This window comes from Mesorhizobium sp. WSM4849 (genome assembly GCF_055811385.1).
On the sequence record NZ_JBVVPW010000029.1, the window covers coordinates 1 to 54,145 of the forward strand.

The 54,145-nt window shown below is 61.7% G+C and carries 63 protein-coding genes and 4 tRNA genes (1 of these 67 cut by a window edge); 12 read left to right on the forward strand and 55 right to left on the reverse strand.

Annotated features, from left to right (window positions below):
• The first annotated feature begins 79 nt into the window (after positions 1 to 79).
• Positions 80 to 673 (forward strand): hypothetical protein, encoded by a 594-nt coding sequence (locus tag AC0L3L_RS26950; RefSeq protein ID WP_473640012.1) that lies wholly within the window; start codon positions 80 to 82, stop codon positions 671 to 673.
• A 66-nt stretch (positions 674 to 739) separates the two neighbouring features.
• Here AC0L3L_RS26950 and rplQ read toward each other — a convergent pair whose 3' ends face one another.
• From rplQ to rpsL, 31 genes are all read right to left on the reverse strand, one after another.
• Complete coding sequence (gene rplQ / locus AC0L3L_RS26955; protein ID WP_023799277.1) at positions 740 to 1,171, reverse strand: 50S ribosomal protein L17; 432 nt, start codon at positions 1,169 to 1,171, stop codon at positions 740 to 742.
• A gap of 44 nt (positions 1,172 to 1,215) precedes the next feature.
• Positions 1,216 to 2,226, reverse strand: a complete 1,011-nt coding sequence (locus tag AC0L3L_RS26960; RefSeq protein WP_023799278.1) for a DNA-directed RNA polymerase subunit alpha — start codon at positions 2,224 to 2,226, stop codon at positions 1,216 to 1,218.
• 102 nt (positions 2,227 to 2,328) lie between these two features.
• Positions 2,329 to 2,718 carry a 30S ribosomal protein S11 gene (gene rpsK / locus AC0L3L_RS26965; protein WP_023799279.1) on the reverse strand — a complete coding sequence of 130 codons (390 nt, stop codon included), beginning with the start codon at positions 2,716 to 2,718 and terminating at the stop codon, positions 2,329 to 2,331.
• 124 nt (positions 2,719 to 2,842) lie between these two features.
• The gene (gene rpsM, locus AC0L3L_RS26970) at positions 2,843 to 3,211 is read right to left on the reverse strand and encodes a 30S ribosomal protein S13 (protein WP_029352234.1); all 369 of its coding nucleotides are present in this window, start codon (positions 3,209 to 3,211) and stop codon (positions 2,843 to 2,845) included.
• A 191-nt stretch (positions 3,212 to 3,402) separates the two neighbouring features.
• Positions 3,403 to 4,023, reverse strand: a complete 621-nt coding sequence (locus AC0L3L_RS26975) for an adenylate kinase (protein WP_473640014.1) — start codon at positions 4,021 to 4,023, stop codon at positions 3,403 to 3,405.
• A complete protein-coding gene (gene secY, locus AC0L3L_RS26980) occupies positions 4,020 to 5,360 on the reverse strand; it encodes a preprotein translocase subunit SecY (RefSeq protein ID WP_473640016.1) in 1,341 nt (446 codons plus the stop codon). The genes AC0L3L_RS26975 and secY overlap by 4 nt, the downstream gene beginning before the upstream one ends.
• Before the next feature lie 192 nt (positions 5,361 to 5,552).
• The gene (rplO, locus tag AC0L3L_RS26985; RefSeq protein ID WP_473640018.1) at positions 5,553 to 6,026 is read right to left on the reverse strand and encodes a 50S ribosomal protein L15; all 474 of its coding nucleotides are present in this window, start codon (positions 6,024 to 6,026) and stop codon (positions 5,553 to 5,555) included.
• Between the two features lie 22 nt (positions 6,027 to 6,048).
• Positions 6,049 to 6,246 carry a 50S ribosomal protein L30 gene (gene rpmD, locus AC0L3L_RS26990; protein ID WP_006205449.1) on the reverse strand — a complete coding sequence of 66 codons (198 nt, stop codon included), beginning with the start codon at positions 6,244 to 6,246 and terminating at the stop codon, positions 6,049 to 6,051.
• A 25-nt stretch (positions 6,247 to 6,271) separates the two neighbouring features.
• Positions 6,272 to 6,835: a 30S ribosomal protein S5 gene (gene rpsE / locus AC0L3L_RS26995; protein WP_006333394.1), complete on the reverse strand. Its 564-nt coding sequence runs from the start codon at positions 6,833 to 6,835 to the stop codon at positions 6,272 to 6,274.
• A gap of 80 nt (positions 6,836 to 6,915) precedes the next feature.
• A complete protein-coding gene (gene rplR / locus AC0L3L_RS27000; RefSeq protein ID WP_029352225.1) occupies positions 6,916 to 7,275 on the reverse strand; it encodes a 50S ribosomal protein L18 in 360 nt (119 codons plus the stop codon).
• A 194-nt stretch (positions 7,276 to 7,469) separates the two neighbouring features.
• Positions 7,470 to 8,003, reverse strand: a complete 534-nt coding sequence (gene rplF, locus AC0L3L_RS27005) for a 50S ribosomal protein L6 (RefSeq protein ID WP_023799285.1) — start codon at positions 8,001 to 8,003, stop codon at positions 7,470 to 7,472.
• Positions 8,004 to 8,115: 112 nt separating this feature from the next.
• A complete protein-coding gene (gene rpsH / locus AC0L3L_RS27010) occupies positions 8,116 to 8,514 on the reverse strand; it encodes a 30S ribosomal protein S8 (RefSeq protein ID WP_006205453.1) in 399 nt (132 codons plus the stop codon).
• A 12-nt stretch (positions 8,515 to 8,526) separates the two neighbouring features.
• Positions 8,527 to 8,832: a 30S ribosomal protein S14 gene (gene rpsN, locus AC0L3L_RS27015; RefSeq protein WP_023799286.1), complete on the reverse strand. Its 306-nt coding sequence runs from the start codon at positions 8,830 to 8,832 to the stop codon at positions 8,527 to 8,529.
• Positions 8,833 to 8,859: 27 nt separating this feature from the next.
• A complete protein-coding gene (gene rplE, locus AC0L3L_RS27020; RefSeq protein ID WP_023799287.1) occupies positions 8,860 to 9,438 on the reverse strand; it encodes a 50S ribosomal protein L5 in 579 nt (192 codons plus the stop codon).
• Positions 9,431 to 9,745, reverse strand: a complete 315-nt coding sequence (rplX, locus tag AC0L3L_RS27025) for a 50S ribosomal protein L24 (protein WP_013531428.1) — start codon at positions 9,743 to 9,745, stop codon at positions 9,431 to 9,433. The genes rplE and rplX overlap by 8 nt, the downstream gene beginning before the upstream one ends.
• Before the next feature lie 12 nt (positions 9,746 to 9,757).
• Positions 9,758 to 10,126 carry a 50S ribosomal protein L14 gene (gene rplN / locus AC0L3L_RS27030; RefSeq protein WP_006205457.1) on the reverse strand — a complete coding sequence of 123 codons (369 nt, stop codon included), beginning with the start codon at positions 10,124 to 10,126 and terminating at the stop codon, positions 9,758 to 9,760.
• An 82-nt stretch (positions 10,127 to 10,208) separates the two neighbouring features.
• The gene (gene rpsQ, locus AC0L3L_RS27035; protein ID WP_023799288.1) at positions 10,209 to 10,448 is read right to left on the reverse strand and encodes a 30S ribosomal protein S17; all 240 of its coding nucleotides are present in this window, start codon (positions 10,446 to 10,448) and stop codon (positions 10,209 to 10,211) included.
• A gap of 11 nt (positions 10,449 to 10,459) precedes the next feature.
• On the reverse strand, positions 10,460 to 10,660 hold the full coding sequence (gene rpmC, locus AC0L3L_RS27040; protein WP_006205459.1) for a 50S ribosomal protein L29: 201 nt from the start codon (positions 10,658 to 10,660) through the stop codon (positions 10,460 to 10,462).
• A 13-nt stretch (positions 10,661 to 10,673) separates the two neighbouring features.
• Complete coding sequence (rplP, locus tag AC0L3L_RS27045; protein ID WP_023799290.1) at positions 10,674 to 11,087, reverse strand: 50S ribosomal protein L16; 414 nt, start codon at positions 11,085 to 11,087, stop codon at positions 10,674 to 10,676.
• A 27-nt stretch (positions 11,088 to 11,114) separates the two neighbouring features.
• Positions 11,115 to 11,840 (reverse strand): 30S ribosomal protein S3, encoded by a 726-nt coding sequence (rpsC, locus tag AC0L3L_RS27050; protein ID WP_077377560.1) that lies wholly within the window; start codon positions 11,838 to 11,840, stop codon positions 11,115 to 11,117.
• A complete protein-coding gene (gene rplV, locus AC0L3L_RS27055; RefSeq protein ID WP_023799292.1) occupies positions 11,840 to 12,229 on the reverse strand; it encodes a 50S ribosomal protein L22 in 390 nt (129 codons plus the stop codon). The genes rpsC and rplV overlap by 1 nt, the downstream gene beginning before the upstream one ends.
• 2 nt (positions 12,230 to 12,231) lie before the next feature.
• Positions 12,232 to 12,510, reverse strand: coding sequence for a 30S ribosomal protein S19 (gene rpsS / locus AC0L3L_RS27060; RefSeq protein WP_006205463.1), 279 nt, complete (start codon positions 12,508 to 12,510; stop codon positions 12,232 to 12,234).
• Between the two features lie 16 nt (positions 12,511 to 12,526).
• Positions 12,527 to 13,360, reverse strand: coding sequence for a 50S ribosomal protein L2 (gene rplB / locus AC0L3L_RS27065; protein WP_029352208.1), 834 nt, complete (start codon positions 13,358 to 13,360; stop codon positions 12,527 to 12,529).
• A gap of 23 nt (positions 13,361 to 13,383) precedes the next feature.
• Positions 13,384 to 13,677 carry a 50S ribosomal protein L23 gene (locus tag AC0L3L_RS27070; protein ID WP_010909275.1) on the reverse strand — a complete coding sequence of 98 codons (294 nt, stop codon included), beginning with the start codon at positions 13,675 to 13,677 and terminating at the stop codon, positions 13,384 to 13,386.
• Positions 13,674 to 14,294, reverse strand: a complete 621-nt coding sequence (gene rplD / locus AC0L3L_RS27075) for a 50S ribosomal protein L4 (RefSeq protein WP_027154042.1) — start codon at positions 14,292 to 14,294, stop codon at positions 13,674 to 13,676. The genes AC0L3L_RS27070 and rplD overlap by 4 nt, the downstream gene beginning before the upstream one ends.
• Positions 14,294 to 15,040, reverse strand: a complete 747-nt coding sequence (gene rplC, locus AC0L3L_RS27080; protein ID WP_473527902.1) for a 50S ribosomal protein L3 — start codon at positions 15,038 to 15,040, stop codon at positions 14,294 to 14,296. Before rplC ends, rplD begins: the two co-directional genes overlap by 1 nt.
• A 94-nt stretch (positions 15,041 to 15,134) precedes the next feature.
• Positions 15,135 to 15,443, reverse strand: coding sequence for a 30S ribosomal protein S10 (gene rpsJ, locus AC0L3L_RS27085; protein WP_006205468.1), 309 nt, complete (start codon positions 15,441 to 15,443; stop codon positions 15,135 to 15,137).
• A gap of 63 nt (positions 15,444 to 15,506) precedes the next feature.
• The gene (gene tuf / locus AC0L3L_RS27090) at positions 15,507 to 16,682 is read right to left on the reverse strand and encodes an elongation factor Tu (protein WP_258117360.1); all 1,176 of its coding nucleotides are present in this window, start codon (positions 16,680 to 16,682) and stop codon (positions 15,507 to 15,509) included.
• A 66-nt stretch (positions 16,683 to 16,748) separates the two neighbouring features.
• Positions 16,749 to 18,839: an elongation factor G gene (gene fusA / locus AC0L3L_RS27095; protein ID WP_473640020.1), complete on the reverse strand. Its 2,091-nt coding sequence runs from the start codon at positions 18,837 to 18,839 to the stop codon at positions 16,749 to 16,751.
• A gap of 30 nt (positions 18,840 to 18,869) precedes the next feature.
• Positions 18,870 to 19,340, reverse strand: a complete 471-nt coding sequence (rpsG, locus tag AC0L3L_RS27100) for a 30S ribosomal protein S7 (protein ID WP_008875664.1) — start codon at positions 19,338 to 19,340, stop codon at positions 18,870 to 18,872.
• Positions 19,341 to 19,425: 85 nt separating this feature from the next.
• On the reverse strand, positions 19,426 to 19,797 hold the full coding sequence (gene rpsL / locus AC0L3L_RS27105; RefSeq protein WP_006333356.1) for a 30S ribosomal protein S12: 372 nt from the start codon (positions 19,795 to 19,797) through the stop codon (positions 19,426 to 19,428).
• Positions 19,798 to 20,259: 462 nt separating this feature from the next.
• On the opposite strand from rpsL, the gene AC0L3L_RS27110 reads away from it, so the two are divergent.
• Positions 20,260 to 20,541 (forward strand): transcriptional regulator, encoded by a 282-nt coding sequence (locus AC0L3L_RS27110; protein ID WP_095494988.1) that lies wholly within the window; start codon positions 20,260 to 20,262, stop codon positions 20,539 to 20,541.
• A gap of 165 nt (positions 20,542 to 20,706) precedes the next feature.
• Complete coding sequence (locus AC0L3L_RS27115; protein WP_473640022.1) at positions 20,707 to 21,642, forward strand: Gfo/Idh/MocA family protein; 936 nt, start codon at positions 20,707 to 20,709, stop codon at positions 21,640 to 21,642.
• Positions 21,643 to 22,013: 371 nt separating this feature from the next.
• Here AC0L3L_RS27115 and rpoC read toward each other — a convergent pair whose 3' ends face one another.
• The 14 genes from rpoC to tuf (AC0L3L_RS27185) all read right to left on the reverse strand — a co-directional run bounded on the left by rpoC (position 22,014) and on the right by tuf (AC0L3L_RS27185) (position 40,832).
• Entirely contained in the window at positions 22,014 to 26,210 is a 4,197-nt protein-coding gene (gene rpoC, locus AC0L3L_RS27120) for a DNA-directed RNA polymerase subunit beta' (protein WP_473640024.1), read from the reverse strand.
• A 130-nt stretch (positions 26,211 to 26,340) separates the two neighbouring features.
• A complete protein-coding gene (gene rpoB, locus AC0L3L_RS27125; protein ID WP_473487414.1) occupies positions 26,341 to 30,477 on the reverse strand; it encodes a DNA-directed RNA polymerase subunit beta in 4,137 nt (1,378 codons plus the stop codon).
• Positions 30,478 to 30,729: 252 nt separating this feature from the next.
• The gene (gene rplL / locus AC0L3L_RS27130; protein ID WP_023680442.1) at positions 30,730 to 31,107 is read right to left on the reverse strand and encodes a 50S ribosomal protein L7/L12; all 378 of its coding nucleotides are present in this window, start codon (positions 31,105 to 31,107) and stop codon (positions 30,730 to 30,732) included.
• 54 nt (positions 31,108 to 31,161) lie between these two features.
• Positions 31,162 to 31,680 carry a 50S ribosomal protein L10 gene (gene rplJ, locus AC0L3L_RS27135; RefSeq protein WP_023798119.1) on the reverse strand — a complete coding sequence of 173 codons (519 nt, stop codon included), beginning with the start codon at positions 31,678 to 31,680 and terminating at the stop codon, positions 31,162 to 31,164.
• A 414-nt stretch (positions 31,681 to 32,094) separates the two neighbouring features.
• Positions 32,095 to 32,793, reverse strand: coding sequence for a 50S ribosomal protein L1 (rplA, locus tag AC0L3L_RS27140; RefSeq protein ID WP_095494992.1), 699 nt, complete (start codon positions 32,791 to 32,793; stop codon positions 32,095 to 32,097).
• 4 nt (positions 32,794 to 32,797) lie between these two features.
• Entirely contained in the window at positions 32,798 to 33,226 is a 429-nt protein-coding gene (rplK, locus tag AC0L3L_RS27145; protein ID WP_029352163.1) for a 50S ribosomal protein L11, read from the reverse strand.
• A gap of 172 nt (positions 33,227 to 33,398) precedes the next feature.
• Positions 33,399 to 33,926: a transcription termination/antitermination protein NusG gene (gene nusG / locus AC0L3L_RS27150; RefSeq protein WP_006333333.1), complete on the reverse strand. Its 528-nt coding sequence runs from the start codon at positions 33,924 to 33,926 to the stop codon at positions 33,399 to 33,401.
• A 27-nt stretch (positions 33,927 to 33,953) separates the two neighbouring features.
• Entirely contained in the window at positions 33,954 to 34,157 is a 204-nt protein-coding gene (secE, locus tag AC0L3L_RS27155) for a preprotein translocase subunit SecE (RefSeq protein WP_013531408.1), read from the reverse strand.
• 371 nt (positions 34,158 to 34,528) lie between these two features.
• A tRNA-Trp gene (locus AC0L3L_RS27160) sits at positions 34,529 to 34,604 on the reverse strand.
• A gap of 35 nt (positions 34,605 to 34,639) precedes the next feature.
• Complete coding sequence (locus AC0L3L_RS27165; protein WP_473487413.1) at positions 34,640 to 35,149, reverse strand: metal-dependent hydrolase; 510 nt, start codon at positions 35,147 to 35,149, stop codon at positions 34,640 to 34,642.
• 102 nt (positions 35,150 to 35,251) lie between these two features.
• Positions 35,252 to 35,734 carry a group II truncated hemoglobin gene (locus AC0L3L_RS27170; protein ID WP_473487412.1) on the reverse strand — a complete coding sequence of 161 codons (483 nt, stop codon included), beginning with the start codon at positions 35,732 to 35,734 and terminating at the stop codon, positions 35,252 to 35,254.
• Between the two features lie 100 nt (positions 35,735 to 35,834).
• Positions 35,835 to 37,502 carry a COG3904 family protein gene (locus AC0L3L_RS27175; protein WP_473640026.1) on the reverse strand — a complete coding sequence of 556 codons (1,668 nt, stop codon included), beginning with the start codon at positions 37,500 to 37,502 and terminating at the stop codon, positions 35,835 to 35,837.
• Positions 37,503 to 37,725: 223 nt separating this feature from the next.
• Positions 37,726 to 39,270, reverse strand: a complete 1,545-nt coding sequence (locus AC0L3L_RS27180; RefSeq protein ID WP_473640091.1) for a COG3904 family protein — start codon at positions 39,268 to 39,270, stop codon at positions 37,726 to 37,728.
• 386 nt (positions 39,271 to 39,656) lie between these two features.
• Entirely contained in the window at positions 39,657 to 40,832 is a 1,176-nt protein-coding gene (gene tuf / locus AC0L3L_RS27185; protein ID WP_258117360.1) for an elongation factor Tu, read from the reverse strand.
• A 305-nt stretch (positions 40,833 to 41,137) separates the two neighbouring features.
• Here tuf (AC0L3L_RS27185) and AC0L3L_RS27190 point away from each other — a divergent pair, with 305 nt between their 5' ends.
• Positions 41,138 to 42,025: a DMT family transporter gene (locus tag AC0L3L_RS27190; protein ID WP_473640028.1), complete on the forward strand. Its 888-nt coding sequence runs from the start codon at positions 41,138 to 41,140 to the stop codon at positions 42,023 to 42,025.
• Positions 42,026 to 42,134: 109 nt separating this feature from the next.
• A complete protein-coding gene (locus AC0L3L_RS27195; protein ID WP_473640092.1) occupies positions 42,135 to 42,539 on the forward strand; it encodes a GFA family protein in 405 nt (134 codons plus the stop codon).
• A gap of 125 nt (positions 42,540 to 42,664) precedes the next feature.
• Here the strand turns inward: AC0L3L_RS27195 and AC0L3L_RS27200 are convergent.
• Positions 42,665 to 42,738 (reverse strand) — tRNA-Gly (locus AC0L3L_RS27200).
• A 71-nt stretch (positions 42,739 to 42,809) separates the two neighbouring features.
• A tRNA-Tyr gene (locus AC0L3L_RS27205) sits at positions 42,810 to 42,894 on the reverse strand.
• A gap of 199 nt (positions 42,895 to 43,093) precedes the next feature.
• On the opposite strand from AC0L3L_RS27205, the gene AC0L3L_RS27210 reads away from it, so the two are divergent.
• Positions 43,094 to 43,951, forward strand: a complete 858-nt coding sequence (locus AC0L3L_RS27210; RefSeq protein ID WP_473640030.1) for a TrmH family RNA methyltransferase — start codon at positions 43,094 to 43,096, stop codon at positions 43,949 to 43,951.
• A 71-nt stretch (positions 43,952 to 44,022) separates the two neighbouring features.
• Here the strand turns inward: AC0L3L_RS27210 and AC0L3L_RS27215 are convergent, their stop codons facing one another.
• The 3 genes from AC0L3L_RS27215 to gcl all read right to left on the reverse strand — a co-directional run bounded on the left by AC0L3L_RS27215 (position 44,023) and on the right by gcl (position 47,809).
• A complete protein-coding gene (locus AC0L3L_RS27215; RefSeq protein ID WP_473640032.1) occupies positions 44,023 to 44,916 on the reverse strand; it encodes a 2-hydroxy-3-oxopropionate reductase in 894 nt (297 codons plus the stop codon).
• 212 nt (positions 44,917 to 45,128) lie between these two features.
• Positions 45,129 to 45,938 carry a hydroxypyruvate isomerase gene (gene hyi, locus AC0L3L_RS27220; protein ID WP_473640034.1) on the reverse strand — a complete coding sequence of 270 codons (810 nt, stop codon included), beginning with the start codon at positions 45,936 to 45,938 and terminating at the stop codon, positions 45,129 to 45,131.
• An 89-nt stretch (positions 45,939 to 46,027) separates the two neighbouring features.
• Positions 46,028 to 47,809: a glyoxylate carboligase gene (gcl, locus tag AC0L3L_RS27225; RefSeq protein WP_473640036.1), complete on the reverse strand. Its 1,782-nt coding sequence runs from the start codon at positions 47,807 to 47,809 to the stop codon at positions 46,028 to 46,030.
• 203 nt (positions 47,810 to 48,012) lie between these two features.
• Here gcl and bhcR point away from each other — a divergent pair, with 203 nt between their 5' ends.
• A complete protein-coding gene (gene bhcR / locus AC0L3L_RS27230) occupies positions 48,013 to 48,897 on the forward strand; it encodes an HTH-type transcriptional regulator BhcR (RefSeq protein WP_473640038.1) in 885 nt (294 codons plus the stop codon).
• A 61-nt stretch (positions 48,898 to 48,958) separates the two neighbouring features.
• A complete protein-coding gene (locus AC0L3L_RS27235; protein ID WP_091591224.1) occupies positions 48,959 to 49,453 on the forward strand; it encodes a YbaK/EbsC family protein in 495 nt (164 codons plus the stop codon).
• On the opposite strand, the gene AC0L3L_RS27240 is transcribed toward AC0L3L_RS27235, so the two are convergent.
• From AC0L3L_RS27240 to AC0L3L_RS27250, 3 genes are all read right to left on the reverse strand, one after another.
• Positions 49,421 to 49,777, reverse strand: a complete 357-nt coding sequence (locus tag AC0L3L_RS27240) for a hypothetical protein (protein WP_473640040.1) — start codon at positions 49,775 to 49,777, stop codon at positions 49,421 to 49,423. The genes AC0L3L_RS27235 and AC0L3L_RS27240 overlap by 33 nt on opposite strands.
• Positions 49,778 to 49,946: 169 nt before the next feature.
• Positions 49,947 to 50,255 carry a BA14K family protein gene (locus AC0L3L_RS27245; RefSeq protein ID WP_473640042.1) on the reverse strand — a complete coding sequence of 103 codons (309 nt, stop codon included), beginning with the start codon at positions 50,253 to 50,255 and terminating at the stop codon, positions 49,947 to 49,949.
• A gap of 195 nt (positions 50,256 to 50,450) precedes the next feature.
• Positions 50,451 to 50,618: a hypothetical protein gene (locus tag AC0L3L_RS27250; RefSeq protein WP_473640043.1), complete on the reverse strand. Its 168-nt coding sequence runs from the start codon at positions 50,616 to 50,618 to the stop codon at positions 50,451 to 50,453.
• Positions 50,619 to 50,765: 147 nt separating this feature from the next.
• Between AC0L3L_RS27250 and AC0L3L_RS27255 the strand changes: the two genes are divergently transcribed.
• Together AC0L3L_RS27255 and AC0L3L_RS27260 are read left to right on the forward strand one after the other, a co-directional pair.
• Positions 50,766 to 50,841 (forward strand) — tRNA-Thr (locus AC0L3L_RS27255).
• A 147-nt stretch (positions 50,842 to 50,988) separates the two neighbouring features.
• Positions 50,989 to 51,234 (forward strand): hypothetical protein, encoded by a 246-nt coding sequence (locus tag AC0L3L_RS27260; RefSeq protein ID WP_473488696.1) that lies wholly within the window; start codon positions 50,989 to 50,991, stop codon positions 51,232 to 51,234.
• Positions 51,235 to 51,423: 189 nt separating this feature from the next.
• Here the strand turns inward: AC0L3L_RS27260 and AC0L3L_RS27265 are convergent, their stop codons facing one another.
• Together AC0L3L_RS27265 and AC0L3L_RS27270 are read right to left on the reverse strand one after the other, a co-directional pair.
• Complete coding sequence (locus AC0L3L_RS27265; protein ID WP_473640045.1) at positions 51,424 to 51,792, reverse strand: hypothetical protein; 369 nt, start codon at positions 51,790 to 51,792, stop codon at positions 51,424 to 51,426.
• Positions 51,793 to 51,842: 50 nt separating this feature from the next.
• Entirely contained in the window at positions 51,843 to 52,457 is a 615-nt protein-coding gene (locus AC0L3L_RS27270; RefSeq protein WP_473640047.1) for a TetR/AcrR family transcriptional regulator, read from the reverse strand.
• A 90-nt stretch (positions 52,458 to 52,547) separates the two neighbouring features.
• On the opposite strand from AC0L3L_RS27270, the gene AC0L3L_RS27275 reads away from it, so the two are divergent.
• On the forward strand, positions 52,548 to 53,654 hold the full coding sequence (locus AC0L3L_RS27275; RefSeq protein WP_473640048.1) for a polyamine ABC transporter substrate-binding protein: 1,107 nt from the start codon (positions 52,548 to 52,550) through the stop codon (positions 53,652 to 53,654).
• 6 nt (positions 53,655 to 53,660) lie between these two features.
• Positions 53,661 to 54,145 carry the 5' portion of an ABC transporter permease gene (locus AC0L3L_RS27280; RefSeq protein WP_473640050.1) on the forward strand. It continues 361 nt past the right edge of the window, so 485 of the gene's 846 nt are visible here — the first part of the coding sequence; the start codon lies at positions 53,661 to 53,663; its stop codon lies beyond the right edge, outside the window.

The window sequence follows — 54,145 nt, forward strand, 5'->3', positions numbered from 1 at the left end:
ATTCGGCAATCTGAAACCTCAAATCAGGGGAAATTGTTAAACAGAATCAAAGCATTCCGAGTTCTTCACGGACGACTTTTTGAAGACCGGCACTTTGGGGCCGGTTATCCCCGGTATGAAAATGATCGAAATTGCCAAAGTGCTTGGAGCGCCGGACGGCTGGCTGACCGAGTATGCGGAGACAGTGCCCGATTATTGGTTTTATGGGACGCTTGAGGCCTCGTTTGACAAAGACCCGCCATACGAACTGGATTGGTTTCAGATCGAACATGTGCATGCCATTCGCGGCAAGACCGAACGCATAACGGACCAATTTGCTCTTTCAATGGATGGGTTCAACAGCAGAACAAAGCCATCGGAATTCCTGGCTGCGGGCCTGTGGACACCAGAAGAAGCTATGGTCTTCTACACCGCATCGAGGGACGACATCGAGCTGAACATCTGCGTGGGTCCCATCCAGATTTATTTCCGCGTTGATACTGACTTCATCGAAGATCGGGACGCCGAGAAATATCTGAACGGCGTGACTGTGTCCCAATTGATAAGCGATATCGATCACCGAACGGAGATCGATAGTATTTATTCCTATTCGCACCCCGCAATCGAGCAGATTACAAACGCGATTGATTGGAGGCCGATAGGCGGAAAAGACTACCTCAACTTTGCTCGGTAAGAGGTAGCCACCCCAACGAAAAAGGGGCCCTCGGGCCCCTTAAACTTGATCAGGAGAAATCGAAGCTTATGCGGCTGCGGCTTCCTCGTCGGTGCCTTCTGCCTCGATGCGGGCACGGTCGCCGGCGCCCTTGGCCGAGGTATCGCGATCGACGAACTCGATGACCGCCATGGCGGCATTGTCGCCGTGGCGGAAGCCCGCCTTCATGATGCGCAGATAGCCGCCGTTGCGGGTGGCGTAGCGCGGCGCGATCGTGTCGAACAGGCGCTTGACGACGCCTTCATTGCCGATCTGGGCAATCACCTGGCGGCGGGCATGCAGATCGCCGCGCTTGCCGAGCGTCACCAGCTTTTCGACGATCGGACGCAGATCCTTCGCCTTCGGCAATGTGGTGAGGATCTGCTCATGCTCGATGAGCGATACGGCAAGGTTGGCAAACATCGACTTGCGATGGCTTATGCTGCGGGCGAACCGGCGGCCTTTAAATCCGTGGCGCATGGCTCTTCTCCTTCATTCCGGGTTCAAGAAGCTCTTCCCGAGCCTCAGTATTGATCTTCGTAACGCTTGGCGAGGTCTTCGATGTTTTCCGGCGGCCAATCCGGCACTTCCATGCCGAGGTGCAGGCCCATCGCCGCCAGGACTTCCTTGATCTCGTTCAGCGATTTGCGGCCGAAGTTCGGGGTGCGCAGCATTTCGGCTTCGGTCTTCTGGATCAGGTCGCCGATATAGACGATGTTGTCGTTCTTCAGGCAGTTGGCCGAACGCACCGAAAGCTCCAGCTCGTCGACCTTCTTGAGCAGCGCCGGGTTGAAGGCAAGCTCGGTCACCTGTTCGGCGGCGACTTCCTTCTGCGGCTCGTCGAAATTGACGAACAGGCCAAGCTGGTCCTGCAGGATGCGGGCGGCGAAAGCCACCGCGTCCTCGCCCGAGATCGAACCGTCGGTGTCGATCGTCATGGTCAGCTTGTCATAGTCGAGGACCTGGCCCTCACGGGTGTTCTCGACCTTGTAGGAGACCTTCTTGACCGGTGAGTAGAGGCTGTCGACCGGGATGAGGCCGATCGGCGCGTCTTCGGCGCGATTGCGGTCGGCCGGCACGTAGCCCTTGCCGGTATCGACGGTGAACTCCATGCGGATTTCAGCGCCCTCGTCCAGCGTGCAGATGACGTGGTCGGGATTGAGGATCTCGACGTCGCCGACCGTCTGGATGTCGCCGGCGAGAACGGCGCCCGGTCCCTGCTTGCGCACGACCATGCGCTTGGGACCGTCACCTTCCATGCGGATGGCGATTTCCTTGATGTTCAAGACGATGTCGGTCACGTCCTCGCGCACGCCGGCGATGGACGAGAATTCATGCAGAACGCCGTCGATCTGCACGGCGGTCACAGCCGCGCCACGCAGCGAAGACAGAAGCACGCGACGCAGCGCATTGCCGAGGGTGAGACCAAAGCCGCGCTCGAGCGGCTCGGCGACCAGCGTGGTCAGCGTCTTCTTCTTCGACGAAAACTCGATCTTGTTCGGCTTGATCAGTTCCTGCCAATTTTTCTGGATCATGATGCTTTCCTTCCGTTGACCCGCCACCATCCAATCGTGGCGGGCGACCTGGAATGCCGTGGAGGAACGCTACTGGGCGTTCGCGCGGCGTTCGGTAATTCTTTAGACGCGGCGCTTCTTGCGCGGGCGGCAACCATTGTGCGGGATCGGCGTCACATCACGGATCGAGGTGATAGTGAAGCCGGCTGCCTGCAATGCGCGCAGCGCCGATTCACGACCGGAGCCGGGTCCGCAGACCTCGACCTCGAGCATGCGCATGCCGTGTTCCTGGGCCTTCTTGGCAACGTCCTCGGCAGCCATCTGGGCAGCAAACGGGGTCGACTTGCGAGACCCCTTGAAACCCTGGGCTCCCGCCGACGACCAGGCAATCGAATTGCCCTGCGCGTCGGTGATGGTGATCATCGTGTTGTTGAAGGTCGAGTTGACGTGGGCAACGCCCGACGAAATATTCTTGCGTTCGCGACGGCGAACACGTGTGGCTTCCTTGGCCATGATGGTCCTTTCAGTTGATCTCTACACCGCCGTAATGCCAGCGGCTCCACCTGGAAAAGCGAATAGTGAGTAGCGAATAGTGAGTAGAAACCTATTCGCTAAGAACTACTCGCTATTCGCTCACTTATTTTTTCTTGCCGGCGATCGACTTGGCCGGGCCCTTGCGGGTGCGCGCATTGGTATGCGTGCGCTGGCCGCGAACCGGCAGCGAGCGGCGATGACGCAGGCCGCGATAGCAGCCGAGGTCCATGAGCCGTTTGATGTTCATCGACACTTCGCGGCGCAGATCGCCCTCGACCTGATAGTCGCGGTCGATCGTCTCGCGGATCTGCAGCACTTCCGCGTCGGTCAGCTGGTTGACGCGGCGCTCGGCCGGGATGCCGACCTTGTCGACGATCTCCTGGGCGAAATTCTTGCCAATGCCGTGAATGTACTGAAGCGCAATGACGACGCGCTTGTTGGTCGGAATGTTGACGCCGGCTATACGAGCCATGTTCTTCTCTTCTCCATGTGGGCCGGGCAAGCCGGCGCTATCAAAGTTGCCCCGCGTCCGGTGGAGGCCGGCCCATGCGGGAGTTTCCAGTTCAAAGCGGCTGCCTTGCCCTTGCGGGCAAGCAAGCCTCATGCCTGATAGGAAGACGGGCCGCCATACCCCAGCGAACCGCTCCAGTCAAGCGTAATCGTTTATTCTCCGTACGCAGACCCTTGGGCCGCCGCTGGGGTCGCAGCCGTGAGCACCGCTTCGATCTGCCGCGTCACCGCATCGATGTCGGCCATGCCGTCGACACCTCTGAGCTTGCCCTTGGCATAGTAGTAGCCGATCAGCGGCGACGTTTTCTTGTAGTACTCCTTCAGGCGCTCTTCGAACACCGCCGGATTGTCGTCCTTGCGCACTGGCAGACCCGCGGCCTTGGCCTCTTCGACGCGTTTGCCGATTCGACCAACCAGCGCCTTGTCGTCAACGACAAGTTCAATGACAGCGTCGAGAGTGAGGCCGCGGTCCGAGAGCATCGATTCAACCGCGTCCGCCTGCACCAAGGTTCGCGGGTATCCATCAAGGATGAATCCCCCGGCGCAATCGGCCTGATCGATGCGCTCGGCCACGATGGCGTTGACGATGGCGTCGGAAACCAGTTCGCCAGCGTCCATCACCGCCTTGGCGCGCTTGCCGACTTCGGTGCCGGCCTGGACAGCGGCGCGCAGCATATCGCCCGTGGAGAGTTGGGGTATGCCGTATTTTTCTACCAGTCTTTGTGCTTGCGTCCCCTTGCCCGCCCCTGGCGGTCCAAGCAATATCAACCTCATCTGGCCTTTTTCCCCCCGCGCAGCTTCGACTTCTTGATCAGGCCCTCATACTGGTGCGCGATCAGGTGACCCTGAATCTGCGCCACCGTATCGAGCGTTACACTGACCACGATCAGAAGCGATGTGCCACCGAGGTAGAATGGTACGCCAGTCGCTGAAATCAGGAACTCGGGCAGCAGACACACCAGCACCAGATAGATGGCGCCGACGACGGTGATGCGGGTGAGAACATAGTCGATGTAATCGGCCGTGCGCTCGCCCGGACGGTAGCCCGGAATGAAACCCGAATGCTTCTTGAGCTGGTCGGCGGTGTCCTTCGGGTTGAAGACGATCGCCGTATAGAAGAAGGCGAAAAACACGATCATCGCCGCATAGAACGCCATGTAGAGCGGCTGGCCATGGCCGAGTGCCGCCAGGACGGTGCTGGCCCAGGCTGGCATGTTGGTCGTCTGCGAGAAGCCGGCGACCGTCGCCGGCAGCAACAGCAGCGACGAGGCGAAGATCGGCGGAATGACGCCGGCTGTGTTGAGCTTAAGCGGCAGGTGCGAAGTGTCGCCCTGGAACATGCGGTTGCCGACCTGACGCTTTGGATACTGGATCAGCAAGCGCCGCTGGGCGCGCTCGAAGAACACGATCAGCGCGACGACGACGATGGCGAGAACAATGATCGCCAGGATCAGGCCGGTCGACAGCGCGCCGGTGCGGCCAAGTTCCAGTGTACCGGAGATGGCTCGTGGCAGGCCGGCGACGATGCCGGAAAAGATAATCAGCGAAATGCCGTTGCCGATGCCGCGGGCGGTGATCTGCTCGCCGAGCCACATCAGGAACATGGTGCCGCCGACCAGCGTCACGACGGTCGAAATCCGGAAGAACATGCCGGGATCGTTGACGATGCCGTTGCCGCCTTCCAGCCCGACCGCAATGCCGTAGGCCTGGACCAGTGCCAAAAGCACAGTGCCGTAGCGCGTGTACTGGTTGATGACCTTGCGGCCCTGTTCGCCTTCCTTCTTCAGCGCCTCCAGAGACGGGATGACGGAGGTCATTAGCTGCATGATGATGGAGGCGGAGATGTAGGGCATGATGCCGAGGGCAAAGATCGCCATGCGCTGCACGGCGCCACCGGCAAACATGTTGAACATGCCAAGCACGCCCTTGCTCTGCGACGAGAAGGCCTGGGCGAAAGCGTCGGGATTGATGCCGGGAAGCGGGATATAGGTGCCGAGGCGGTAGACGAGTAGCGCGCCCAAGGTGAACCAGATGCGCTTCTTCAGATCCTCCGCCTTGGCGAAGGCCGAGAAATTCAGATTCGAGGCTAGTTGTTCAGCAGCCGAAGCCATGCCTGATTCTCCGCTTGGTCACGCTCGATGGCCCGCAACTCAGGCGGCGCGTGTCACCGAAGCTCACGAGATAAGCTCCGGACTGCAAACATGCAAGCGGCCGCGTTGATGCGGCCGCCATATTGATCGGATCAAAGCGCAAATCGAAAGCGAAACGTGTCCCACTCTTGCCGATCGCGCTTCAAATCGCCGTTACTCGGCGGCTGCCTTTTCCGGCAGCTTCACCGAACCGCCGGCCTTTTCGATCTTCTCGATGGCAGCCTTGGAGGCGCCGGCCACGTCGAAGGCGAGCTTGGCCTTGATGTCGCCGTCGGAGAGGATGCGCACGCCGTCCTTGACGCGGCGGATGACGCCGGCCGAGACCAGCGCTTCGGCCGTCACGATCGTCTTGGCGTCGAGCTTCTTGGCGTCGAGCGCGGCCTGGATGCGGGCCAGCGACACTACTGCAAAGCTCTTGGCGAAGATGTTGTTGAAGCCACGCTTCGGCAGGCGCCGGTAGAGCGGCATCTGGCCACCCTCGAAGCCATTGACGGCGACACCGGAGCGCGCCTTCTGGCCCTTGACGCCGCGACCGGCGGTCTTGCCCGAGCCGGAACCGATGCCGCGGCCGAGGCGCTTCCTGGAATGCGTCGCGCCGTCCTTGTCACGCAGATCGTTGAGTTTCATCTGAGTTCTCCTGCGCTCTGGTTCAGCCCTCGTCCACAACGCGGACGAGATGCTGGACGGCAGCGATCATGCCGCGCACGGAGGGGGTGTCCTCCAGCGTGCGCTGCTTGTGCATCTTGTTGAGGCCGAGGCCGACCAGCGTCGCACGCTGCTCCTTCGGCCGGCGGATCGGCGAACCAATCTGCTCGACGGTGATGGTCTTGGTTGCTTTCTTGGCCATGGTCAAAATCCCTGGTCAGCGTCGACTATTCTTCGGCCGCAACGGCGGTGCCGCGGCGGGCCTGAAGGGTCGAATACTTGATGCCGCGCGCGGCAGCCACATCCTTGGGATGCATCTGGCTCTTCAGCGCGTCGAAGGTGGCGCGAACCATGTTGTACGGGTTCGACGAACCCATCGACTTGGCGACCACGTCATGCATGCCGAGCGTCTCGAAGACGGCGCGCATCGGGCCGCCGGCGATGATGCCGGTACCCTGCTTGGCAGCGCGCAGCAGAACGCGTCCGGCACCCCAGCGTCCCTCGACGTCGTGGTGCAGCGTACGGCCCGAGCGCAGCGGCACGAAGATCATGTCGCGCTTGGCCGATTCGGTCGCCTTGCGGATCGCCTCAGGCACTTCGCGCGCCTTGCCATGACCGAAGCCGACGCGGCCCTTCTGGTCGCCGACGACGACGAGTGCTGCAAAGCCGAAGCGCCGGCCGCCCTTGACGACCTTGGCGACGCGGTTGATGTGGACGAGCTTGTCCACCATGCCGTCGTCGCGCTCTTCGCGATCACGGCCGCGGCCGCCATCCCTACGTTCCTGTGCCATATCCTGTTCCTTGTTTTTTTCCGGAAGCACGGTTGATGATGATATCCGGTTCCCTCTGTGGGTTGCCGGGGCGAAACTTTTTAGAAGCTCAAGCCACCTTCGCGGGCGGCCTCGGCCAGCGCCTTGACGCGGCCGTGATAGATGTACGGTCCACGGTCGAAGACGACTTCCTTGACGCCTGCCTTCGAAGCGCGCTCGGCAATCAGCTTGCCGATTGCCACAGCGGCGGCAGTGTCGGCACCGGTCTTGAGCGAACCCTTAAGGTCCTTCTCCAGCGTCGAGGCGGCAGCGATGGTGTGGCCCTTGGCGTCGTCGATGACCTGGACGTAGATATTCTTCGACGTGCGGTGGACCGACAGACGCGGACGCTCGCCCGCGACCTTCTTGATCTGGCGGCGGACGCGCTGAGCGCGGCGTTGTGTGGATTCTTTCGAGCCCATGATATCAGTTCCTTGCCTTCAAAAAACGGGGGTAACCCTATGCGGTAGGGACAAGCCTCCCGCGACCGCTCCCCGCGGCGTTGATTTGCAGTGAATGGTGAATGGAAAAATGGTGAAATGGTAGAAACGAAGTGCCACCCGGCCCTGTTCTATCCTACTGCCATTTTACCATTCACCATTCACCATTCACTAAACTACTTCTTCTTGCCTTCCTTGCGGACGATCTTCTCGCCAGCGTAGCGGACGCCCTTGCCCTTGTACGGCTCGGGACCGCGATATTCGCGGATCTCGGCAGCGACCTGACCGACCTTCTGCTTGTCGATGCCGGTCACGGTGATTTCCGTCGGCTTCGGCACGGTGATCGTGATGTCCTGCGGCGTTTCGTAGACGACGTCATGGCTGAAGCCGAGCGCTAGCTGCAGGTTCTTGCCCTGCATGGCGGCGCGATAGCCGACGCCGGTGATCTCAAGCTTCTTTTCGAAACCGTCCTTGACGCCCTGCAGGATGTTGACGATCTGCGTGCGCGACATGCCCCATTTGGAGCGGGCGGTCTTGGTCTGGTCGCGCGGCTGGACAGCGATCTCGCTGCCTTCCATCTTGACCAGCACTTCGTCGTTCACCACGAACTTCAGCTCACCCTTGGGGCCCTTCGCCGTGACGGTCTGGCCGTCGACGGTCGCGGTCACGCCCTGCGGCAGCGAAACGGGTTTCTTTCCAATACGAGACATTTTGTTGTCCTCGTCACTTCTCTTGTTTCAGGTCTCTGTTTCGAGCGTGATCTTGTCCGAAGGCCGGGTTCCACTTTTCACTGCGTGGTTCGGTTCGGGATCGCGCTCCAGATCAGAAGATCTGGCAGAGGATTTCCCCGCCGACATTCTGTTCACGCGCTTCGTGGTCGGCCATCACGCCCTTCGGTGTCGAAAGGATGGCGATGCCGAGGCCGTTGGCGACGTGCGGGATCGACTTCGCCGAAACGTAAACGCGACGGCCCGGCTTCGAGACGCGGGCGATTTCGCGCACGACCGGCGCACCGTCGAAATACTTCAGTTCGATCTCGATTTCGGACTTGCCGTTGTCGAAGTCGGTCTGGCTGTAGTCGCGGATATAGCCTTCCGCCTTCAACACGTCGAGGACGCGGGTACGCAGGCGCGAGGCCGGCGTCGAAACGCTCGACTTCTTGCGGCCATAGGCGTTGCGGATGCGGGTCAGCATATCGCCGAGAGGATCGCTCAATGACATGTTATGTCCTCCTTACCAGCTCGACTTGACCAGGCCCGGGATCTGGCCGTTGTTGCCGAGATCCCGAAGCGCGATGCGCGATACTTTGAGCTTGCGATAGTAGGCACGCGGACGTCCGGTGACTTCGCAGCGGTTGCGGATGCGGATCTTGGCCGAGTTGCGCGGCAGTGCCGCAAGCTTCAGCTGAGCGCGGAAGCGCTCTTCCATCGGCTTGGACTGATCCATGATGATCGCCTTGAGGACCTTACGCTTGGCAGCGTACTGGTCCACAAGCTTGCGGCGCCTGTTGTTCTTCTCGACTGAGCTGGTCTTTGCCATTTCAGATTTTTCCTTTTCTCGCTGCCGTTACTGGCGGAAGGGGAAGTTGAAGGCCTTGAGCAATGCCCTGGCTTCGTCGTCCGTCTTCGCAGTCGTACAAACGATGACGTCCATGCCCCAGATCTGATCAACCTTGTCGTAGTTGATCTCCGGGAACACGATGTGTTCCTTGATGCCCATGGCATAGTTGCCACGGCCATCGAAGCTCTTCGGATTGAGCCCGCGGAAGTCGCGGACGCGCGGCAGCGCGATGTTCACGAGGCGGTCGAGGAACTCGTACATGCGTTCCTTGCGCAGCGTGACCTTGGCGCCGATCGGCATCTTTTCGCGGACCTTGAAGCCGGCGATCGAATTGCGGGCGTGCGTGACGACGGCCTTCTGGCCGGCGATCAGCGCAAGATCTTCCGCCGCAATCGAAGGCTTCTTCGAATCGCCGGTCGCTTCGCCGACGCCCATGTTCAGCACGATCTTGTCGATGCGCGGAACCTGCATCTCGTTCTCGTAGCCGAACTGCTCCTGCAGCGCCTTGCGGATGGTCTCGTTGTAGACCTGCTTGAGGCGCGGCGTGTTCTGGGCAGTCGCCTGCTTGGTTTGAGCCTTAGCCATTGATGACTTCTCCCGAGCGCTTGGCGACGCGCACCTTCTTGCCGTCCTTCTGGAAGATGAAACCGACGCGGGTCGGCTTGCCATCCTTGGGGTCGGCCAGCGCGATGTTCGACAGCTGGATCGGCGCTTCCTTGGTGATGATCCCGCCCTCTTGGGACTGGGACTGCTTCTGGTGACGACGGATCATGTTGACGCCGCGCACCAGCGCGGTGTCTTCCTTCGGCTGTACCGAGAGGACTTCGCCCGAACGGCCCTTGTCCTTGCCGGCCAGCACGACGACCTTGTCGCCTTTTCTAATCTTCTGCATTGGTCCGGCTCCTTACAGCACTTCAGGCGCGAGCGAGATGATCTTCATGTGGTTCTTGGCGCGGAGTTCGCGCGGAACCGGTCCGAAGATACGCGTGCCGATCGGCTCTTTCTTGTTGTCGACGAGAACGGCCGCATTCTTGTCGAAACGGATCACACTGCCGTCCGGGCGACGAATGTCCTTGGCCGTGCGAACCACGACCGCCTTCATCACATCGCCCTTCTTGACGCGGCCGCGCGGGATGGCTTCCTTGATCGACACCACGATGATGTCGCCCACGGAAGCGTATTTCCGCTTCGAGCCGCCCAGCACCTTGATGCACATGACACGACGGGCGCCGGAATTATCCGCGACGTCGAGGTTTGTTTGCATCTGAATCATGACTGGCCGCCTTCTTCTCTTCTAACGGGACGGGTTCTTCACCCTTCCCCGGTCTGTCCAAAATTCGTTTCGTTCGCCCTGATCAGGCTTGGTCCGAAGACACTACGGTCCAGCGCTTGTCCTTGGAAATCGGCTTCGATTCCTGGATGAACACCTGATCGCCAACCTTGTGGGCGTTGTTCTCGTCGTGCGCCTTGTACTTCTTGGTCATGCGCACGGTCTTCTTCATCACGGGATGCGTGAAGCGCCGTTCGACCTTGACGACAACCGTCTTCTCGTTTTTGTCGCTGACGACGGTGCCCTGCAGAATGCGCTTTGGCATGGTTTTCGTCCTTAAGCCTTCTTAGCCGCGGACTTTTCCGCAGCGATGGTCTTGATACGCGCAATGTCCTTGCGGACCTGCCTCACGCGCGCGGTCTTCTCGAGCTGGCCGGTGGCCTTCTGGAAGCGCAGGTTGAACTGCTCCTTCTTCAGGCTGGCCAGGTCGTCGGTCAGTTGGTCCTGGGTCTTGGTCCGGATGTCTTCGGCTTTCATGATCAGCCCGTCCTTATTCTGCGATGCGCTGTACGAAGCGCGTCCTGACCGAGAGCTTGGCCGCGCCGAGACGCAGCGCCTCACGGGCGGTTTCCTCATTGACGCCGTCGATCTCGAACATGATGCGGCCGGGCTTGACGCGCGCCGCCCAGTAATCGACCGCGCCCTTGCCCTTGCCCATGCGGACTTCGGTCGGCTTCGACGTCACCGGCACGTCCGGGAAGATACGGATCCAGACGCGGCCGGCGCGCTTCATTTCGCGAGTGATCGCGCGGCGGGCCGCCTCGATCTCGCGCGCGGTGACGCGGTTCGGCTCAAGCGCCTTCAGCCCGAAACCGCCGAAATCCAGATTGGTGCCACCCTTGGCGGCACCATGGATACGACCCTTGAACTGCTTGCGGAACTTTGTGCGCTTTGGCTGCAGCATCGTTCTAACTCCAAATTCTCAACTGTCTCAGGCGTTTTCGCGACGGCGACCGCGTTCGCGCTCACCACCACCGCCATGCGCATGATCGCCCTCGGTGGCGCGGCGTTCCGAAGCCATCGGGTCGTGCTCGAGGATTTCGCCCTTGAACACCCAGACCTTGACGCCGCAGATGCCGTAGGCGGTGTGCGCTTCGGCCGTGCCGTAGTCGACGTCGGCGCGCAGCGTGTGCAGCGGCACGCGACCTTCGCGGTACCATTCCATGCGTGCGATCTCGGCGCCGCCGAGACGGCCGGCGCAGTTGATGCGGATGCCTTCGGCACCGAGGCGCATCGCAGACTGCACGGCGCGCTTCATGGCGCGGCGGAACGCGATGCGGCGCTCGAGCTGCTGGGCGATCGACTGGGCGACCAGCGTGGCGTCGATCTCGGGCTTACGCACTTCGACGATGTTCAAATGCGTCTCGGACTTCGTCATCTCCATCAGCTTCTTGCGAAGCTTCTCGATGTCGGCGCCCTTCTTGCCGATGATCAGGCCCGGACGCGCCGCATGGATGGTGACGCGGCACTTCTTGTGCGGACGCTCGATCACGACCTTCGAAATCGCGGCCTGCTTGAGTTCCTTCTCAAGATACTTGCGGATCTTGATGTCCTCATGCAGCAGCTTGCCGTACTCGCCGGTGTTGGCGAACCAGCGCGAATCCCAGGTGCGATTGATGCCAAGACGCAGACCGATCGGATTGATTTTCTGGCCCATTATGCGGCCTCCACTTTTTCTTCGACTTCACGAACGACGATCGTGAGGTGCGAGAACGGCTTCTCGATACGGCTGGCGCGGCCACGGCCACGGGCATGGAACCGCTTCATGACGATCGACTTGCCGACATAGGCTTCCGCCACGATCAGCGCATCGACGTCGAGGTCGTGGTTGTTTTCCGCGTTGGCGATCGCCGATTCCAGCGTCTTCTTGACCGTGCCGGAAATCCGCTTGGCCGAGAATTCGAGATCGGAAAGCGCTGTCGCGACCTTCTTGCCGCGGATCAGCGCGGCAACCAGGTTCAGCTTCTGCGGGCTGATACGGATCGTGCGCAACACGGCGCGCGCTTCGTTATCAGCAAGCCTGCGCGGAGCTTTGGCCTTGCCCATGATTATTTCCTCTTCGCCTTCTTATCCGCGCCATGACCGTAATAGGTCCGGGTCGGAGCGAATTCACCGAACTTGTGGCCGACCATGTCCTCGTTCACCGAAACGGGAACGTGCTTCTGGCCGTTGTAGACACCGAAGGTGAAGCCGACGAACTGCGGCAGGATGGTGGAGCGACGGCTCCACATCTTGATCACCTCATTGCGACCACCTTCACGAACCTTGTCCACCTTCTTGAGAAGGTAGCCGTCGATGAAGGGGCCTTTCCAAATCGAACGAGTCACTTGGCGTTACCTCTTCTTAGCTCTTGCGCTGATGGCGCGAGCGCAGGATGAACTTGTCGGTCGCCTTGTTGGACCGCGTCTTCTTGCCCTTGGTCGGCTTGCCCCAAGGCGAAACCGGATGGCGGCCACCCGAGGTGCGGCCTTCGCCGCCGCCATGCGGATGGTCGACCGGGTTCATGGTCACGCCGCGATTGTGCGGACGTTTTCCCCGCCACACCGTGCGGCCGGCCTTGCCGTCATTGATGTTGCCGTGGTCCGGGTTGGACACGGCGCCGACAGTGGCCATGCACGAGCCGTGGACGACACGCTGCTCACCCGAATTCAGGCGCAGGATCGCCATGCCCTGGTCACGGCCGACGAGTTGGGCATAACCGCCAGCCGAACGGGCAACCTGGGCGCCCTTGCCCGGCTTCAGCTCGATGTTGTGGACGATCGTGCCGACCGGCATCGAGGCCAGCGGCATCGCATTGCCCGGCTTCACGTCGACCGCTTCGCCGGCCACGATCTTGTCGCCGGCAGCAAGGCGCTGCGGGGCGATGATGTAGGACAGCTCACCATCGTCATACTTGATCAGCGCGATGAAGGCGCTGCGGTTCGGATCGTATTCGATACGCTCGACAGTGCCGACAATGTCGAACTTGCGGCGCTTGAAGTCGATGATGCGGTACGTACGCTTGTGACCGCCGCCGATGAAGCGGGCCGTGATGCGGCCGTAATTGTTACGGCCGCCCGACTTGGTCAGGCCTTCGGTCAAGCCCTTGACGGGCTTGCCCTTGTAGAGGCCCGAGCGATCGACGATGACCAGCTGGCGGGTGCTCGGCGTTATCGGGTTGAATTTTTTCAGTGCCATGTTTGTTGTCCTCGCGGTCTTGCTCAGAGACCCGTCGCGACGTCGATCGACTGGCCGTCAGCCAGCGTCACGATCGCCTTCTTGACGTCGCTCTGGCGGCCGATCGTGCCGCGGAAGCGCTTGATCTTGCCCTTGCGGACAAGCGTGTTCACGGCCATCACCTTGACGCCGAACAGCGCTTCGACGGCAGCCTTGATTTCCGGCTTCGACGCCTTCTTGGCGACGTTGAAGACGACCTGGTTCTGCTCGGAAGCCATGGTCGACTTTTCGGTGATCGCCGGCGAGACGATCACGTCGTAATGACGAAGGTCGGTCATTTGAAGCGCTCCTCGAGAGCCTCGACGGCGGCCTTCGAAAGGACCAGCGTGCCGCGGCGCAGAATGTCGTAGACGTTGATGCCCTGGATGGGCAGCACGTCGATGTTCGGGATGTTCGTGGCCGCCAGCTTGAAGTTCTTGTCAAGCTCGGCGCCGCCGATCAGCAGGGCGTTGGACAGGCCCAGCGTCGCGAAATTCGCGATCAGTGCCTTGGTCTTGGCCTCGGTCAGCATCAGCTCGTCGATGATGATGAGCGACGCGCTCTTGGCCTTGGCCGAGAGAGCATGCTTGAGGCCCAGCGCACGCACCTTCTTCGGCAGGTCGTGCTCGTGGCTGCGGACGACCGGGCCGTGGGCCTTGCCGCCGCCGCGGAACTGCGGAGCGCGTGCCGAATGGTGACGGGCGCGGCCCGTACCCTTCTGCTTGTACATCTTGGCGCCGGTGCGGGCGATCTCGGCGCGACCCTTGGTCTTGTGCGTGCCCTGCTGCTTCTTGGCAAGCTGCCAGCGCACGACGCGCTGCAGGATGTCCTCGCGCGGATCAAGGCCGAAAATCTCCTCGGAGAGTTTCACCTTGCCGGCGTCCTTGCCGCCAAGCGTTGTGATCTTGAGGTCCATTATTCCGCTCCCTCTGTGGCCGGGGCATCTACTGTGGCCGGGGCATCGTTCTTGGCGCCATCACTGGTTGCAACGGCGCGGATTGCGGCGGGCTTCGGCGCATTGGCCGGCAGCGCAACCTTGGCCGCGTCACGGACCAGGATCCAGGCGCCCTTCGAACCGGGAACCGCGCCGCGGATCAGGATCAGACCGCGATCGGCGTCGGTCGAGACGACCTCGACATTCTGCGTGGTGACGCGGGTGTCACCCATGTGGCCGGCCATATGCTTGCCCTTGAACACCTTGCCCGGGTCCTGGCGCTGGCCGGTCGAGCCGTGCGTACGGTGCGAGACCGAGTTGCCGTGGGTCGCGCGGCCACCGCCCATGTGGTGCCGCTTGATAACGCCCTGGAAACCCTTGCCGATCGTGGTTCCCGTCACATCGACCTTCTGGCCGGCGACGAAATGATCGACGGTGATCTCGGCGCCGACATCGATCATGTTGTCGGCGGAGACACGGAATTCGGCAACCTTGGCCTTGGGCTCGACGGAAGCGGTCGCGAAATGGCCGCGCATCGCCTTCGACGTGTTCTTCACCTTGGCAAGGCCAACGCCGAGCTGGACGGCGGTATAGCCGTTCTTCTCCTGCGTGCGCTGCGCCACGACCTGGCAGTTCTCCATCTGGAGAACAGTGACGGGAACATGTTCCCCGGCATCGTTGTAGATGCGGGTCATTCCCACCTTCTTTGCAATCACACCTGAACGCATCGGTTCAATTCCTTTAGAGTTCCCTGTCGGGGCTGTCGCCCCTCCACGCCTCTTGTTCCTTCAGAGTTCCGGGTCGCCCCGCCCCTCTGGTTCCTTAGAGCTTGATCTCGACGTCGACACCGGCGGCAAGATCGAGCTTCATCAAAGCGTCGACCGTCTGCGGGGTCGGATCGACGATATCGAGGAGACGCTTGTGCGTGCGCATCTCGAACTGCTCGCGGCTCTTCTTGTCGACGTGAGGCGACCGGTTGACCGTGAACTTTTCGATCCGCGTCGGCAGCGGAATGGGGCCGCGGACGTTGGCGCCGGTGCGCTTGGCCGTCGACACGATTTCCCGCGTCGAGGCGTCAAGCACCCGGTGATCGAACGCCTTCAGGCGGATGCGGATATTCTGTCCGTTCATGCGTCACTTCCTTGTTCTGGCGCGGCGCGGGCAGCGCCCGCGACAGATCGGTTTAAGTCCAAATTACTCTTTGATAGTGACGACGATGCCGGCACCGACGGTGCGGCCGCCTTCACGGATGGCGAAGCGCAGCTTCTCTTCCATGGCGATCGGCACGATCAGTTCGACATCGACGGTGATGTTGTCACCCGGCATCACCATCTCGGTGCCTTCCGGCAGCGACACGATGCCGGTCACGTCGGTCGTGCGGAAATAGAACTGCGGACGGTAATTGGTGAAGAACGGCGTGTGACGGCCACCTTCGTCCTTGGTCAGGATGTAGGCTTCGGCGACGAACTTCTTGTGCGGCTTGACCGTACCGGGCTTGGCCAGAACCTGGCCACGCTCGACACCTTCGCGGTCGACACCGCGCAGCAGCGCGCCGATGTTGTCGCCGGCCTGGCCCTGGTCGAGCAGCTTGCGGAACATCTCGACGCCCGTGCAGGTCGTCTTGGTGGTCGGACGGATGCCGACGATCTCGAGCTCCTCGCCGACCTTGACCACGCCGCGCTCGACGCGGCCGGTCACCACCGTGCCGCGGCCCGAGATCGAGAACACGTCCTCGATCGGCATCAGGAACGGCTTGTCCAGCGGACGAACCGGCGTCGGGATGTAGTCGTCGACCGCAGCCATCAATTCGCGGATCGAATCCTCGCCGATCTTCTTGTCGGAATCTTCCAAAGCGGCAAGTGCCGAACCCTTGACGATCGGAATGTCGTCGCCGGGGAACTCGTTCTTGGTCAAGAGTTCACGCACCTCGAGCTCGACCAGTTCGAGCAGCTCGGCGTCGTCGACCTGGTCGACCTTGTTCAAAAACACCACGATCGACGGCACGCCGACCTGACGGGCCAGCAGGATGTGCTCGCGGGTCTGCGGCATCGGGCCGTCGGCGGCCGACACAACCAGGATCGCGCCGTCCATCTGCGCGGCACCGGTGATCATGTTCTTCACATAGTCGGCGTGGCCGGGGCAGTCGACATGGGCGTAGTGGCGGGCGGCCGTCTCGTATTCGACATGCGCCGTCGAGATGGTGATGCCGCGCGCCTTCTCCTCGGGCGCCGCATCGATCTGGTCGTAGCGCTTGTATTCGCCAAAATACTTGGTGATCGCCGCCGTCAGCGACGTCTTGCCATGATCGACGTGGCCAATCGTGCCAATGTTCACATGAGGCTTTGTACGCTCGAATTTACCTTTTGCCATGTGATGTCTCCATTCCTGCTCGCCCGTGCGGGCTTTGAATTAAGTTAGCGCTGCAACCCGTTCTGGTTACGCGTATTTCTTCTGGACTTCCTGAGCGACCGCGGTCGGCACCGGCTCGTAGTGATCGAACTGCATCGTGTAGGCCGCGCGGCCCTGGCTCATCGAGCGCAAATTGTCGACGTATTTGAACATGTTGGCGAGCGGCACCATGGCGTTGATAACCACCGCCACGCCACGGGCTTCCTGGCCCTGGATCTGGCCGCGACGGCCGTTCAGATCGCCGATGACGCTGCCGACATAATCTTCCGGCGTCACCACTTCGACCTTCATGATCGGCTCGAGCAACTGCACGCCAAGCCTGGGCGCCGCTTCACGGAAGCAGGCACGGCCAGCGATTTCGAAGGCCAGAACGCTGGAATCCACGTCGTGGTAGGCACCATCGATCAGTGTCGCCTTGACGCCGATCATCGGGAAGCCAGCGAACGGACCCGACGACATGACGCTGTTGATGCCCTTTTCGACACCGGGGATGTATTCCTTCGGCACAGCGCCGCCGACAATCTTGGATTCGAACAGGAATTCGCTGCTCTCCGGATTCGGCTCGAAAAGGATCTTGACGCGGGCGAACTGACCCGTGCCGCCGGTCTGCTTCTTATGGGTGTAGTCCTGCTCTTGGCTGCGGGTGATCGTCTCGCGATAGGCCACCTGCGGCGCGCCGACATTGGCCTCGACCTTGAACTCGCGGCGCATGCGGTCGACGATGATGTCGAGATGAAGCTCGCCCATGCCGGAGATGATCGTCTGGCCTGATTCCTCATCGGTCTTGACGCGGAAGGACGGGTCCTCGGCGGCCAGGCGATGCAGCGCAAGGCCCATCTTTTCCTGATCATTCTTGGTCTTCGGCTCGATGGCGATCTGGATGACCGGATCGGGGAATTCCATGCGCTCGAGGATGACCGGATGCAGCGGATCACAGAGCGTGTCGCCCGTGGTCGTGTCCTTGAGGCCGGCCAAGGCGACGATGTCGCCGGCGAAAGCCTCTTCGACGTCGGCGCGCGAGTTCGCATGCATCTGCAGCATGCGGCCGATGCGCTCCTTCTTGCCCTTGACCGTGTTGTCGACCGAGATGCCCTTGGTGAGCTTGCCCGAATAGATGCGGGCGAAGGTGAGCGAGCCGACGAATGGGTCGTTCATGATCTTGAAGGCAAGCATCGACAGCGGTTCGTTGTCGTCGGCATGACGCTCGATCTCGGCGTCGGTCTTGGCGTCGACGCCCTTGATGGCCGGAACGTCGGCCGGCGACGGCAGGTATTCGACAACGGCGTCGAGCAGCGGCTGCACGCCCTTGTTCTTGAAGGCCGAGCCACAGAACATCGGGTAAAATTTCACCGCAATGGTGCCCTTGCGGATCAGCGCGCGGATCTCGTCATTGTCGGGCATCTTGCCTTCGAGGTAATTCTCAAGCGCCGTCTCGTCCATTTCGACGGCGGCTTCGATCATCTTCTCGCGGTACTCTTCCGCACGAGCTTTGAGATCGTCCGGGATCTCGACGACGTCCCAGGCAGCGCCCAGCGTTTCGTCGCGCCAGACCAGCGCGTTCATCTCGACGAGGTCGACGATGCCCTTGAACTCGGTCTCAGCACCGATCGGCAGCTGCATGACGACGGCATGCGCGCCGAGGCGCGAGCCGATCATCTCGACCGAGCGGTAAAAATCGGCGCCGATCTTGTCCATCTTGTTGCAGAAGATCATGCGCGGCACGCGGTACTTGTCGGCCTGGCGCCAGACGGTTTCCGTCTGCGGCTCGACACCGGCATTGGCGTCGAGCAGCGCAATGGCGCCGTCGAGCACGCGCAGCGAACGCTCGACCTCGATGGTGAAGTCGACGTGGCCGGGGGTGTCGATGATGTTGAAACGGTGCATCTTGCCGTCACGACCCTTCCAGAAGGTCGTGGTCGCGGCGGACGTGATGGTGATGCCGCGTTCCTGCTCCTGCTCCATCCAATCCATGGTGGCAGCGCCGTCATGGACTTCGCCGATCTTGTGCGACTTGCCCGTGTAGTAGAGGACGCGCTCGGTGGTCGTCGTCTTGCCGGCGTCGATATGCGCCATGATACCGAAATTGCGGTAGTCTTCGATTTTATATTCGCGGGCCATGGGAGGTGCCTCTTCAGTCTCGTTCGCGCTTTACCAGCGGTAGTGCGCGAAGGCGCGGTTGGCTTCTGCCATCTTGTGGGTGTCTTCACGCTTCTTGACGGCGGTGCCGCGGTTGTTGGCCGCGTCCATCAGCTCGCCGGAGAGGCGGTCGACCATCGTGGTCTCGTTGCGGTTGCGGGCGGCGGCGATCAGCCAGCGGATGGCCAGCGCCTGACGGCGCTCGGGGCGTACGTCGACCGGAACCTGGTAGGTGGCACCACCGACGCGGCGCGAACGCACTTCCACATGCGGCGCGACATTGTCGAGCGCCTGGTGGAAGACGGTGACCGGCTCCTGCTTGGTCTTGGACTGGACCTGGTCGAGCGCGCCGTAGACGATGGTCTCGGCAACCGACTTCTTGCCGTCATACATGACGGCGTTCATGAACTTGGTGACGATCAGATCGCCGAACTTCGGGTCCGGGTTGATCTCACGCTTTTCTGCACTGTGACGACGGGACATTTTTTCTCTGCCTCAATTCTGCGTGGTGGCCTGGATCCCGGATCGTCGCTTGGCGCCGTCCGGGATGACCTTGGCTACGCTTCGGTCACTTCGGACGCTTGGCGCCGTATTTCGAACGGCGCTGCTTGCGGTTCTTCACACCCTGCGTGTCGAGCACGCCGCGGATGATATGGTAGCGGACGCCCGGAAGATCCTTGACGCGGCCGCCGCGGATCATCACCACCGAGTGTTCCTGAAGGTTGTGGCCTTCGCCGGGGATGTAGCCGATCACTTCAAAACCATTGGTCAGGCGGATCTTGGCCACCTTGCGCAGCGCCGAGTTCGGCTTCTTCGGCGTCGTTGTGTAGACGCGCGTGCAGACGCCCCGCTTCTGCGGGTTCTGCTGCATGGCCGGGACCTTGTTGCGCTTCACCGGCGCAATGCGCGGCTTGCGGATCAGCTGGTTGACGGTAGGCATTAAACCCTCTTGTCTCTCAATTCCGTGTCTCGCCCGGTCAGGGCCGCTCAAAGCGTCATTTCCATACGCAAATTCGGGCCACAAACCGCGCCTCGCGGTCTTGCCCGAACAAATGGCAGAGGAAGCGGAAACCGCTTCATGCACGCCGGAAATGTCTTTTCGCTCGTAAAACGAACCCTGTTTGAGGCAAACTCCAAAGCGTGTCGCTTCGGAAGGGAGAGCCTCACATCGGTTCTGACTGGGCGGCTTCTACTCGCAAGCCTGTTGCCCGTCAACCCCGGAGCGCCAAATATTACGCTGAAACCGAGGCTTGGCAGCCATGCGAAAGGCGCATGTAATTTTCTTTCGCCATTTTGCAAGAGGAGGGAAGAAAGTGACCGGCTTTCGGCTGTTGCGCGGCCATGCTTCATGCGAAAAAGAGGCATGAACAGCACAAATCCCCTCGCCCGGAGGAATCAGCCCGTGAACGACAATGACGAGCGCCCGGTCACCATCATCACCGGCCGGGCGTGGAAGAGGAAAGACGGCAAGCCGGAAGGCGTCCACGTCATGCTGGTCGCGCCGGACGACGATTCGGCGGTGCGCCGGGCGCTCGAATCGCTCTCGGCCGAAGGTTACGCCGAGGCGGAGCTCGACCAAATCGGCGACCTGGACGGGGTGCCCGACGAAGAGCCGCACCTGTCGGCCTATCAGGGTGCGCTCGAAGGCGAAGTGTCGATCGTCACCTTCGACGTGCCAGTCTGAGGCAGGGCCAGTCTAAGCAGGGCCAGTCTGAAGCAAGGCCAGTCTGAAGCGGGTTCTATCCCGGCCTACCGGGCGAGCCTCCCGCGACTTGCCCGGCATCGGTTCTCTGCTAAGAGAACCAATCGCTGCCAGGAGCAGTGCATTTTCCAATCCGTGGAGTCTCCCATGTCCTCGAACAGCAACCCTATCAAGCTCGGCATCGTCGGGGTGGGAAAGATCGTCCGCGACCAGCACCTGCCAGCCCTGGCCAAGGACCGGGACTACCGCCTCGCCGCCGCCGCCAGCCGGCACGGCAAGGTGGACGGGATCGCAAATTTTCCTGACATCGAGGCGATGCTCGACGCCGTGCCGGAGCTTGAAGCCGTATCGCTCTGCATGCCGCCGCAGTTCCGCTACGACGCTGCACGGACGGCACTCGAAGCGAAAAAGCATGTCTTCCTGGAAAAGCCCCCCGGCGCCACGGTCAGCGAAGTCGAGGACCTGAAAGCGCTGGCCGCGGCAAACGGCGTCTCGCTTTTCGCCAGCTGGCATTCACGCTATGCCCCGGCGGTCGGGGCCGCGCGCGATTTTCTCGGCTCGACCACGATCAGATCGGCTGCCATCGACTGGAAGGAGGACGTGCGCCGCTGGCACCCGAACCAGGACTGGATCTGGGCGCCAGGCGGCTTCGGCGTGTTTGATCCCGGCATCAACGCGCTGTCGATTGCGACCCACATATTGCCGGCGATGTTCATCACCTCGGCAATTCTCGATTTTCCCGAAAACCGCGCCGCCCCGATCGCTGCGCATATCGCCTTCCGCACCTCGAACGGCTTGCCGGTGACGATGGAGCTCGACTGGCGCCAGACCGGCCCGCAAAGCTGGGACATCCTGGCCGAGACGGACAACGGCGCGATGGTGCTTTCCGGCGGCGGCTCAAAACTAGCGGTCGACGGCCGCGTCGTTCACGACGAGCCGGAAGCCGAATACCCGATGCTCTACAGGCGTTTCGCAGAGATCGTGCGCGCCGGCGTTTCCGATGTCGATCTTGCCCCGCTGCAACATGTCGCCGACGCCTTCATGCTGGGTAGGCGCAATGTGGTGGAAGCGTTTTTCGATTAAGCCGCGGAGCTGTAAGGAGTGGCCTTCGCTCCGGTCCTGACCATCTTGCAAGCGTCGCGCCGCCCCTCATCTGGCTGCCGCCATCTACTCCCCGTGAACAGGGAGAAGGACGCCGTCATCAAAGATTTCGCCAATCTCCAGCGTCGCAGAAGAACGCCAAGGCTGCGGCCAGCTTCTTTCTCCCCGTTTACGGGGAGAAATGCCCGGCAGGGCAATGAGGGGCGGCGCCGGACGATCGAAATAAGTCGCGAACGCTCGACGACGCCTCCTCCCACTCCGTCGCCAGCGGCATAAGTTTTCCAGCTTCAACACACAAAAAAGCCGCCGGGTTGCCCCGACGGCTTTGTTGCCTGAGATCTGTTCCGCCGCGCTTACTGCGCGGCGGAAGCCATGTCGGTCAGCATCTGATCGGCGACCTCGACGCCAGACGCCTTGCGGCGCTCGTCGATGATCAACTCGTCGCGCGAGGTGGCGATGCGCCGGATCTGGCTCATCGTGCCGCCGGTGCCGGCCGGGATCAGACGGCCGACGATGACGTTTTCCTTCAGCCCCTGCAGCATGTCGGTCTTGCCGGCAACCGCCGCTTCTGTCAGCACCCTCGTCGTCTCCTGGAAGGAGGCCGCCGAGATGAAGGACGGCGTCTGCAGCGAGGCCTTGGTGATGCCCAGGAGCACCGGCTGGCCTTCGGCCGGCTTCTTGCCGTCCTCGACCAGGCGCTCGTTGACCTCTTCCAGCTCGATCACGTCGACGTGGTCGCCCGGAATGTAGGTCGAGTCGCCCTGCGCAGTGATCTCGACCTTCTGCAGCATCTGGCGAACGATCACCTCGATGTGCTTGTCGTTGATCGACACGCCCTGCAGACGGTAGACCTCCTGGATCTCGTTGACGAGGTAGGACGCAAGCGCCTCCACGCCCTTGATCGCCAGGATGTCGTGCGGCGCCGGATTGCCGTCGAGGATATAGTCGCCCTTCTCGATGACGTCGCCGTCCTGGAGATGGAACGGCTTGCCCTTCGGGATCAGGTATTCGACCGGCTCAAGCGTCGAGTCATGCGGTTCGATGATGATGCGGCGCTTGTTCTTGTAGTCGCGGCCGAAGCGGATCGTGCCGTCGATCTCGGCGATGATGGCGTGATCCTTCGGACGGCGTGCCTCGAACAGTTCGGCAACACGCGGCAAACCGCCGGTGATGTCCTTGGTCTTGGCGCTTTCCATCGGGATACGCGCCAGGACGTCGCCGGGGCGAACCTGTGCGCCCGGCTCGACCGAAAGAATGGCCTCGACCGAGAGCAGGAAGCGGGCGTCGCCGCCCTTCGACAGTTTGCCGACCTTTCCCTTGGCGTCCTGGACGACGATCGCCGGCTTGAGGTCGTTGCCGCGTGGCGTCGAACGCCAGTCGATGACCTCGCGCTTGGTGATGCCGGTCGACTCGTCGGCCGTTTCCTGGACGGAAATGCCGTCGACCAGATCCTCGAACGCCACCTTGCCCTCGATTTCGGTGAGGACCGGGCGGGTATAGGGATCCCACTCGGCGATGCGCTGGCCGCGCTTCACCTTGTCGCCATCGTCCACGAAGATGCGCGAACCATAGGTGACACGGTGCGTGGCCCGCTCCTTGCCGGCTTCGTCGAGGATCAGCACCGCCATGTTGCGGCCCATGACCATCTGCTGGCCGTCGGAGTTGCGCACCACGTTGCGGTTGCGGATCTCGACCTTGCCCTCATACGAGGCTTCAAGGAACGACGAGTCCACCACCTGCGCCGTACCGCCCATGTGGAAGGTACGCATGGTGAGCTGGGTGCCCGGCTCGCCGATAGACTGAGCCGCGATGACGCCGACCGCCTCGCCCTGGTTGACCGGGGTACCGCGGGCCAGATCGCGTCCGTAGCAGACCGCGCATACACCGACCCTGACATCGCAGGTCAGTGCCGAGCGGATGCGGACCGACTGGACGCCGGCCTGTTCGATCTGCTCGACGTCGCGTTCGTCCATCAGCGTTCCGGCCTTGACCAGAACCTCACCGGTGACCGGATGCGTGATGTCGTCGAGCGCCGTGCGGCCGAGAACGCGCTGGCCGACGGAAGCGACGACCTGGCCGGCATCGACGATCGGCTGCATGGTGAGGCCCTTGTCGGTGCCGCAGTCGACGGAGTTGACGATGCAGTCCTGCGCCACGTCGACCAGACGACGGGTAAGGTAACCCGAGTTCGCCGTCTTCAAGGCTGTGTCGGCCAGACCCTTGCGGGCGCCGTGGGTCGAGTTGAAGTACTCGAGCACGGTCAGGCCTTCCTTGAAGTTCGAGATGATCGGCGTCTCGATGATCTCACCGCTAGGCTTGGCCATCAGGCCGCGCATACCGGCAAGCTGGCGCATCTGGGTGGGCGAGCCGCGCGCACCGGAGTGCGACATCATGTAGATCGAGTTCATCGGCTTTTGACGGCCATTGTCCTCGAACTCGACCGCCTTGATGCGGGCCATCATCTCGTCGGCGACCTTTTCCGAGCACTTGGCCCAGGCGTCGACGACCTTGTTGTACTTCTCGCCCTGCGTGATCAGGCCGTCATTGTACTGCTGCTCGTATTCCTTGGCCAAAGCCTCGGTGTCGGAAACCAGCTTGATCTTGGCATCCGGGATCAGCATGTCGTCCTTGCCGAACGAAATGCCGGCGCGGCAGGCGTGGCTGAAGCCGAGGGCCATGATACGGTCGCAGAAAATGACCGTCTCCTTCTGACCGCAATGGCGGTAGACGGTGTCGATCATCTTGGAGATGTTCTTCTTGGTCATCTCCTGGTTGGCGGTCTCGTACGGCACGTTGACGTTCTTCGGCAGAAGCTCGCCGATGATCATGCGGCCAGGCGTGGTGTCGAAGATCTTCGACACGACCTTGCCGTCCGCATCGACCGTGCGGAAGCGCCCCTTGATCTTGGAGTGCAGCGTCACCGCCTTGGTCTCGAGCGCGTGCTGGAGTTCGCCCATGTCGGCAAACACCATGCCCTCGCCCGGCTCGTTCTGGTTGACGATCGAGAGATAGTAGAGACCCAGAACCATGTCCTGCGACGGCACGATGATCGGCGCGCCGGAAGCCGGGTGCAGGATGTTGTTGGTCGACATCATCAGCACGCGGGCTTCAAGCTGTGCTTCCAGCGACAGCGGCACGTGAACCGCCATCTGGTCGCCGTCGAAGTCCGCATTGAAGGCCGTGCAGACCAGCGGGTGAAGCTGGATAGCCTTGCCTTCGATCAGGATCGGCTCGAACGCCTGGATGCCGAGGCGGTGCAGCGTCGGCGCACGGTTCAGAAGCACCGGGTGCTCGCGGATGACCTCGTCGAGGATATCCCAGACCTCCGGACGCTCCTTCTCGACCAGCTTCTTCGCCTGCTTGACGGTCGAGGAATAACCCTTGGCGTCGAGACGGGCATAAATGAAGGGCTTGAACAGTTCGAGCGCCATCTTCTTCGGCAGGCCGCACTGGTGCAGCTTGAGCTCCGGACCGGTCACGATGACCGAGCGGCCGGAATAGTCGACGCGCTTGCCGAGCAGGTTCTGGCGGAACCGACCCTGCTTGCCCTTGAGCATGTCGGACAGCGACTTCAACGGACGCTTGTTGGCACCGGTGATGACGCGGCCGCGACGACCGTTGTCGAACAGCGCGTCAACGGCTTCCTGCAGCATGCGCTTTTCATTGCGCACGATGATGCCGGGCGCACGCAGCTCGATCAGCCGCTTCAGGCGGTTGTTGCGGTTGATGACGCGGCGATAGAGATCGTTGAGATCCGATGTCGCGAAGCGGCCGCCGTCCAGCGGGACGAGCGGGCGCAGGTCCGGCGGGATCACCGGAACCACCTTCATGATCATCCATTCCGGACGGTTGCCGGACTCCATGAAGTTCTCGACGACCTTAAGCCGCTTCAGATACTTCTTCTGCTTCAGCTCGGACGTGGTCGAAGCCAGCTCCGAACGCAGATCGCCGGCGATCTTCTCCAGGTCCATGCCGGCCAGAAGATCGTGGATGGCCTCGGCGCCGATCATGGCGGTGAAGCTATCTTCGCCATATTCGTCGACAGCCATCATGTACTCTTCCTCGCTGAGGAGCTGGTGCTCCTTCAGAGCGGTGAGGCCAGGCTCGGTGACGATGTAGTTCTCGAAGTAGAGAACGCGCTCGATGTCCTTCAGCGTCATGTCGAGCAGCGTGCCGATACGCGACGGCAGCGACTTCAGGAACCAGATATGGGCGACGGGCGCGGCCAGCTCGATATGGCCCATGCGCTCGCGACGGACGCGCGACAGCGTGACTTCGACGCCGCACTTTTCGCAGATGACGCCCTTGTATTTCATGCGCTTGTACTTGCCGCACAGGCACTCGTAGTCCTTGATAGGACCGAAAATGCGCGCGCAGAACAGGCCGTCACGCTCCGGCTTGAAGGTGCGGTAGTTGATGGTCTCCGGCTTCTTGATCTCGCCGAACGACCAGGACAGAATCTTCTCAGGGCTGGCGAGCGAGATCCGGATGGAATCGAACACCTGCGCAGGCGCCTGGGGATTGAAGAGATTCATGACCTCTTGGTTCATGCCGTTCTCCTTTTCGGGGTCCTCGAAAACCCCTTGCATCTAGCGCGGGCCAAACGCCCGCCGACTTGATCGGCCATCGGCCGAAGAATTTGGTGCGTCCGGTCGCGGAAGCCGCGACCGGACGTCTTGCTCACTCGGCCGCGTCGGGCAGCCGAACCGGGTTGTCGTCCAGCTTGGTGTTCTCCAGCTCGACATTGAGGCCCAGAGACCGCATTTCCTTGACGAGAACGTTGAAGCTCTCGGGAATGCCGGCCTCGAACGTGTCGTCGCCTCTGACGATCGCTTCGTAGACCTTGGTGCGGCCGGCGACGTCGTCCGACTTCACCGTCAGCATCTCCTGCAGCGTGTAGGCGGCGCCGTACGCTTCGAGCGCCCAGACCTCCATCTCGCCGAAGCGCTGGCCACCGAACTGCGCCTTGCCGCCCAGCGGCTGCTGGGTAACGAGCGAGTACGGCCCGATCGAACGCGCGTGGATCTTGTCGTCCACAAGGTGGTGAAGCTTGAGCATATATATGTAGCCCATTGTCACTTTGCGATCGAACGGTTCGCCGGTGCGTCCGTCATAGAGCTGCGACTGGCCGCTGGTGTGCAGGCCCGCCTGCTCCAGCATGATGTTGATGTCGGCCTCGTGCGCGCCGTCGAACACCGGTGTCGCGATGGAGACGCCGCGGCGCATCTGCTCGCTGAGGCGAACGACGCTCTCGTCGTCATAGTCGCGGATCGGCTCGTTGCGGTCGTTGGCCGGCATGAAGCTCTCGAGCGTCTTGCGCAGCGGCTTGATGTCGCCGGCGGTCTTGTAGGCGTCGATCAGATCGCCGATCTTCCTGCCCATTCCGGCGCAAGCCCAGCCCAGATGCGTCTCCAGGATCTGGCCGACATTCATGCGGCTCGGCACACCCAGCGGGTTGAGCACGATATCGGCATGCGTGCCGTCCTCGAGGAACGGCATGTCCTCGACCGGAACGATCCGCGACACGACACCCTTGTTGCCGTGCCGGCCGGCCATCTTGTCGCCAGGCTGCATCTTGCGCTTCACGGCCACGAAGACCTTGACCATCTTCATGACGCCGGGAGGCATCTCGTCGCCGCGCTGCACCTTCTCGACCTTGTCCATGAAGCGCTGTTCGAGCGCCTTCTTGGAATCGTCGTACTGGCCACGCAGGGCTTCCAGTTCGCTCTGGAGCTTTTCGTTCTCCACCGCAAACTGCCACCACTGCGAACGCGGATACTCGTCGAGCGTGTCCTTCGACAGCTTCGAGCCTTTCTTGAAGCCCTTCGGCCCGGCAATCGCGTCCTTGCCGACGAGTACGTCGGACAGGCGCGAATAGACGTTGCGGTCGAGGATCGCCTGCTCGTCGTCGCGGTCCTTGGCGAGGCGTTCGATCTCCTCGCGTTCGATCGCCATGGCGCGCTCGTCCTTCTCCACACCGTGGCGGTTGAAGACGCGCACTTCGACGACGGTGCCGAAAGTTCCGGGCGGCATGCGCATGGAGGTGTCTCGCACGTCCGATGCCTTTTCGCCGAAGATGGCGCGCAGAAGCTTTTCTTCCGGCGTCATCGGGCTTTCGCCCTTCGGCGTGATCTTGCCGACCAGGATGTCGCCCGGCTGCACTTCCGCACCGATATAGACGATGCCGGCCTCGTCGAGGTTCTTCAGCGCTTCTTCCGAGACGTTGGGAATGTCGCGCGTGATCTCCTCCGGCCCGAGCTTGGTGTCGCGCGCCATGACCTCGAACTCCTCGATGTGGATCGAGGTGAAGACGTCATCGGCGACGATGCGCTCGGACAAGAGGATCGAGTCCTCGTAGTTGTAGCCGTTCCACGGCATGAACGCGACCAGCACGTTGCGGCCGAGCGCCAGATCGCCGAGTTCGGTCGACGGACCGTCGGCGATGATGTCGCCCTTGTTGACCCGGTCACCCATGCGCACCAGCGGACGCTGGTTGATGCAGGTGTTCTGGTTCGAACGCTGGAACTTCATCAGCCGGTAGATGTCGACGCCCGACTTGCCGGGATCGAGATCTTCCGTGGCACGGATGACGATGCGCGTCGCGTCCACCTGGTCGACGATGCCGCCGCGGCGGGCGCCGATGGCGGCGCCCGAGTCACGGGCGACGATCGGCTCCATGCCAGTGCCGACAAACGGCGCTTCGGCGCGCACCAGCGGCACGGCCTGACGCTGCATGTTCGAGCCCATCAGGGCGCGGTTGGCGTCGTCGTTCTCGAGGAACGGGATCAGGGCCGCGGCCACCGACACCATCTGCTTCGGCGACACGTCCATCAGATCGACGTTTTCGCGCGGCGCCATCATCACTTCGCCGGCGTTGCGGCAAATGACGAATTCGTCGACGAAACCACCATTCTTGTCGAGCTCGGCATTGGCCTGCGCGACGTGGTGCTTGGCCTCTTCCATCGCCGACAGATAGACGACCTCATTGGTCAGCTTGCCGTTGACGATCTTGCGGTACGGGCTCTCGATGAAGCCGTACTTGTTGACGCGCGCGAAGGTGGCCAGCGAGTTGATCAGACCGATGTTCGGGCCTTCCGGCGTCTCGATCGGGCAGATGCGGCCGTAATGCGTCGGGTGCACGTCGCGCACCTCGAAGCCGGCGCGCTCGCGGGTCAGACCACCGGGTCCAAGCGCCGAGAGACGGCGCTTGTGGGTGATCTCCGACAGCGGGTTGGTCTGGTCCATGAACTGCGACAGCTGCGAGGAACCGAAGAACTCGCGCACGGCGGCAGCCGCCGGCTTGGCGTTGATCAGGTCCTGCGGCATCACCGTGTCGATCTCGATCGAGGACATGCGCTCCTTGATCGCGCGCTCCATGCGCAGCAGGCCGACGCGGTACTGGTTCTCCATCAGCTCGCCGACCGAACGCACGCGGCGATTGCCGAGATTGTCGATGTCGTCGATCTCGCCCTTGCCGTCACGCAGTTCGACCAGCGTCTTGACCACGGCCAGGATGTCGTCCTTGCGCAACACGCGCACGGTATCCTCGGCCTTGAGCTCGAGGCGCATGTTCATCTTGACGCGGCCGACGGCCGACAGATCATAGCGCTCGCTGTCGAAGAACAGCGAGTTGAACATGGCTTCGGCGGTTTCGAGCGTCGGCGGCTCGCCGGGGCGCATGACGCGGTAGATGTCGAACAGCGCGTCCTGGCGGCTCTCGTTCTTGTCGACGTTGAGCGTGTTGCGGATATAGGCGCCGACATTGACGTGGTCGATGTCGAGAACCTTGATCTCGTCATCGCCGGCGCTGAGAAGCACCTTCAGCGTCTTTTCATCGATCTCGTCGCCGGCTTCGAGGAAAATCTCGCCGGTCGCGTAGTTGACGATGTCCTCGGCAAGGTAGTTGCCGAGCAGATCCTCGTCGGTCGCCTTGATCGCCTTGAGACCCTTTTCGCCGAGCTGACGGGCCTGGCGGGCAGTTATCTTCTTGCCGGCTTCGACCACGACCTCATTGGTGTCTGCATCGACCAGGTCGCCAACCGCCTTGAGGCCGCGGAAACGCTCGACGTTGAACGGGATGCGCCAATGGTCGCCGGCGCGCTTGTAGGTGATCTTGTTGTAGAAGGTCGACAGGATCTCCTCGCCGTCCATGCCGAGCGCCATCAACAGCGACGACACCGGAATCTTGCGGCGGCGGTCGATGCGGGCGTGCACGACGTCCTTCGAGTCGAACTCGATGTCGAGCCACGAGCCGCGATAGGGGATGACCCGCGCGGCAAACAGCAGCTTGCCGGACGAATGCGACTTGCCCTTGTCATGGTCGAAGAAGACGCCCGGCGAACGGTGCATCTGCGAGACGATGACACGCTCGGTGCCGTTGACGATGAAAGTGCCGTTCAAGGTCATGAGCGGCATGTCGCCCATGTAGACGTCCTGCTCCTTGATGTCCTTGATCGACTTGGCGCCGGTATCCTCGTCGATATCGAACACGATGAGGCGCAGCGTCACCTTGAGTGGCGCGGCATAGGTCAGGTCGCGCTGACGGCATTCGTCAACATCGAATTTCGGTGCTTCGAACTCGTACTTCACGAATTCCAGCATCGAGGAGCCGGAAAAGTCGGAAATCGGGAACACCGATTTGAAAACCGCCTGCAGTCCCTCGTCAGGACGCCCGCCCTTGGGCTCCTCGACCATCAGGAACTGGTCATAGGATGCCTTCTGAACCTCGATCAGGTTCGGCATCTCCGCAACTTCCGGAATCTTTCCGAAGAATTTGCGTACGCGTCTGCGGCCATTGAAAGTTTGTGTCTGGGCCATCGTCGCTCCTTAGCTCGATTCTCGGGGCGAGCCTCGCCGCGGCTCGCCTTGCATTCTCGGCCACCTCGGCGGCGGCCCTTATTTGTTCACCCGCCACCTGACGGTGGCCGGCCAAAACGGGAGAAAACCCGTTTCCTGAAGGCCGATGCACGGCCCTCAGGAAAGAGGTTTTCGTACTCTTCGCGTTACGCAGCCTCCCTTTGCGCCAAGGGAGTGGCGGACGGCGCGAAGCCGCCCGCCGATATCAAACGCTTACTTCAGTTCGACCTTGGCGCCGGCTGCTTCCAGCTGGGCCTTGAACTTGTCCGCGTCGGCCTTGGAAACAGCTTCCTTGACCGGCTTCGGAGCCGCCTCGACCAGGTCCTTGGCTTCCTTGAGGCCAAGACCAGTGATGGCGCGAACTTCCTTGATGACGTTGATCTTCTGAGCGCCCGCCTCGGTGAGGACGACGTCGAATTCCGTCTTTTCCTCGACCGGAGCAGCAGCAGCCGCGGCACCGCCAGCGGCGGCAACCGCCACCGGAGCAGCAGCGGAAACGCCCCACTTTTCTTCCAGAAGCTTCGACAGCTCGGCCGCCTCGAGGACGGTCAGCTTCGAAAGGTCGTCTACGATCTTTGCCAGATCAGCCATTGCAATATTCCTTCATAAGGTTCGAACGTGTGTTTGTGATAGCGAGGAACGGCCTCATGCCGCCTCGTCCTTCCGGGCGTAAGCGCCGATGACACGCGCGACCGAAGCCGCAGGCGCATTGACGATCTGGGCGATCCGGGTTGCCGGCGTGGCGATCATGCCAACCAGCCTGGCGCGCAGCTCATCGAGCGACGGAAGTGTGGCGAGTGCCTTCACACCGTCGGCGTTGAGCGAGGTGGTGCCCATTGCGCCGCCGAGAATGACGAGCTTGTCATTTCCCTTGGCGAAATCGGACGCGACCTTCGGCGCCGCAATCGGATCCTCCGAATAGGCGATCAGCGTCTGTCCCTTGAACAGGTCGATGATCGATGCGGAGTCCGTGCCCTGAAGAGCGATTTTGGCGAGACGGTTCTTCGCGACTTTGACGGTGCCACCGGCGACACGCATTTTCGACCGAAGGTCGTTCATTTGCGCGACGGTGATACCGGCGTAGTGGGCCACGACGACTGAACCAGCGCCCGAAAACGCTTCATTCAGGCCCGTGACGAGTTCGCGTTTTTCCGCTCTGTCCACTGCCTATCTCCAGTTGACCCCAATCCTGTTAACGGGAACATTCCCATTACGAGGACAGGCGTCGGGTTGCCTTTTTGCCGGTCGGGCCATCCAGTAACGGATCTCCCGAACGACGCTCGAGGATCCTGCCCCCTTTCGCCACACCAGCCGGCAAGCCGAATGGTGCGCAGACAAAAGGCAAACACGGTTCGAACCTTTCATTGGAGCAGTCGCTCCGTTGTCCGGTCTTCACCCGTCTCATGCAGGCCCACATGAATTAAGGCCCCCCTTGAACTAAGGCTTGGGGCCGCCCGCAATCTCGGACAGGATGTCCGGAAGCCTTCCGACTTCCGGTACCGGGCCGCCAAGATAAGTCGGAGGCCCGGAATTCTGTTTGCGGATCAGCCCTTTAGCGGCCGATCCAAATAGTTCGTATCAGGACGCCGCCAGCGTCGAGACGTCGAGCTTGAGGCCCGGGCCCATCGTCGAGGTGACCGACACCTTCTTGACGTAGTTGCCCTTGGCACCAGCCGGCTTGGCCCTGTTCACCGCGTCGGCGAAGGCGCGGACGTTCTCTTCCAGCGCCTTGACGTCGAACGAGATCTTGCCGACGCCGCCATGAACGATGCCGGCCTTCTCGACGCGGAACTCGACCGCGCCGCCCTTCGACGCCTTGACGGCGGCGGTAACGTCGGTGGTGACAGTGCCGACCTTCGGGTTCGGCATCATGCCGCGCGGGCCGAGCACCTTGCCCAGACGGCCGACCAGCGGCATCATATCCGGCGTGGCGATGCAGCGATCGAAGTCGATCGTGCCCTTCTGGACGATGTCGACCAGATCCTCGGCGCCAACGATATCGGCGCCGGCCGCCTTAGCTTCCTCGGCCTTGTCGCCACGCGCGAAAACGGCGACGCGGACGGTACGGCCGGTGCCGTTCGGCAGATTAACCACGCCACGGACCATCTGGTCGGCATGGCGCGGGTCGACACCCAGGTTCATCGCGATTTCAACGGTCTCGTCGAACTTCACCGAGGACCGGTCCTTGAGCAGCTTCAGGGCATCACCCAAGGCATAGGCCTTGTTGGGATCGATGCCTTCGCGGGTCTTCGATACACGCTTTGCAATCTTTGCCATGATCTCAGCCCACCACTTCCAGACCCATCGAGCGGGCGGAGCCCTCGACCATGCGCATGGCCCCCTCGATATCGGTCGCGTTCAGATCCTTCATCTTCTGCTCGGCGATGGCGCGCACCTTGTCGCGGCCAATCGTGCCGGCCTTGACCTTGCCCGGCTCCTTCGAGCCCGACTTCAGGTTCGCGGCCTTCTTCAGGAAGTAGCTCACCGGTGGCGTCTTCATGACGAAGGTGAACGACTTGTCCTGGTAGTAGGTGATGACGACCGGAATCGGCGATCCCTTTTCCATTTCCTGGGTCTGCGCGTTGAACGCCTTGCAGAACTCCATGATGTTGATGCCGCGCTGACCAAGCGCCGGTCCGATCGGGGGCGACGGCGTCGCCGAGCCCGCGGAAACCTGGAGCTTGAGCTGGCCTGCAATTTTCTTAGCCATCTCTTTCCTGCCTTTATCTCATGCCGGCCCCACTATCTGGGCAACACCGGCGGTTGCAGTCTGGTGGTGCGGTTCCTGCGGCCGGCTAAAGCCGCATTCGCCTCCCACCCGTTTTGGCCGCGATTTCCACGCCGCCTCCCCTCACCGCCGCATGGGCGACAAGGATTTCGGATCAGCCTTTTTCGACCTGTCCGAATTCGAGATCGACCGGCACGGCGCGCCCGAAGATCGAAACTTCCACCTTGAGCCGCGCCCGCTCCTCGTCCACTTCCTGGACAAAACCGTTGAACGACGCGAACGGACCGTCCGAGACGCGGATCGCCTCGCCGATCTCGAAAGTGACCGACGGCTTCGGCCGCTCGACGCCTTCCTGCACTTGGTTCAGGATGCGCTGCGCCTCGGCCTCGGTGATCGGAACCGGCTTCGAGTCACCCAGAAAGCCGGTGACCTTCGGCGTGTTCTTCACCAGCGAGAACACCGCGTCGGTCAGGTTGGCCTTCAGGAGCACGTAGCCCGGGAAGAACTTGCGCTCGGCATCGACCTTGCGGCCGCGGCGTATCTCGACGACCTTCTCGGTCGGCACCACGATCTGCTCGATGTCAGCGGACAGGCCCTTCTGCTTGGCCTTGTTCTCGATGTCCTCGGCGACCTTTTTTTCAAAGTTCGAATAGGCGTGGACGATGTACCACCGCGCAGTCATCTCAAGACTTCTCCGTAATCGCCGGACTTAGCGTCCAATGCCCAGAATCTGCTCGACCGCGAGGCCCATGAGCTGATCGGCAGTAAAGAAAAAGATCATCGCGATCACAGCGAACGCCAGAACCATTACCGTCGAGATCATCGTTTCGCGCCGCGACGGCCAAGTCACCTTGGCGGTCTCCGCGCGAACCTGCTGGAGAAAGACGAAAGGATTTGTGGTTTTCGAAGCCATGTGCCGCCTGTCTGCGAGACCCGTTGACCGGATCTCCTGGATGATCCCGCTGGCCGGGATGTGCCGCCTGAGCCTGTGTTCGCGCCGAATCAGCGCAATCATTTCGCCCATGCAAATCGGACGCGTAAAGCCGGATTCCCAGCTCCACGCGTCGCGTGTCTGTTTCGTCTACATAAAACCGATTCTTGATCCACGCAAGTGGCAAGTGTCCGCTTTATGACAAACGCCGCATCGGAACCATCCAGTCGTCCCGTCCCGGCTATGGGCGCTCTTATGCCTCAAAACAGCCTATATGGCAAGCCACCGCGCGATTTTCAAAAGGCCGATGCGTAGAAGATCAGACATTTTCATGAATTGGCCATTTCGAAAAATGGCACGGGCAGCAGGGCTCGAACCTACGACCTGCGGTTTTGGAGACCGCCGCTCTACCAACTGAGCTATGCCCGTATCGCGCGCTGCTATTTCATAAAGCGGACAAGAACTCAAGTCGAGTTTTTAGGCGTGGCCGCGACGAGCTGCGATCGTCGAAATCCGAGGGCCAGCGCCCAGGCGCATATGAGAAGTTCGAGAGCAAAAGTCCAATGCAGCATGAAGCTCATGACCCAATTGCGGTACATGGCCGGAACCGTGACGAGTTCGAGCGCATGCCGGTCGAACGGCATTAGCCACATTATAGGCGAGGCCACGCTGTCCAGGATCATATGCATCATTGCGGCGGCAAAGAAGGCGCCGACTGGGGCCAGATATCGCTGATCACGCCATCTCGCGAGCGACAATGCCACAAGGCCGGCCGCTGCCCAGAAGAGCGGCCAATGCGTGATGTAGGCGTGGTGATGGGTCTGGCGGCCATCGACAAAATGGAAGTAGAGCATGTCGATATCCGGGAAGACGCTGCCGAGCATAGCCGCCGCCATGATCCCCGATCTGCCGGGCCAACGGTTTCGCGCGAAAGTACCGAGTATGTAGCCAGCCGGAAGATGAGCGATCAGCATCACCAAACCTCGTTCATTGCCGAATCGCTCGAACGTCGCGGCATATTGTGGCGCATTCAGGAAGGGTCACCCCGCTTCGCCCCAAGCGGGCTAGCGAGAGGGCTATTTCGCGCTCGGCGGCTTGTACGGTCCGCCGGGCACGCCCCAGCCCCAGGCCGGCATCGGTTCCGTCTCCGGGTCGCAGGTCTCGCCAAGGTTGGAGTTCATCTTCGCCAGCCGCGACCCCCATTCGACATAGGCAGTGAAAGCCGAGCGGAACTCCGGATCGTCCGGCAACCCGACTTCATCGGCGGCATCAGCGAGCAGATTGATCCAGCGGCGGCGCTGTTCCTCGCTCAGATGCTTGCCGAGATGGTGCATCACCATCTCGCGGTGGCCGCCATGCTCTTCGCTGTAGGTCTTCGGTCCGCCAAAGACCTCTCCGATGAAGGCCGCGACATGGGCAGGATGGTCCGGCGACATGTTTTTGAACACCGGGCCGACGATCGGATCCTGAAACACCTTGCCGTAGAAGGTTTGGGTCAGGCGGTTCAGCGCTTCGGTGCCGCCGGCCCATTCGAACAATGTCGGGACGTCCTCGTTCATCACCGATCCTCGATTGCAACTGTCAGCGACGATAGCGGAACGATCGTGCGGAGCTCAACCTGCCTCGATGGCCAGTTTGGGCCGGCTGCGGTGCTGCACCCTACAACTTGACCGGCGCGTCGGCCTGAACCTCGGACGTCGACACCACGCGGCAATTCTCCGGCATGGGCTCCGATTTGCAGATGGTCGGACCGGTAAATTCATCGACCGATTCAAGCCCGGTCGTCAGCCCGACTTTCAACATCATGTCGGGTTCGAGCTGCCGATCGCGCGAGGCCGGCACCGACCGCATCGCCACCAGCAGACCGGGTCCGACTGCCATGTCTTTGAGATAGGTTTTGACCCGCTGCTCCAACCCCATCGAATGCACGGTCAACTGCGCGCGAGGACCGACAAGGCGTCTGACACCGCCGGCAAGCATGATCGGACAGGCCGCGCCACATTCGCCGCTCGCATCGATCGTGAGCCCGACATAGACGCCATCCTCGGCGGTGCAATCCGCCTTGTCCGGCTCGCATCCAATGAAGTCCGTCCGCGCAACCGCCACGTCGAGCTTGCGTTCTCGAATCAGCCTTCCGGCGGCCAGAGCACCGAGCACGTCACCTCCCGGCGAGTTGATCACCACGGGCAGTCGCCGATCACCGATCGTGTCCAGCAGTTGGCGCAACCGTTCCGGCGTTTGAGCGCTAATCATGCCTTCAGCGGAGATCCATTCGGGACAGTTGGGATCGCAGAGAAAACTTCTGCCTCGAACCAGAACGAAGCGCATATCGCCAACATCGGCCCGGTGCACGGTTTCGGGTTCGAGCGACGCGGCGGGAGCGGGCTTGGCGTACGCCACCACGTCGCCGGCCGGCGCCGGTATTTCTCTACAGTTCGCGGCCACCGGATCGGTGTCGCATAGGGTTGCCGCGGTCAGCAGGTCGACGGCATCCAGGCTGGTAACCAGCTTCGTCTGCAGCATGTCGTAGGGGGTCAGTTGCTGAATGGTGCTGGCCGGCGTGTTCTTCATCGTCTCGAGTACGGCCTGGCCGACGCCCATTTCGTTCAGATAGGCCGCCAGTCTTTTCTCCACCGACTTGCTCATCTCGTAGGTCTTGTAGCTGCCGGCGTTCTTGCGGCCGACGACCTTCTTGCTGAGGATCTTCTTCTTGCCTCTCACCACGCGATAGGTGGTCCGGTACTGCAATTTCGTGCGGATGTAGGTCGTGGTGATTTGATGGACGCCGAGATAGGCCCATTGACCGACGACGCGCCTGATGCCGCCGGCAAACATCAGCGGACAAGCGGAATTGCAAATCGCGCCGTCGGCATAGGCATTGCCGAAATAGCGAGCGCCCTTGTCGTCGTTTTCCTTGCACACCTTGGCGTCGGGCTGGCAACCGGTGAACTGGGTTTTGCCGACCGCAATATCGAGCTTGCTCTTGCGGAGTAGCCGGCCAAGCGCCAGCGCCGCTTCGACGTTGCCGCCGGGAGAATCCACGACAACGGGCAGTTTTCGGCCACCAAGCCCCTTGAGTGTGCGTTTGAACAGGGTCGGCGTGCCGGCTTCTATCGAGCCTTCAGCCGATATCCATTCCGGGCAGATCGGTTCGCAACCAGGCGCGCTGCTGCGGACGACGACAAACCGCATCGTCGGGCCAAGATCCGGCGCGGATTTTTTGGTGTTCGCCGCGAAGGCAGCGTGTTCCATGACTAGGAACGACGTCAGGCAGATCACCCCAAGCATCCACCATGCCTGGCCATTCAGACGGTGCCAAAGAACCATTCGGGCAAGCCCCCCGCAATGCAAGCTATACTAGTCCAGCTTTGAAGGCTTGCAACAGGGTTTTGCGACGACGCAGGCGCCGGCTCTGTTCCTCGCTCAGATGCTTGCCGAGATGGTGCATCACCATCTCGCCGTGGACGTCTTGCTCTTCGCAGTAGGCCTTTGGCCTGCCAAAATCGGCCAACTGTCCTGTCGTCGAGATAGGGCTTTGGTAGTTCAACGGCTACGGCTTGAGTGGAAATTGTGCGTCAACCTTGAGCGCCGATGCCGCCGGGCAATTTTGCGGCCTCGGTTCGGTCTTACAGACAGTTGGCCCCACCAAATGGTTCGCCGATTCAGGTCCCGTCGTCAGTCCCATCGTCAACATTGTGCCGGGTTCGAGCCGGAGCCGGTCACGCTTGTAATCGAAGCGGTCGAGCGGCATCGGCGGAAACAGATCCTGCCTTACCGACATTTCCGCAAGATAAGAGCGTATCCGCTCCGCGAATGCCAGTGATTGAATATTGACCGGCACATTGGGGTCCACGAAACGTCTGACGCCCCCAGCAAGCATGATCGGACAGGCGTCATCGCACCCCGCGGCTGAATCGGTCACGACACCAGGATAGAACCCATCCGTTGGCGCGCACCCTTTGTCCTGCGGCTTGCACCCAGGAAAATCGGTGCGCGCAATCGCGACGTCGAGCTTGCGTTCGCGGATCAATCTTCCTATGGCCAAGGCGCTGAGCAAATCGCCTCCCGGCGAACTCACGATCAACGGCAGACGCCGGCCGCCGACCGTATCGAGCAATTGGCGAAATATCTTTTGGGTTTCGGGAGTGATCGTGCCTTGCGCTGCAATCCATTCGGGACAATCGAGACCGCATTCCGGGTCGCTGCTCCGGACGAGGACAAAACGCATCTGCCAGGAATTGTCGACCGGCGCTGAACGGGCCGCCGACGGAGTGGCTGGAACGGCCCCTTGGACGGCCATCGCTGCCGCCTTCTTGGCATTCGCAGGGACCTCCCTGCAGTTCCGCGGCGCAGGAGTCCGCTGGCATATGCCTGACAGCGTAAGTGTGTCGAGGGAGTCCCTGCTGGTGACCAGCTTCATCATCAGCATGTCGTCGAGAGCGATCTGCCGGATGTCGCTGGCGGGCGTGGCCTTCATTCTGTCCAGCACGCCCCGCCCGACGCCCATCTCCCTGAGATAGGCCGAAAGCCTCCTCTCAAGCGCCTTGCTCATCTCATAGGTCTTGTATCCGACATTGTCTTGAGTGACGGTTTCCGTGGTGATCTTATACTTTTTGCCCCGCACAATCCGATAGGTGGTTCGATATTGCCGTGTCGTGCGGAAATGGGTCGTAGTGATCTGATGGACGCCCAGATGGGCCCAACCGCCGACCACGCGTCCGACGCCTCCGGCAAACATCAGCGGACATGCGGAGTTGCACATGGCACCGCCGTCAGACGCAATGCCGAAATATGCGGCGCCCTTGCCGTCATTGGCCCGGCAATCCTTCATCCCGGGCCAACAATCGGAAAACCTGGTCGTACCGACGGCGATATCGAGCTTGTTTTTGCGGATTATTCGACCAAGCTGGAGCGCAGCATCGACATTGCCGCCCGGGGAATTGACGATGATCGGCAGTTTGCGGCGGCCGAGCGTCTTCAATATGCGCTTGAGCTGCGCTGGCGTGCCCGCTTCGATGGCGCCTTCAGCCGATATCCATTCCGGGCAGCTGGGCTCACAGCCCGGCGCGCTGCTGCGAACGACGGCGAACCGCATCGGCGAAATATCATCGGACCATATCTTCGGATCGACCCATGTCGGGAAGACTTCATCAGACACTGGCTTCGGAACGGATAATGTCTTCCAAGTCTCCGGATCGGAGAAGACATCCTCGGCTTTCGCCGCAAAGGCAACCATCGCCATTGCGACCACCGGCGCCAGGCGAACCAGCCCGCGCCACCACCCGGCCCTACTGTCTGAACGGCGTCCCAGAACCACGCTTGGCAAAAGCCCCCTTGATGCAACCTATAATAGGTGCGGCAGTGGTGCTTGCAATAGCTTTGAAACGACCGCGCAAGATTGTTCTGCGTGGAGCCAGTAAACGTAGAAAGGGCGGCCCGAAGACCGCCCTTCCCTGTCGATCCGACAAATGCCGGCGACGATTACTCTTTGATGGTGACGACGATGCCGGCACCGACGGTGCGGCCGCCTTCACGGATGGCGAAGCGCAGCTTCTCTTCCATGGCGATCGGCACGATCAGTTCGACATCGACGGTGATGTTGTCACCCGGCATCACCATCTCGGTGCCTTCCGGCAGCGACACGATGCCGGTCACGTCGGTCGTGCGGAAATAGAACTGCGGACGGTAATTGGTGAAGAACGGCGTGTGACGGCCACCTTCGTCCTTGGTCAGGATGTAGGCTTCGGCGACGAACTTCTTGTGCGGCTTGACCGTACCGGGCTTGGCCAGAACCTGGCCACGCTCGACACCTTCGCGGTCGACACCGCGCAGCAGCGCGCCGATGTTGTCGCCGGCCTGGCCCTGGTCGAGCAGCTTGCGGAACATCTCGACGCCCGTGCAGGTCGTCTTGGTGGTCGGACGGATGCCGACGATCTCGAGCTCCTCGCCGACCTTGACCACGCCGCGCTCGACGCGGCCGGTCACCACCGTGCCGCGGCCCGAGATCGAGAACACGTCCTCGATCGGCATCAGGAACGGCTTGTCCAGCGGACGAACCGGCGTCGGGATGTAGTCGTCGACCGCAGCCATCAATTCGCGGATCGAATCCTCGCCGATCTTCTTGTCGGAATCTTCCAAAGCGGCAAGTGCCGAACCCTTGACGATCGGAATGTCGTCGCCGGGGAACTCGTTCTTGGTCAAGAGTTCACGCACCTCGAGCTCGACCAGTTCGAGCAGCTCGGCGTCGTCGACCTGGTCGACCTTGTTCAAAAACACCACGATCGACGGCACGCCGACCTGACGGGCCAGCAGGATGTGCTCGCGGGTCTGCGGCATCGGGCCGTCGGCGGCCGACACAACCAGGATCGCGCCGTCCATCTGCGCGGCACCGGTGATCATGTTCTTCACATAGTCGGCGTGGCCGGGGCAGTCGACATGGGCGTAGTGGCGGGCGGCCGTCTCGTATTCGACATGCGCCGTCGAGATGGTGATGCCGCGCGCCTTCTCCTCGGGCGCCGCATCGATCTGGTCGTAGCGCTTGTATTCGCCAAAATACTTGGTGATCGCCGCCGTCAGCGACGTCTTGCCATGATCGACGTGGCCAATCGTGCCAATGTTCACATGAGGCTTTGTACGCTCGAATTTACCTTTTGCCATAGTCTCTTTCCTTGGACGGCCTGGACCTTCAGTTCAGTCGAATGCGGGGCGATTAGCGACTGCAGCCGAAAAACACAAGTGCCTTGTGGCCGGGGCTTTCTCACCCGGTCTGAACCCATGATCCGGTTTTCGGGGATGTGGCGCGGATATAGGAACGAACAAGAAGAAATGGAATGGCCGGAGATAGGTTCCGCGGGTACCGGCATTCAGCGGGTGGACATCGCCGCTCCCGCCTGTCCGCTTGCCGGATTTACAGCCGGATCTGGCCCATTGCCGGTGGGGCGCCGGTCTGATTTCCTGATCCGATGCATTTCATTCCGATCACCATCCGCGGCCCGCTGTTCATGATCCTCTCGACCGGGTCCTATGTCGCCAACGACACCATGTTGAAGCTCGCCACGGTGGGGCTGCCGCCCTATGAAGTGCTGTTTTTGCGCGGGACGGCGGCAACGCTTTGGGGCATCCCGTTGCTGTTTGCGCTGGGCTACGCCAAGCAGATCCCGCTGATCCTCGACAGGAGAGTGTTGCAAAGAAACCTGTTCGAGCTGGCGGCAATCCTTTGCTACGTGGTGGCGCTCGCCAACATGCAGATCGCCGATTCGACCGCCCTGGGGCAGATCACTCCCCTGCTCATGCTGATTGGCTCCGCTGTCCTGTTCGGCGAACGAATCGGGGGGCTGCGCATGGCGCTGATCGGGCTCGGCTTCATCGGCGCGGTGATGGTGGCGCAGCCGACCATGCAGGGCATCTCGGTCTACGCCTTGCTGGCGCTCGGCAATGCGGCATTCGCCGCCGCGCGCGATCTCGCCGGGCGCCGGGTCGCTGCCGACGTGCCCGGAATGATCGTCGCAATTTCCGCGGTGGTGGTGGTGCTGGTCGGATCAGGCGTCGCGCATCTGATGTCGGAGGGTTGGGTGGCGCCGGAGATACGTCATTTGCTGCTGATGGCCGGGGCCGGATTGTTCCTGATCTTCGGCCATTTCTTCATCTTCATGGCCTATCGCGCCGGGCCAACCGGCATCGTGGCGCCCTTCTACTACTGCTTCACCGTCTGGGCGGTCATTTCCGGCCTGCTGGTATTCCAGCAATTCCCGAACACGCTGGCGATCGGCGGCATCCTGCTGGTGGTGGCCAGCGGGCTGACCATCGTGTCGCTCGACGAGCGTAGGCGCCGACTGACCGTCGTCGCATAATTTGGGCAGTGGTGACCAAAACAACGGTTACACCACAAATTTCAACTTGGCCGCTGCCCGCAAAAAATGGAGAAAACTTGTGACAAGCCAGGAGAATGCCGGCAACCGCATGCTTGCCGGAAAATGCCTGTGCGGCGCCGTGCAATACGCGGTGGCCGACGAGTTCATCTACGCCGCCAACTGCCACTGCTCGAACTGCCGGCGCACCACCGGTTCGGCCTTCAAGCCGTTTGCCGGCATCGAGCGTGAGAGACTGAGCCTGACCAAGGGCGAGGACAACCTCCTGATCTTCGGCGAGAAGACCGGCCATGACGCGCACTGCAAGACCTGCGGCTCATTGCTCTATTCGGTCGTCCGCGACGGTGCTTTCGTGCACGTCGCAATGGGGACCCTCGTCGACGAGCCGACCATCCGCGCGACGCAGCACATCTTTGTCGGCTCCAAGGCGAAGTGGTTCACGATCGCCGACGACCTGCCTCAATATGAAGAGCATGTCGCCGGAGGTGCCGACTGAAGACCTGGCGATGTGGATGGCGGCATTGCCAGTCAGGCACTACAGAACCGCCACAGACAGTGACACGCAGTGACACGGCGCATTTTCAAGGAAGTTATTTTTGATAATGACTTCAACAGCATGCTTGGAGCGGGTAGCGGGAATCGAACCCGCATATTCAGCTTGGAAGGCTGCTGCTCTACCACTGAGCTATACCCGCGCCTTTCACCCGAAAACCGCTATGCACTTTTCGGTCCGATGCTTTGCGTTTCAGGGCTTCCGGGCCGGCAGTGGTGGAGAGGGTTGGATTTGAACCAACGTAGGCATAGCCAACGGATTTACAGTCCGTCCCCTTTAACCACTCGGGCACCTCTCCAGTCTGCCGCCGGAGCCATGCAACGAGGCATCGACGCGTCGCGACCGCGTGAGCAGCCCTTCGCGAAGCGCCTTATGGCGGCAGCGCCCAAAACTGTCAACCGCAACATCCCGGCAAAACGCGCTGAATTTCTTGACGACCCGCCGAGCAGGGTGTCCGGCTGTATCCATAGACAGACGACACGGCTATAGAACCGGCCATGAGCAACGAGAACAAGCCCAAGACCCCGAAAGACACCCACTACGCCAAGCTGCGGCGTGCGCATCGTGACGAGAAAAGCGGCGGCGCGCCGGCGTTCAGGCCGCGCCAGCCGGTACCGCCAGGAGAGACAGCCCCGGACGGCCTGGTGCGGCTTTACGGCCTGCACACGGTGCGGGCGGCACTCGACAATCCGCGCCGGCAGATCAAGAAGATGCTGGTGACGCGCAACGCCGCCGAGCGGCTGGCGATTGCCGACCTCGCCGCCCTGCCCTTTGAGACAGGGATGGTCGAGCCGAAAGTCATCGACAAGGTCACCGGCTCCGATGCCGTGCATCAGGGCGTGCTGATCGAAGCCGAGCCGCTAAAACCGAAGCGCCTCGACGCGCTCGGCGATACAACGCTGGTGCTGGTCCTCGACCAGGTTACCGACCCGCACAATGTCGGCGCGATCCTGCGCTCGGCGGTCGCGTTCGGCGCCGGCGCGCTGATCACCACGGCGCGCCACAGCCCGCATGAATCCGGCGTGCTGGCAAAGTCGGCCTCCGGCGCGCTGGAGCATATCGACCAGATCGAGGTAAAAAACCTCGCCGATGCGCTCGGCCAGCTGCACGAGGCCGGCTTCCAGACCATCGGCCTCGATTCGGACGGACCGGCGGAACTCGAAAAGAGTTTTTCGGGAGAAAAGATCGCATTGGTGCTGGGCGCCGAGGGCAAGGGCCTGCGCCAGAAGACGCGCGAAACGGTGACGACGCTGGCCCGGCTCGACATGCCCGGCGCCATCCGTTCGCTCAACGTGTCGAACGCCGCGGCGGTGAGCCTTTATGCGGCGAGGAAGTTTCTAGCGAGTAGCGAGTAGCGAGTAGCGAGTAGCGAAAGTCGGATCACTGCACCGGTGGGCTAGCAACCCTAGTCGCTATTCCCTACTCGCTATTCGCTTCTACCCACCTCATGCCGAGCCATTCGCTCCAGCGCCCTGACCAGCGCCGAGTGATCCTCCTTGGCGCCGCCATTGGCCGCGCAGGAGTTGAACAATTGTTGCGTCGTCGAGGTGTTGGGTAGTGCCACGCCGAGCGCTTTTGCCCCTTCCAGGGCGAGATTAAGATCCTTCTGATGCAATTCGATGCGGAAGCCCGGCGCGAAGCTGCGCTTGATCATGCGCTCGCCATGCACTTCGAGAATGCGCGAGGCCGCTAGCCCGCCCATCAGCGCTTGTCGCACCTTGGCCGGGTCGGCGCCGGCTTTCGACGCAAAAACAAGCGCTTCGGCGACTGCTTCAATGGTCAGCGCAACGACGATCTGGTTGGCGACCTTGGTGGTCTGGCCGACGCCGTTGGGGCCAACCAGCGTGATGTTCTTGCCCATTTTCTCGAACACCGGCCTGGCGCGCTCGAAGGCCTTTTCCTCGCCGCCGACCATGATGGTCAGCGACGCGGCCTTGGCGCCGACCTCGCCGCCCGACACCGGCGCATCGAGATAGTCGCAGCCGAGGTCGTTGATCTTCCTGGCAAAAACCTTGGTCTCGATCGGCGAGATTGAACTCATGTCGATGACCAGCTTGCCCGCGGTCAAACCCGAGGCGACGCCGTTGTCGCCGAACAGCACGTCGGCCACCTCAGGCGTGTCGGGAACCATGGTGATGATGATGTCGGCGGCACGTGCCACGGCGTGATGGCCGGTGACGGTCTTCAGACCTTTGGCGACGAGACCGGCCGGCGGTTTCGAGCGATGGTCGCTGGCGACGACGGTGTAGCCGGCGTCGAGCAGATGCCCCGCCATCGGCGCGCCCATGATGCCGAGGCCGATGAAACCGATTGTGTCCATTGATGATCTCCCTGGTATTTTCCTTGTTAAGGCCGCGTTCCTTCGCGCCCCCTCTGGCCCGCCGGCCATCTCCCCCACAAGGAGGGAGATTGGATGTCACCGCCGCTTTCGCCAATTTTCGACGTTGGAAAAGTAAAAGCCGGCGCCGGAACTGCCGATCTCCCCACCCGTGGGGGCCGGCAGGCCAGAGGGGGGCGCGAAGGAACTCGACTTCAATAATTCTTGACCCCTACGCCGCCGCACTGCCCGGCAAACTCCCGGAACCAACCCAGCCCGGCTTCCGTCGAAACCTTCGGTTTGTACTCCGCTCCGATCCAACCGGTATAGCCGATGCGGTCGATGTGGTTGTACAGGAAAGGAAAATTGATCTCGCCCGTCCCCGGCTCATGACGGCCGGGATTGTCCGCTAGCTGGATGTGCGCGATGCGGCCGAGGTTTGCCTCGATGGTGCGGGCGAGATCCCCCTCCATGATCTGCATGTGATAAATGTCGTATTGCAGGAACAGGTTCTTCGAGCCGACGCGGTCGATGAGCGCCAGAGCCTGGTCCGAATAGTTCAGGAAGAAGCCCGGAATATCCCGGGTGTTGATCGGCTCGATCAGAAGTCTGACGCCGGCCTGCGCCAGCTTCTCCGCTGCGAAAGCCAGGTTTTCGGCGAAGACGTCTTCCAGCATGCTCCGTTCAAGGCCTTGCGGCGCGATGCCTGCGAGGCAGTTGACCTGTTCGCAACCCAGCGCATGCGCGTAGGTGATCGCCTTGGCGACGCCTTGCCGGAACTCGGGAACACGATCCGGCAGCACGGCAATGCCGCGCTCGCCCTTGCCCCAGTCGCCGGCCGGCAGGTTGAACAGCACCTGCGTCAGGCCATTCTTCTTCAGCCTCGCTGCAACGACATCGGGCGCATGGTCATAAGGGCCGATATATTCGACACCCCTAAAGCCGGCGCGGGCGGCGGCATCGAAGCGGTCGAGGAAATCGTGCTCGCCAAAGAGCATCGAGAGATTGGCTGAAAAACGCGGCATCTTGTTTCTCCTTGTTTCTCCTTGTTTTCGCCCGGCCCAAGCTGTGGTGAGATCAGGTCAGGCCGGCATCACGTGAATATCAGCGCAGCTTAATCGAGCATGACGATCGCCGTGGGGGCGTCTTCATGGTGTTCGGCAAGCTCCTCGAACTCGGTGATCTCATCGATTTCCGTGCCCATCGAAATGTTGGTGACGCGCTCTAAGATGAATTCAAGCACGACGGGAACCTGGTGATCCTTCATCAGGCGCTGCGCCTGCTTGAACGCGCCGGCGAATTCCTCCGGCCTGCGCACCCGGACCGCCTTGCAGCCCATGGCCTCGGCGACAGCAACATGGTCGACGCCATAGCCAGCCTCGGGATCGTCTTTGCGGTTGACGTTCTCGAAGGCGAGGCTGACCTCGAAATCCATCGAAAAGCCGCGCTGCGCCTGGCGGATCAGGCCGAGATAGGCATTGTTCACCACGACATGGATATAGGGCAATTTGTGCTGCGCGCCGGCTGCCAGTTCCTCGATCATGAACTGGAAATCATAGTCGCCGGACAGCGCCACGATGTTGCGCTGCGGGTCGGCGGCGCGAACGCCAAGTGCGGCCGGCAGCGTCCAGCCGAGCGGACCGGCCTGGCCACAATTGATCCAGTTGCGCGGCTTGTAGACATGCAGGAACTGCGCGCCGGCGATCTGCGAAAGCCCGATCGTGGTGACATAGGTGGTGTCGCGGCCGAATGCCCTGTTCATCTCCTCGTAGACGCGCTGCGGCTTCAGCGGCACCTGGTCGAAATGCGTCTTGCGCTTCATCGTCTTCTTGCGGCTCTGGCATTCTCTGGCCCAGCCCGACCAGTCGCGCAGTTTCCGAGCCGTTTTCCACTCGGTGGCGACGTCGAGCAGCATTTTCAGCGCCGCGCCGGCATCCGAAACGACACCGAGATCCGGCGCGAAGACCCGGCCGATCTGTGTCGGCTCGATGTCGACATGGATGAATTTTTTGCCCTTGGTGTAGACATCGACGGAGCCGGTGTGGCGGTTGGCCCAGCGGTTGCCGATGCCGAAGACGAAATCGGCCTCGAGCATCGTCGCATTGCCGTAGCGATGCGACGTCTGCAGCCCGCACATGCCGGCCATCAGCCGGTGGTCGTCGGGAATCGCGCCCCAGCCCATCAGCGTCGGGATCACGGGCACGCCGGTGACTTCGGCGAACTCGATCAGCAGATCCGAGGCATCGGCGTTGATGATGCCGCCGCCGGCAACGATGACAGGCTTTTCGGCCGCGTTGAGCATCGCCAAGGCTTTCTCAGCCTGGCTGCGTGACATTGCCGGCTTGAACGGCACCAGCGGCTCATAAGCATCGATGTCGAACTCGATCTCGGCCAGTTGCACATCGACCGGCAGGTCGATCAGCACCGGACCGGGCCGCGACGAGCGCATCAGGTGGAACGCCTTCTGCAGCGCCATCGGCACGAGGTAGGGTTCCATGACGGTGACCGCCCATTTGGCGACCGGTGCGGCAATGGCGGCGATGTCGACGGCCTGGAAATCCTCCTTGTTGAGACGCGCCCGCGGCGCCTGGCCGGTGATGCAGAGGATCGGGATGGAATCGGCCGCGGCCGAATAGAGACCGGTGATCATGTCGGTGCCGGCCGGGCCTGAAGTGCCGATGCACAGGCCAATATTGCCTGACTTGGCGCGGGTATACCCTTCGGCCATGTGCGATGCCGCCTCGACATGGCGTGCGAGGATGTGACGGATCGTACCCCTCGCCTTTACCGCCGAATAGAACGGGTTGATCGCCGCACCCGGAACGCCGAAGGCGTAGGAAATGCCTTCCTTTTCGAGAACGAGAACCGCTGCGTCGACCGCGCGCATCCTGGCCATGTCAGCCTCCACGGAATTTGTTGCTGGCCGAGAATGCCAGTGCGCCGGCTATTTTTCAATTTTTTCAAAATATTTTTTCATTTCGAAGAACCGGCGACTACATTCTGATTTCATTGTGTTTTCCGTTTTCCATAAAACTGCCGTGGCAAATTAGTGAAAAACTTTTTCATTGCGCATTTGGCGAAATCGGCAAGAATGCCGCCATGGAAACCACCGAAAAACGCCAGCGCGGGCGGCCGCGTGCCTTCCACGGTCCGTCCGACGCCGCTTCGGTGCAGTCGCTCGACCGGGCGCTGCGCATCCTCGCCATCGTCGCCGACGGCAGCGGTCTGTCGCTGAGCGAGATCGCCGCGCAGAGCGGCCTCCCCGCCTCCACCGCCTACCGCATGCTGACGACGCTGGAAAACCACGGCATGGTCGAGTTCGACGGCACCGACCAGCTCTGGTCGATCGGCGTCGAGACTTATCGCATGGGCGCGGCGTTCCTGCGCCGCCGCAAACTGGTCGACCGCGCCCGCACCGTCATGCAGGAACTGATGGAGAAGACCGGCGAGACCGCCAATCTCGGCGTCGCCGAGGACGATTGCGTCGTCTTCGTCAGCCAGGTCGAGACGCATCAGGCGATCCGCGCCTTCTTCCGGCCGGGCACGCGCAGTTCCTTCCATGCGTCGGGCATCGGCAAGGCGGTGCTGGCGCATCTCGAGCCGGAGCGCGTCGGCGCCATCCTGCGTCGGGCCGGGCTGGAGCGCTTCACCGAAAAGACGCTGTCCGACATCTCGGCGCTGGCCCGCGATCTGGTGACGATCAAGCTGCGCGGCTGGTCGGTCGACGACGAGGAGCGGCACCCCGGCATGCGCTGCGTGGCCGCCGCGATCTTCAACGAGTTCGGCGAGCCGATCGGCGGGGTTTCGGTTTCGGGACCGACAGTGCGGGTGACGCCGGAGCGGCTGGTCGAGATCGGCCCCCTGGTGCGCGAAGCCGCAACGGAAATAACCAGGATGATTGGTGGTCTGCCGCCCCCTTCTTCACCAAGCCGCGCCGCCGAACCGGGTTCACTCTTCGAGATTGGCGCTACGCGCTCACCTTGACAGCCGCCCGGCTACGGCCAAGTTTGCGTCCACCTTCCGCCAGCCGACGCCCGAAAGACGCATGAGCCTCCAATCCGTCAAAGCCTTCTTCGCCGAATATGCCCCCGACATCGAGGTGATCGAAACGCCGACAAGCTCGGCGACCGTCGCGCTCGCGGCCGAGGCGCACGGCGTCGAGCCGGGGCAGATCGCCAAGACCATCTGCCTGCGCGTCGGTGACCGGGTCATGCTGGTCGTCGCCCGCGGCGACGCGCGCATCGACAATCGCAAATCGCGCGATGCATTCGGCGGCAAGCCGCGCATGCTCGATGCCGAGCAGGTGGCCGAAATCACTGGCCATCCGATTGGCGGCGTCTGCCCCTTCGGCCTCGCCTCGCCGTTGCCGGTCTATTGCGACGTATCGCTGCGCGCCTACGATCAGGTCGTGCCAGCGGCCGGCGCAACCAATGCAGCGGTGAAAATAGGCGTCGAGCGCATGGCGGCGCTGACCGGCGCCGAATGGTGCGACATCTGTCAGGATGAGCTAGGCCCCGGGCACCGCGCTCTTGGTCGATAGGTCGTAGAAATCAAGCAGCATCGCCAGCCCAACTCCGCAGGCGGTGAAGATGAGGCCGGCGATGAAGATGCGGGTGGCGCGTTCATAGACGCGTCGCTGTAGAGACGTTGTGTCGAGCAGCAACCGCAGCGCTCGTATCTGCAAGGCAATGCCTATCAAAATCGGCATGACGGCTGCCAGGTGATAGATTTCCCAAGGGAGCGGGTTGGCGGCCCAATGCGTGATGAAGCCCAGCGAGAAAGCCAGTAGAATGCCGACGGTGGTGATCGTGCCGTTGCGGAAATCCGTCTCAATCTGCTCTTCCTTGGGTTCGTGCTCGTCCAAGCGTCCCTCTCCCTCTGGTGCCTTCACCGCCAGACTAAGCTGTCGAAAAATCCCTGTACATCCCTCGCTGGAACCGGTTGCGGTGCCGGGCTCAATTTTGCAACCCAGACAGCTGAAAAAGGGGCAGTGGGTGCCCCTTTTTCCCTTGCCTGAAACGGTTCACCTCCCCTCAAAGCCGGCAGCGGTGGCGATAGCCGTCGTAGCCGACATAGGTGTCCGAGTACGGATCGTAGCTCTGATAGCGGTTGAGGCAGCGCCGGACGTGCCATGAGCCGCCGTTCTCGTCGATGTAGACGGTGCGCGGCTGGGCGAGCGCGGTGCCGAGCAGAAAGCCGCCGACGCCGGCGGCGATGCCGATGCCAAGATGCTTGTTGTGATGGTGCTTGTGATGGGCGGCCGAAGGCTGGACGGTGCCGGCGAGCATGGCGGCGGCGACAGTGGTAGCGATGAGGCCGGAAACGATGGTGCGCTTGAACATGACGATCTCCTTGCTGCGTTGTGAGAGGCGATCCATCCGCCCCTTGACCATCAGTCGTTGCAGCAAGGAAAAAGGTTCGACGGTTTTTTTGGATTTTATAGAAAGTGCAAAAGCGGCCAGTCTGAACAGGGTTTGCAGTCAGGCGCAATTACGACCAGCGAAGAGCGCCGGTCGACAGTTCGCCGACGGGAGGCCTCAGCCCATGCCGATGATGTGGCGCAGCCAGAAGGCAAGCGCGATGAAGCCGATGATGGTGGTAACGCCGGCCCAGTCGACATTGGCGCTCTTCAAAACCTTGATAAGCTTCACCAGGAGAATCCAGGCCACGACGACGACCAACGCAATGACGACAAGTCTGATCATGCGATACCCTCGCCCATGCGATTGCACCTTCGAACGATATAGGAAGCCAATTGGCCGTTTTCAGGATGCCTGCGCCCGGCAGCTCCGGCGCGCTCAAACGGAGTTTTGTCTTTACTGGCACAACAAATATGCTAACCGGAGCGCCGTGCCCTTGTAGCTCAGCTGGTAGAGCAGCGGTTTTGTAAACCGAAGGTCGGCGGTTCGATTCCGTCCGGGGGCACCAGTAAACAACAGCACGGGCTGGCGATATCTGCTGATCCCCGATTTCCACAGGCCGGGGCCGTCGGGATCGGTAGCATATCAGGTCCAACGCATATATTCCCATAGCGGAACGACAGGTATTCCCTGGCGGTAACCATAGGAGTCGCCGTTGGAGCAGAAACGCACGATCGCACCTTTTATTGGTGGCATGTATGGCAGCCTTGCTGCCCTCGCGTTGGCGCTCGGTTTCCGCTTCCTGCTAATTCACGATCCTGATCCGACCTCGCAAGCAACGATAACCCTTTCAGGGCTGGCCTTTTCGATTTGTTTCAGCCTGACCTTCCTCCGCGAGCATCGACGCCAAATCGCTGCCGCGAGAGAATTTCTCGGCCGTCCAAGGTCGTATCGGGACTAATCTCCCGCGTTCTGCAACGCAAAGCGCCCATGCCCTCCCCATGTCCTCCGGGTCGTGCCCGGGGCATCAGAAAAATTCAGTAATTGAACCAACGGATGCAACAGTGGATGCGAACCGACCGGTATCTCCCGCTCGCCGGCCATTCTAATGCCATTCGATTAAAATGCGCCTGTGTATATTAGCAATCGCTCAATTTAGCGCGCCGACAATGTCTGTGCGGCGGGCTAAACAACGGGTGGTGTTATGCGAAGCGACTTCGCTGCAGCGCGCGAGCTCTTGGAGTGTGCCCAAAACCGGCTCTGCGGCATGGACGAAACGAGCCAACGCGTCGGCGAGGCGCTCGACTCCCTGATTGAAGAAATAGCCATCGCGGAATTCCGCAAGGCGCCATTGACCGTCGTGCCGTTTCCGCGTGCGCGGCCGCCAAGGCATGCCCGGTAAACCGCCGATCGCGCCGATATGGGAAGTCAGCAGCGGGAGTGCTCCACGCACCACCGGCTGAATTGAACCGGCGCGATTGTCGTTATCGCGAAACCGCTGCGCACTTTTGCGCGACATGCATCAGCGGCGTCCGGGCCACCAGAAATCCCATCGGGAGATCCCGCCCCTCACACCGCGATCGCCGCCACCAGAATCCGGTTCTGCCGGCGTATCGCGGCGCGCAATTCGGCAATTCTGGCGCCGTCGCGCTTCACGAACTCGATGAACATCATGTTCATGTTGTTGAACACCAGTTCGCCCAAGGCGTGTCCATCGATATCCCGGCGCACCAGGCCGAGCCCCTGCAGCCGGGCGATCAGCGCGCGGATCTGTTCGGTCAGCGCCCGGTCGAGCGCGGTATAGGCCTGGCCGAACGGGCTGTCGGGCAGTTGCGTCGAGATCGCCATCGCCTGCCGCCACATCTCCTTGCTGAGATAATGCAGCGAATGCTCGATATAGATGCCGAGCAGCGTATCGAGCGCATCGCCGACATTGGCCGGCGGGTTGGCGACGACGCCGCGCCCGGCATTGAGCACCTCGTTGACCTCCATCGAAACGATGGCGCCGAGGATGTCGCCCTTGTTCTGGTAATAGTTGTAGATCGTGCCGACCGAGACCTCGGCCTGCGCCGCGATCGTCTCGATCTTGGCGCCTTCATAGCCGGCATCGCGAAAAAGCTCCGCCGCCGCCTCGATGATACGGCGATGCCGATCCGCCTTTTGCCTTGCCCGCAATCCGCTCATATCGGCTATTTGCCATAAAAACAGAATTGACTCAATTTTTGAATTGGTTCAATTTTTGCCACAAGCCAAAAAGGCAAGGGAGAACACTCGATGCGCATTCACCTGACGACCCCGAATCCAACTGCCAAGAATCCGCTTTCCGTTCTGAAGAGCCATCTCCACGCCGCTTGTGCTGCGACAGCACTGCTGCTGGCGACGGGCAGCTTCGCTCAGGCTGCTGATCTCAACGCTTTGATCTGGTGCGATCACGCCGATCCGGCGTTGTTGCAGCCTTTCGAGGAGGCCAATGGCGTCAAGGTCAACGTCAAGGAGTTCGAAGGCACCGGCGCCGGTATGGCGATTGTCGAACAGTCGCAGCCCGGCGACTGGGACGTGATGGTGATCGACAGCATCGACATACCGCGCGGTGTCGAAAAGGGCCTGTTCGAGCCGCTGCCGGAAGACAAGCTGCCGCTCGCCGACCTCTTTCCCCAAGTGAAGATGGACAGTTCCACCGTCGTCGACGGCAAGCGCTACGGCATCACCGAAAAATTCGGCTACAACACGATCGGCTACAACAAGACCAAGGTCGATCCGGCCGACATGCAGTCGCTCGCCGCTCTGACCAGCGATAAATACAAGGGCAAGATCGCCATCTACGATTACTATCTGCCGGTCATCGGCATGGCAGCACTTGCGATCGGCAAGAAGACCGCCGAGCTGACCGAAGCCGACCTTCCCGCCATCAAGCAAGAGCTGCTCAAGATGAAGGCCAATGCCAAGCTGGTCGGCGAAGTGACCGCCAGCCAGACGGCGCTGGCGACCGGCGAGGTCGACATTCTCGTCGGCGGCGGCGAATGGGTGACGGCCGGGCTGGCCAAGGAGAACCCTGCCCTCGATTTTTCGATCCCTAGGGAAGGCGCTGTTCTGTGGTCGCAGTCGCTGGCCATGTTCAAGGATTCCAAGAACAAAGAATTGGCGCTGAAGTTCATCCAGTACATTATGGGCCCTGAAGGCCAGGCGCGGCTCGCCACCTCGGCCTGCTATTGGGGCATGCCGGCGAATACCAAGGCGGCTCTGACCGATGAGCAGAAGAAGATCCTGCGCTTCGACGAGCAGCCGGATTTCCTCGCTCGCGCCCAGCCCTACCCGGCGCCGAACGCCGATCTCGACAAGAAAATGCAGGACGTCTGGACCGAAATGCTGCAGGCGCAGTGACCGGTCGTGAGCGCTACTGGAAACACCAGGCGTGCCCTGCCCTGGGCGCTGGTCACGCCGGCGCTCGGCTGGACGCTGCTGTTCTTCGTGCTGCCTTTTCTGGCCATGGCGCTTTCCAGCCTGACGGCGCATGACGGCGGCGGCTTCACCCTGTCCAACTACAGCCAGTTCATCAATAATCCGGCCTATTGGCAGGCGATGGTGAACTCGCTGCAGGTCACCGCCATTGTCACAGTGGTTTCGGTGCTGCTCGCCTACCCCTTCGCCTGGATCCTGGCCGAACAGGTGCCGGAGCGCTGGCAGCGACTGGCGCTGATGCTGGCCGTGCTGCCGTTCTGGACCTCCTATGTCGTGCGCTCCTATTCCTGGCTTCTGGTGCTGGCGCAGAACGGCGTCATAAACCGTGCGCTGACCGGCTCCGGCCTGTTCAGCGAGCCGCTGCAGATCGCCAACACACGGCTGGCCACGATCATCGGCTTCGTCCATTTCTT

Bases quoted from the DNA above. Each gene is read 5' to 3' on its own strand.
- rplQ (WP_023799277.1), bottom strand. From the start codon at position 1,171: ATGCGCCACGGATTTAAAGGCCGCCGGTTCGCCCGCAGCATAAGCCAT.
- AC0L3L_RS26960 (WP_023799278.1), bottom strand. From the start codon at position 2,226: ATGATCCAGAAAAATTGGCAGGAACTGATCAAGCCGAACAAGATCGAG.
- rpsK (WP_023799279.1), bottom strand. From the start codon at position 2,718: ATGGCCAAGGAAGCCACACGTGTTCGCCGTCGCGAACGCAAGAATATT.
- rpsM (WP_029352234.1), bottom strand. From the start codon at position 3,211: ATGGCTCGTATAGCCGGCGTCAACATTCCGACCAACAAGCGCGTCGTC.
- AC0L3L_RS26975 (WP_473640014.1), bottom strand. From the start codon at position 4,023: ATGAGGTTGATATTGCTTGGACCGCCAGGGGCGGGCAAGGGGACGCAA.
- secY (WP_473640016.1), bottom strand. From the start codon at position 5,360: ATGGCTTCGGCTGCTGAACAACTAGCCTCGAATCTGAATTTCTCGGCC.
- rplO (WP_473640018.1), bottom strand. From the start codon at position 6,026: ATGAAACTCAACGATCTGCGTGACAAGGACGGCGCGACGCATTCCAGG.
- rpmD (WP_006205449.1), bottom strand. From the start codon at position 6,246: ATGGCCAAGAAAGCAACCAAGACCATCACCGTCGAGCAGATTGGTTCG.
- rpsE (WP_006333394.1), bottom strand. From the start codon at position 6,835: ATGGCACAGGAACGTAGGGATGGCGGCCGCGGCCGTGATCGCGAAGAG.
- rplR (WP_029352225.1), bottom strand. From the start codon at position 7,275: ATGGGCTCGAAAGAATCCACACAACGCCGCGCTCAGCGCGTCCGCCGC.
- rplF (WP_023799285.1), bottom strand. From the start codon at position 8,003: ATGTCTCGTATTGGAAAGAAACCCGTTTCGCTGCCGCAGGGCGTGACC.
- rpsH (WP_006205453.1), bottom strand. From the start codon at position 8,514: ATGTCATTGAGCGATCCTCTCGGCGATATGCTGACCCGCATCCGCAAC.
- rpsN (WP_023799286.1), bottom strand. From the start codon at position 8,832: ATGGCAAAGACCAGCTCAGTCGAGAAGAACAACAGGCGCCGCAAGCTT.
- rplE (WP_023799287.1), bottom strand. From the start codon at position 9,438: ATGGCTAAGGCTCAAACCAAGCAGGCGACTGCCCAGAACACGCCGCGC.
- rplX (WP_013531428.1), bottom strand. From the start codon at position 9,745: ATGCAGAAGATTAGAAAAGGCGACAAGGTCGTCGTGCTGGCCGGCAAG.
- rplN (WP_006205457.1), bottom strand. From the start codon at position 10,126: ATGATTCAGATGCAAACAAACCTCGACGTCGCGGATAATTCCGGCGCC.
- rpsQ (WP_023799288.1), bottom strand. From the start codon at position 10,448: ATGCCAAAGCGCATTCTGCAGGGCACCGTCGTCAGCGACAAAAACGAG.
- rpmC (WP_006205459.1), bottom strand. From the start codon at position 10,660: ATGAAAGCCGAAGACATCCGGACCAAGACCCAGGACCAACTGACCGAC.
- rplP (WP_023799290.1), bottom strand. From the start codon at position 11,087: ATGCTGCAGCCAAAGCGCACAAAGTTCCGCAAGCAGTTCAAGGGTCGT.
- rpsC (WP_077377560.1), bottom strand. From the start codon at position 11,840: ATGGGCCAGAAAATCAATCCGATCGGTCTGCGTCTTGGCATCAATCGC.
- rplV (WP_023799292.1), bottom strand. From the start codon at position 12,229: ATGGGCAAGGCCAAAGCTCCGCGCAGGCTTGCTGATAACGAAGCGCGC.
- rplB (WP_029352208.1), bottom strand. From the start codon at position 13,360: ATGGCACTGAAAAAATTCAACCCGATAACGCCGAGCACCCGCCAGCTG.
- AC0L3L_RS27070 (WP_010909275.1), bottom strand. From the start codon at position 13,677: ATGACCGACCTTCGTCATTACGACGTGATCGTCTCGCCGGCGATCACC.
- rplD (WP_027154042.1), bottom strand. From the start codon at position 14,294: ATGGACCTCAAGATCACAACGCTTGGCGGCAAGGACGCCGGCAAGGTG.
- rplC (WP_473527902.1), bottom strand. From the start codon at position 15,040: ATGCGTTCAGGTGTGATTGCAAAGAAGGTGGGAATGACCCGCATCTAC.
- rpsJ (WP_006205468.1), bottom strand. From the start codon at position 15,443: ATGAACGGACAGAATATCCGCATCCGCCTGAAGGCGTTCGATCACCGG.
- tuf (WP_258117360.1), bottom strand. From the start codon at position 16,682: ATGGCAAAAGGTAAATTCGAGCGTACAAAGCCTCATGTGAACATTGGC.
- fusA (WP_473640020.1), bottom strand. From the start codon at position 18,839: ATGGCCCGCGAATATAAAATCGAAGACTACCGCAATTTCGGTATCATG.
- rpsG (WP_008875664.1), bottom strand. From the start codon at position 19,340: ATGTCCCGTCGTCACAGTGCAGAAAAGCGTGAGATCAACCCGGACCCG.
- rpsL (WP_006333356.1), bottom strand. From the start codon at position 19,797: ATGCCTACCGTCAACCAGCTGATCCGCAAGCCGCGCATTGCGCCGGTG.
- AC0L3L_RS27115 (WP_473640022.1), top strand. From the start codon at position 20,707: ATGTCCTCGAACAGCAACCCTATCAAGCTCGGCATCGTCGGGGTGGGA.
- rpoC (WP_473640024.1), bottom strand. From the start codon at position 26,210: ATGAACCAAGAGGTCATGAATCTCTTCAATCCCCAGGCGCCTGCGCAG.
- rpoB (WP_473487414.1), bottom strand. From the start codon at position 30,477: ATGGCCCAGACACAAACTTTCAATGGCCGCAGACGCGTACGCAAATTC.
- rplL (WP_023680442.1), bottom strand. From the start codon at position 31,107: ATGGCTGATCTGGCAAAGATCGTAGACGACCTTTCGAAGCTGACCGTC.
- rplA (WP_095494992.1), bottom strand. From the start codon at position 32,793: ATGGCAAAGATTGCAAAGCGTGTATCGAAGACCCGCGAAGGCATCGAT.
- rplK (WP_029352163.1), bottom strand. From the start codon at position 33,226: ATGGCTAAGAAAATTGCAGGCCAGCTCAAGCTCCAGGTTTCCGCGGGC.
- nusG (WP_006333333.1), bottom strand. From the start codon at position 33,926: ATGACTGCGCGGTGGTACATCGTCCACGCCTATTCGAACTTTGAAAAA.
- secE (WP_013531408.1), bottom strand. From the start codon at position 34,157: ATGGCTTCGAAAACCACAAATCCTTTCGTCTTTCTCCAGCAGGTTCGC.
- AC0L3L_RS27165 (WP_473487413.1), bottom strand. From the start codon at position 35,149: ATGCTGATCGCTCATCTTCCGGCTGGCTACATACTCGGTACTTTCGCG.
- AC0L3L_RS27170 (WP_473487412.1), bottom strand. From the start codon at position 35,734: ATGAACGAGGACGTCCCGACATTGTTCGAATGGGCCGGCGGCACCGAA.
- AC0L3L_RS27175 (WP_473640026.1), bottom strand. From the start codon at position 37,502: ATGGTTCTTTGGCACCGTCTGAATGGCCAGGCATGGTGGATGCTTGGG.
- AC0L3L_RS27180 (WP_473640091.1), bottom strand. From the start codon at position 39,270: ATGCGGTTCGCCGTCGTTCGCAGCAGCGCGCCGGGCTGTGAGCCCAGC.
- tuf (WP_258117360.1), bottom strand. From the start codon at position 40,832: ATGGCAAAAGGTAAATTCGAGCGTACAAAGCCTCATGTGAACATTGGC.
- AC0L3L_RS27190 (WP_473640028.1), top strand. From the start codon at position 41,138: ATGCATTTCATTCCGATCACCATCCGCGGCCCGCTGTTCATGATCCTC.
- AC0L3L_RS27195 (WP_473640092.1), top strand. From the start codon at position 42,135: ATGCTTGCCGGAAAATGCCTGTGCGGCGCCGTGCAATACGCGGTGGCC.
- AC0L3L_RS27210 (WP_473640030.1), top strand. From the start codon at position 43,094: ATGAGCAACGAGAACAAGCCCAAGACCCCGAAAGACACCCACTACGCC.
- AC0L3L_RS27215 (WP_473640032.1), bottom strand. From the start codon at position 44,916: ATGGACACAATCGGTTTCATCGGCCTCGGCATCATGGGCGCGCCGATG.
- hyi (WP_473640034.1), bottom strand. From the start codon at position 45,938: ATGCCGCGTTTTTCAGCCAATCTCTCGATGCTCTTTGGCGAGCACGAT.
- gcl (WP_473640036.1), bottom strand. From the start codon at position 47,809: ATGGCCAGGATGCGCGCGGTCGACGCAGCGGTTCTCGTTCTCGAAAAG.
- bhcR (WP_473640038.1), top strand. From the start codon at position 48,013: ATGGAAACCACCGAAAAACGCCAGCGCGGGCGGCCGCGTGCCTTCCAC.
- AC0L3L_RS27235 (WP_091591224.1), top strand. From the start codon at position 48,959: ATGAGCCTCCAATCCGTCAAAGCCTTCTTCGCCGAATATGCCCCCGAC.
- AC0L3L_RS27245 (WP_473640042.1), bottom strand. From the start codon at position 50,255: ATGTTCAAGCGCACCATCGTTTCCGGCCTCATCGCTACCACTGTCGCC.
- AC0L3L_RS27250 (WP_473640043.1), bottom strand. From the start codon at position 50,618: ATGATCAGACTTGTCGTCATTGCGTTGGTCGTCGTCGTGGCCTGGATT.
- AC0L3L_RS27265 (WP_473640045.1), bottom strand. From the start codon at position 51,792: ATGTCGCGCAAAAGTGCGCAGCGGTTTCGCGATAACGACAATCGCGCC.
- AC0L3L_RS27270 (WP_473640047.1), bottom strand. From the start codon at position 52,457: ATGAGCGGATTGCGGGCAAGGCAAAAGGCGGATCGGCATCGCCGTATC.
- AC0L3L_RS27275 (WP_473640048.1), top strand. From the start codon at position 52,548: ATGCGCATTCACCTGACGACCCCGAATCCAACTGCCAAGAATCCGCTT.